The 54,699-nt window shown below is 66.8% G+C and carries 62 protein-coding genes and 3 pseudogenes (2 of these 65 only partly in view); 37 read left to right on the top strand and 28 right to left on the bottom strand.

All coding sequences use genetic code 11. The features are described 5' to 3' along the window. On the top strand, positions 1 to 44 hold the 3' end of the coding sequence (locus VET27_RS09305) for a hypothetical protein (RefSeq protein WP_526517294.1). It extends 91 nt beyond the left edge of the window; 44 of the gene's 135 nt are visible here — the last part of the coding sequence; its start codon lies beyond the left edge, outside the window; its stop codon occupies positions 42 to 44. 65 nt (positions 45 to 109) lie between these two features. After that, entirely contained in the window at positions 110 to 379 is a 270-nt protein-coding gene (locus VET27_RS09300; RefSeq protein ID WP_526517292.1) for a DUF1918 domain-containing protein, read from the top strand. A 277-nt stretch (positions 380 to 656) separates the two neighbouring features. On the opposite strand, the gene VET27_RS09295 is transcribed toward VET27_RS09300, so the two are convergent. Further along, complete coding sequence (locus VET27_RS09295) at positions 657 to 1,004, bottom strand: hypothetical protein (RefSeq protein WP_526517290.1); 348 nt, start codon at positions 1,002 to 1,004, stop codon at positions 657 to 659. 24 nt (positions 1,005 to 1,028) lie between these two features. Between VET27_RS09295 and VET27_RS09290 the strand changes: the two genes are divergently transcribed. Then, the gene (locus VET27_RS09290) at positions 1,029 to 1,217 is read left to right on the top strand and encodes a CDGSH iron-sulfur domain-containing protein (protein ID WP_526517288.1); all 189 of its coding nucleotides are present in this window, start codon (positions 1,029 to 1,031) and stop codon (positions 1,215 to 1,217) included. A 422-nt stretch (positions 1,218 to 1,639) separates the two neighbouring features. Here the strand turns inward: VET27_RS09290 and VET27_RS09285 are convergent, their stop codons facing one another. After that, positions 1,640 to 2,020 carry a hypothetical protein gene (locus VET27_RS09285; protein ID WP_526517286.1) on the bottom strand — a complete coding sequence of 127 codons (381 nt, stop codon included), beginning with the start codon at positions 2,018 to 2,020 and terminating at the stop codon, positions 1,640 to 1,642. Between the two features lie 734 nt (positions 2,021 to 2,754). Further along, positions 2,755 to 2,892 (bottom strand): annotated as a pseudogene (locus VET27_RS09280) (tyrosine-type recombinase/integrase); the annotation flags it as partial. 1,112 nt (positions 2,893 to 4,004) lie between these two features. Here VET27_RS09280 and VET27_RS09275 point away from each other — a divergent pair. The 8 genes from VET27_RS09275 (at position 4,005) to VET27_RS09240 (ending at position 7,920) form a co-directional block, all read left to right on the top strand. Then, positions 4,005 to 4,175 carry a CsbD family protein gene (locus VET27_RS09275; protein ID WP_526517284.1) on the top strand — a complete coding sequence of 57 codons (171 nt, stop codon included), beginning with the start codon at positions 4,005 to 4,007 and terminating at the stop codon, positions 4,173 to 4,175. 234 nt (positions 4,176 to 4,409) lie between these two features. Beyond that, positions 4,410 to 4,532 (top strand): hypothetical protein, encoded by a 123-nt coding sequence (locus VET27_RS09270; protein WP_526517282.1) that lies wholly within the window; start codon positions 4,410 to 4,412, stop codon positions 4,530 to 4,532. A gap of 61 nt (positions 4,533 to 4,593) precedes the next feature. Continuing rightward, a complete protein-coding gene (locus VET27_RS09265; protein ID WP_526517280.1) occupies positions 4,594 to 5,061 on the top strand; it encodes an Rv1352/Rv1906c domain-containing protein in 468 nt (155 codons plus the stop codon). A gap of 54 nt (positions 5,062 to 5,115) precedes the next feature. Further along, the gene (locus VET27_RS09260; protein WP_526517278.1) at positions 5,116 to 5,592 is read left to right on the top strand and encodes an SRPBCC family protein; all 477 of its coding nucleotides are present in this window, start codon (positions 5,116 to 5,118) and stop codon (positions 5,590 to 5,592) included. 56 nt (positions 5,593 to 5,648) lie between these two features. Further along, positions 5,649 to 6,365 (top strand): Clp protease N-terminal domain-containing protein, encoded by a 717-nt coding sequence (locus VET27_RS09255; protein WP_526517276.1) that lies wholly within the window; start codon positions 5,649 to 5,651, stop codon positions 6,363 to 6,365. Positions 6,366 to 6,405: 40 nt separating this feature from the next. After that, on the top strand, positions 6,406 to 6,828 hold the full coding sequence (locus VET27_RS09250) for a PPOX class F420-dependent oxidoreductase (protein ID WP_526517274.1): 423 nt from the start codon (positions 6,406 to 6,408) through the stop codon (positions 6,826 to 6,828). An 80-nt stretch (positions 6,829 to 6,908) separates the two neighbouring features. Beyond that, complete coding sequence (locus VET27_RS09245; RefSeq protein ID WP_526517272.1) at positions 6,909 to 7,376, top strand: hypothetical protein; 468 nt, start codon at positions 6,909 to 6,911, stop codon at positions 7,374 to 7,376. Between the two features lie 7 nt (positions 7,377 to 7,383). Beyond that, positions 7,384 to 7,920: a GNAT family N-acetyltransferase gene (locus VET27_RS09240; protein WP_526517270.1), complete on the top strand. Its 537-nt coding sequence runs from the start codon at positions 7,384 to 7,386 to the stop codon at positions 7,918 to 7,920. Here the strand turns inward: VET27_RS09240 and zapE are convergent. Beyond that, a complete protein-coding gene (zapE, locus tag VET27_RS09235) occupies positions 7,917 to 8,951 on the bottom strand; it encodes a cell division protein ZapE (protein ID WP_526517268.1) in 1,035 nt (344 codons plus the stop codon). The two genes, VET27_RS09240 and zapE, sit on opposite strands and share 4 nt — an antisense overlap. 25 nt (positions 8,952 to 8,976) lie before the next feature. On the opposite strand from zapE, the gene VET27_RS09230 reads away from it, so the two are divergent. Genes VET27_RS09230 through msrB form a run of 4 tightly spaced genes read left to right on the top strand, consistent with a single transcriptional unit; the run spans position 8,977 to position 13,103 of the window. Continuing rightward, the gene (locus VET27_RS09230; RefSeq protein WP_526517266.1) at positions 8,977 to 9,771 is read left to right on the top strand and encodes a pyrimidine reductase family protein; all 795 of its coding nucleotides are present in this window, start codon (positions 8,977 to 8,979) and stop codon (positions 9,769 to 9,771) included. Between the two features lie 49 nt (positions 9,772 to 9,820). Further along, the gene (locus VET27_RS09225; protein WP_526517264.1) at positions 9,821 to 11,389 is read left to right on the top strand and encodes an alpha/beta fold hydrolase; all 1,569 of its coding nucleotides are present in this window, start codon (positions 9,821 to 9,823) and stop codon (positions 11,387 to 11,389) included. 20 nt (positions 11,390 to 11,409) lie between these two features. Further along, positions 11,410 to 12,696, top strand: coding sequence for an arabinofuranan 3-O-arabinosyltransferase (aftC, locus tag VET27_RS09220; RefSeq protein WP_526517262.1), 1,287 nt, complete (start codon positions 11,410 to 11,412; stop codon positions 12,694 to 12,696). Beyond that, complete coding sequence (gene msrB / locus VET27_RS09215; RefSeq protein WP_526517260.1) at positions 12,693 to 13,103, top strand: peptide-methionine (R)-S-oxide reductase MsrB; 411 nt, start codon at positions 12,693 to 12,695, stop codon at positions 13,101 to 13,103. The genes aftC and msrB overlap by 4 nt, the downstream gene beginning before the upstream one ends. A gap of 19 nt (positions 13,104 to 13,122) precedes the next feature. Here the strand turns inward: msrB and hemQ are convergent, their stop codons facing one another. The 3 genes from hemQ to hemE are packed head-to-tail and all read right to left on the bottom strand — an operon-like array spanning position 13,123 to position 16,245. Continuing rightward, a complete protein-coding gene (hemQ, locus tag VET27_RS09210; RefSeq protein WP_526517258.1) occupies positions 13,123 to 13,815 on the bottom strand; it encodes a hydrogen peroxide-dependent heme synthase in 693 nt (230 codons plus the stop codon). Positions 13,816 to 13,819: 4 nt separating this feature from the next. Next, positions 13,820 to 15,187, bottom strand: a complete 1,368-nt coding sequence (locus VET27_RS09205; protein WP_526517256.1) for a protoporphyrinogen oxidase — start codon at positions 15,185 to 15,187, stop codon at positions 13,820 to 13,822. Next, entirely contained in the window at positions 15,184 to 16,245 is a 1,062-nt protein-coding gene (gene hemE / locus VET27_RS09200; protein ID WP_526517367.1) for a uroporphyrinogen decarboxylase, read from the bottom strand. The genes VET27_RS09205 and hemE overlap by 4 nt, the downstream gene beginning before the upstream one ends. Positions 16,246 to 16,323: 78 nt before the next feature. Here hemE and VET27_RS09195 point away from each other — a divergent pair, with 78 nt between their 5' ends. Both VET27_RS09195 and VET27_RS09190 read left to right on the top strand, forming a co-directional pair. Beyond that, complete coding sequence (locus VET27_RS09195) at positions 16,324 to 16,905, top strand: DUF3000 family protein (RefSeq protein WP_526517254.1); 582 nt, start codon at positions 16,324 to 16,326, stop codon at positions 16,903 to 16,905. 1 nt (position 16,906) lies between these two features. Next, positions 16,907 to 18,226, top strand: a complete 1,320-nt coding sequence (locus tag VET27_RS09190) for an HRDC domain-containing protein (protein ID WP_526517252.1) — start codon at positions 16,907 to 16,909, stop codon at positions 18,224 to 18,226. On the opposite strand, the gene dxs is transcribed toward VET27_RS09190, so the two are convergent. From dxs to VET27_RS09170, 4 genes are all read right to left on the bottom strand, one after another. Beyond that, positions 18,200 to 20,113: a 1-deoxy-D-xylulose-5-phosphate synthase gene (gene dxs / locus VET27_RS09185; RefSeq protein WP_526517250.1), complete on the bottom strand. Its 1,914-nt coding sequence runs from the start codon at positions 20,111 to 20,113 to the stop codon at positions 18,200 to 18,202. The two genes, VET27_RS09190 and dxs, sit on opposite strands and share 27 nt — an antisense overlap. 36 nt (positions 20,114 to 20,149) lie before the next feature. After that, complete coding sequence (gene nhaA / locus VET27_RS09180; RefSeq protein WP_526517248.1) at positions 20,150 to 21,433, bottom strand: Na+/H+ antiporter NhaA; 1,284 nt, start codon at positions 21,431 to 21,433, stop codon at positions 20,150 to 20,152. Between the two features lie 100 nt (positions 21,434 to 21,533). Next, positions 21,534 to 22,730 carry a class I SAM-dependent RNA methyltransferase gene (locus VET27_RS09175; protein WP_526517246.1) on the bottom strand — a complete coding sequence of 399 codons (1,197 nt, stop codon included), beginning with the start codon at positions 22,728 to 22,730 and terminating at the stop codon, positions 21,534 to 21,536. Next, the gene (locus VET27_RS09170; RefSeq protein ID WP_526517244.1) at positions 22,727 to 24,718 is read right to left on the bottom strand and encodes an amino acid permease; all 1,992 of its coding nucleotides are present in this window, start codon (positions 24,716 to 24,718) and stop codon (positions 22,727 to 22,729) included. Before VET27_RS09170 ends, VET27_RS09175 begins: the two co-directional genes overlap by 4 nt. Positions 24,719 to 24,827: 109 nt before the next feature. On the opposite strand from VET27_RS09170, the gene VET27_RS09165 reads away from it, so the two are divergent. Next, the gene (locus VET27_RS09165) at positions 24,828 to 25,502 is read left to right on the top strand and encodes a potassium channel family protein (protein WP_526517242.1); all 675 of its coding nucleotides are present in this window, start codon (positions 24,828 to 24,830) and stop codon (positions 25,500 to 25,502) included. 34 nt (positions 25,503 to 25,536) lie between these two features. Next, positions 25,537 to 26,196 (top strand): potassium channel family protein, encoded by a 660-nt coding sequence (locus tag VET27_RS09160; RefSeq protein WP_526517240.1) that lies wholly within the window; start codon positions 25,537 to 25,539, stop codon positions 26,194 to 26,196. A gap of 5 nt (positions 26,197 to 26,201) precedes the next feature. Here VET27_RS09160 and VET27_RS09155 read toward each other — a convergent pair whose 3' ends face one another. The 3 genes from VET27_RS09155 to VET27_RS09145 all read right to left on the bottom strand — a co-directional run bounded on the left by VET27_RS09155 (position 26,202) and on the right by VET27_RS09145 (position 28,758). After that, positions 26,202 to 27,632: an MFS transporter gene (locus VET27_RS09155; RefSeq protein ID WP_526517238.1), complete on the bottom strand. Its 1,431-nt coding sequence runs from the start codon at positions 27,630 to 27,632 to the stop codon at positions 26,202 to 26,204. A 44-nt stretch (positions 27,633 to 27,676) separates the two neighbouring features. Beyond that, entirely contained in the window at positions 27,677 to 28,288 is a 612-nt protein-coding gene (locus VET27_RS09150; protein ID WP_526517365.1) for a DUF3159 domain-containing protein, read from the bottom strand. 98 nt (positions 28,289 to 28,386) lie between these two features. Further along, entirely contained in the window at positions 28,387 to 28,758 is a 372-nt protein-coding gene (locus VET27_RS09145) for an OB-fold nucleic acid binding domain-containing protein (RefSeq protein WP_526517236.1), read from the bottom strand. 174 nt (positions 28,759 to 28,932) lie between these two features. Here VET27_RS09145 and VET27_RS09140 point away from each other — a divergent pair, with 174 nt between their 5' ends. Beyond that, positions 28,933 to 29,631 (top strand): alpha/beta fold hydrolase, encoded by a 699-nt coding sequence (locus VET27_RS09140; RefSeq protein WP_526517234.1) that lies wholly within the window; start codon positions 28,933 to 28,935, stop codon positions 29,629 to 29,631. A gap of 34 nt (positions 29,632 to 29,665) precedes the next feature. Here VET27_RS09140 and VET27_RS09135 read toward each other — a convergent pair whose 3' ends face one another. Next, a complete protein-coding gene (locus VET27_RS09135) occupies positions 29,666 to 30,436 on the bottom strand; it encodes a DUF3710 domain-containing protein (protein WP_526517232.1) in 771 nt (256 codons plus the stop codon). Continuing rightward, positions 30,436 to 30,900, bottom strand: a complete 465-nt coding sequence (dut, locus tag VET27_RS09130) for a dUTP diphosphatase (RefSeq protein ID WP_526517230.1) — start codon at positions 30,898 to 30,900, stop codon at positions 30,436 to 30,438. The genes VET27_RS09135 and dut overlap by 1 nt, the downstream gene beginning before the upstream one ends. Before the next feature lie 25 nt (positions 30,901 to 30,925). Between dut and VET27_RS09125 the strand changes: the two genes are divergently transcribed. After that, positions 30,926 to 31,414 carry a DUF3093 family protein gene (locus tag VET27_RS09125; RefSeq protein WP_526517228.1) on the top strand — a complete coding sequence of 163 codons (489 nt, stop codon included), beginning with the start codon at positions 30,926 to 30,928 and terminating at the stop codon, positions 31,412 to 31,414. 2 nt (positions 31,415 to 31,416) lie between these two features. Here the strand turns inward: VET27_RS09125 and VET27_RS09120 are convergent, their stop codons facing one another. Further along, a complete protein-coding gene (locus tag VET27_RS09120) occupies positions 31,417 to 31,719 on the bottom strand; it encodes a DUF4193 family protein (RefSeq protein ID WP_526517226.1) in 303 nt (100 codons plus the stop codon). Between the two features lie 171 nt (positions 31,720 to 31,890). On the opposite strand from VET27_RS09120, the gene cei reads away from it, so the two are divergent. After that, the gene (gene cei, locus VET27_RS09115; RefSeq protein WP_526517224.1) at positions 31,891 to 32,541 is read left to right on the top strand and encodes an envelope integrity protein Cei; all 651 of its coding nucleotides are present in this window, start codon (positions 31,891 to 31,893) and stop codon (positions 32,539 to 32,541) included. A 5-nt stretch (positions 32,542 to 32,546) separates the two neighbouring features. On the opposite strand, the gene VET27_RS09110 is transcribed toward cei, so the two are convergent. Beyond that, entirely contained in the window at positions 32,547 to 33,416 is an 870-nt protein-coding gene (locus VET27_RS09110) for an inositol monophosphatase family protein (protein WP_526517363.1), read from the bottom strand. 67 nt (positions 33,417 to 33,483) lie between these two features. Here VET27_RS09110 and ppgK point away from each other — a divergent pair, with 67 nt between their 5' ends. Then, a complete protein-coding gene (ppgK, locus tag VET27_RS09105) occupies positions 33,484 to 34,272 on the top strand; it encodes a polyphosphate--glucose phosphotransferase (protein ID WP_526517222.1) in 789 nt (262 codons plus the stop codon). Between the two features lie 29 nt (positions 34,273 to 34,301). Here the strand turns inward: ppgK and VET27_RS09100 are convergent. Further along, a pseudogene (locus tag VET27_RS09100) lies at positions 34,302 to 34,442 on the bottom strand (helix-turn-helix domain-containing protein); the annotation flags it as partial. Positions 34,443 to 35,436: 994 nt separating this feature from the next. Between VET27_RS09100 and VET27_RS09095 the strand changes: the two are divergent. Next, the gene (locus VET27_RS09095) at positions 35,437 to 36,906 is read left to right on the top strand and encodes an RNA polymerase sigma factor (RefSeq protein ID WP_526517220.1); all 1,470 of its coding nucleotides are present in this window, start codon (positions 35,437 to 35,439) and stop codon (positions 36,904 to 36,906) included. Positions 36,907 to 36,913: 7 nt separating this feature from the next. Here the strand turns inward: VET27_RS09095 and VET27_RS09090 are convergent, their stop codons facing one another. Next, a complete protein-coding gene (locus VET27_RS09090; RefSeq protein WP_526517218.1) occupies positions 36,914 to 37,699 on the bottom strand; it encodes a hypothetical protein in 786 nt (261 codons plus the stop codon). A gap of 200 nt (positions 37,700 to 37,899) precedes the next feature. On the opposite strand from VET27_RS09090, the gene VET27_RS09085 reads away from it, so the two are divergent. Both VET27_RS09085 and VET27_RS09080 read left to right on the top strand, forming a co-directional pair. Continuing rightward, positions 37,900 to 38,097: a hypothetical protein gene (locus tag VET27_RS09085; protein WP_526517216.1), complete on the top strand. Its 198-nt coding sequence runs from the start codon at positions 37,900 to 37,902 to the stop codon at positions 38,095 to 38,097. Further along, the gene (locus tag VET27_RS09080; protein ID WP_526517214.1) at positions 38,094 to 38,465 is read left to right on the top strand and encodes a RidA family protein; all 372 of its coding nucleotides are present in this window, start codon (positions 38,094 to 38,096) and stop codon (positions 38,463 to 38,465) included. Before VET27_RS09085 ends, VET27_RS09080 begins: the two co-directional genes overlap by 4 nt. Here VET27_RS09080 and VET27_RS09075 read toward each other — a convergent pair. Further along, positions 38,450 to 38,818, bottom strand: coding sequence for a DUF952 domain-containing protein (locus VET27_RS09075; RefSeq protein ID WP_526517212.1), 369 nt, complete (start codon positions 38,816 to 38,818; stop codon positions 38,450 to 38,452). The genes VET27_RS09080 and VET27_RS09075 overlap by 16 nt on opposite strands. Before the next feature lie 134 nt (positions 38,819 to 38,952). Between VET27_RS09075 and VET27_RS09070 the strand changes: the two genes are divergently transcribed. Together VET27_RS09070 and VET27_RS09065 are read left to right on the top strand one after the other, a co-directional pair. After that, positions 38,953 to 39,144, top strand: coding sequence for a DUF7455 domain-containing protein (locus tag VET27_RS09070; protein ID WP_526517210.1), 192 nt, complete (start codon positions 38,953 to 38,955; stop codon positions 39,142 to 39,144). Positions 39,145 to 39,205: 61 nt separating this feature from the next. Next, on the top strand, positions 39,206 to 40,225 hold the full coding sequence (locus tag VET27_RS09065; RefSeq protein WP_526517208.1) for a YhjD/YihY/BrkB family envelope integrity protein: 1,020 nt from the start codon (positions 39,206 to 39,208) through the stop codon (positions 40,223 to 40,225). Here VET27_RS09065 and VET27_RS09060 read toward each other — a convergent pair. Continuing rightward, complete coding sequence (locus VET27_RS09060) at positions 40,215 to 40,451, bottom strand: DUF3039 domain-containing protein (protein WP_140688107.1); 237 nt, start codon at positions 40,449 to 40,451, stop codon at positions 40,215 to 40,217. The genes VET27_RS09065 and VET27_RS09060 overlap by 11 nt on opposite strands. A 78-nt stretch (positions 40,452 to 40,529) precedes the next feature. Here VET27_RS09060 and VET27_RS09055 point away from each other — a divergent pair, with 78 nt between their 5' ends. The 3 genes from VET27_RS09055 (at position 40,530) to VET27_RS09045 (ending at position 42,908) form a co-directional block, all read left to right on the top strand. Beyond that, a complete protein-coding gene (locus VET27_RS09055; RefSeq protein ID WP_526517205.1) occupies positions 40,530 to 40,928 on the top strand; it encodes a DUF3099 domain-containing protein in 399 nt (132 codons plus the stop codon). Positions 40,929 to 41,048: 120 nt separating this feature from the next. After that, a complete protein-coding gene (locus VET27_RS09050; protein WP_526517203.1) occupies positions 41,049 to 42,038 on the top strand; it encodes a sigma-70 family RNA polymerase sigma factor in 990 nt (329 codons plus the stop codon). 180 nt (positions 42,039 to 42,218) lie between these two features. Then, entirely contained in the window at positions 42,219 to 42,908 is a 690-nt protein-coding gene (locus VET27_RS09045) for an iron-dependent transcriptional repressor DtxR (protein ID WP_526517201.1), read from the top strand. Here the strand turns inward: VET27_RS09045 and VET27_RS09040 are convergent. Beyond that, positions 42,905 to 43,954: a DUF4192 family protein gene (locus VET27_RS09040; protein WP_526517199.1), complete on the bottom strand. Its 1,050-nt coding sequence runs from the start codon at positions 43,952 to 43,954 to the stop codon at positions 42,905 to 42,907. The genes VET27_RS09045 and VET27_RS09040 overlap by 4 nt on opposite strands. Positions 43,955 to 44,123: 169 nt before the next feature. Between VET27_RS09040 and sthA the strand changes: the two genes are divergently transcribed. Next, entirely contained in the window at positions 44,124 to 45,530 is a 1,407-nt protein-coding gene (gene sthA / locus VET27_RS09035) for a Si-specific NAD(P)(+) transhydrogenase (protein WP_526517197.1), read from the top strand. Position 45,531: 1 nt separating this feature from the next. Here sthA and VET27_RS09030 read toward each other — a convergent pair whose 3' ends face one another. Beyond that, positions 45,532 to 46,353, bottom strand: coding sequence for a trypsin-like serine peptidase (locus tag VET27_RS09030; RefSeq protein ID WP_526517195.1), 822 nt, complete (start codon positions 46,351 to 46,353; stop codon positions 45,532 to 45,534). A 146-nt stretch (positions 46,354 to 46,499) separates the two neighbouring features. Here VET27_RS09030 and VET27_RS09025 point away from each other — a divergent pair, with 146 nt between their 5' ends. From VET27_RS09025 to VET27_RS09015, 3 genes are read left to right on the top strand one after another with little or no spacing between them, the layout of a single operon-like run. Continuing rightward, positions 46,500 to 47,483, top strand: a complete 984-nt coding sequence (locus tag VET27_RS09025) for a proteasome assembly chaperone family protein (protein ID WP_526517193.1) — start codon at positions 46,500 to 46,502, stop codon at positions 47,481 to 47,483. Between the two features lie 41 nt (positions 47,484 to 47,524). After that, positions 47,525 to 48,547, top strand: coding sequence for an alpha/beta fold hydrolase (locus tag VET27_RS09020; RefSeq protein WP_526517361.1), 1,023 nt, complete (start codon positions 47,525 to 47,527; stop codon positions 48,545 to 48,547). A gap of 45 nt (positions 48,548 to 48,592) precedes the next feature. Beyond that, positions 48,593 to 49,291 (top strand): PhzF family protein, encoded by a 699-nt coding sequence (locus VET27_RS09015; RefSeq protein WP_526517191.1) that lies wholly within the window; start codon positions 48,593 to 48,595, stop codon positions 49,289 to 49,291. Positions 49,292 to 49,295: 4 nt separating this feature from the next. Here the strand turns inward: VET27_RS09015 and nrdR are convergent, their stop codons facing one another. Then, the gene (gene nrdR / locus VET27_RS09010; protein ID WP_526517189.1) at positions 49,296 to 49,757 is read right to left on the bottom strand and encodes a transcriptional regulator NrdR; all 462 of its coding nucleotides are present in this window, start codon (positions 49,755 to 49,757) and stop codon (positions 49,296 to 49,298) included. An 86-nt stretch (positions 49,758 to 49,843) separates the two neighbouring features. After that, a complete protein-coding gene (locus VET27_RS09005; protein WP_526517187.1) occupies positions 49,844 to 50,302 on the bottom strand; it encodes a LysM peptidoglycan-binding domain-containing protein in 459 nt (152 codons plus the stop codon). 199 nt (positions 50,303 to 50,501) lie between these two features. Between VET27_RS09005 and lexA the strand changes: the two genes are divergently transcribed. Then, positions 50,502 to 51,170 (top strand): transcriptional repressor LexA, encoded by a 669-nt coding sequence (gene lexA / locus VET27_RS09000; protein ID WP_526517185.1) that lies wholly within the window; start codon positions 50,502 to 50,504, stop codon positions 51,168 to 51,170. Positions 51,171 to 51,191: 21 nt separating this feature from the next. On the opposite strand, the gene VET27_RS08995 is transcribed toward lexA, so the two are convergent. Then, positions 51,192 to 53,183, bottom strand: a complete 1,992-nt coding sequence (locus tag VET27_RS08995; protein ID WP_526517183.1) for an LGFP repeat-containing protein — start codon at positions 53,181 to 53,183, stop codon at positions 51,192 to 51,194. A gap of 124 nt (positions 53,184 to 53,307) precedes the next feature. After that, positions 53,308 to 54,468, bottom strand: a complete 1,161-nt coding sequence (locus VET27_RS08990; RefSeq protein WP_526517181.1) for an acyl-CoA dehydrogenase family protein — start codon at positions 54,466 to 54,468, stop codon at positions 53,308 to 53,310. A gap of 127 nt (positions 54,469 to 54,595) precedes the next feature. Between VET27_RS08990 and VET27_RS08985 the strand changes: the two are divergent. Beyond that, positions 54,596 to 54,699 (top strand): annotated as a pseudogene (locus VET27_RS08985) (molybdopterin-dependent oxidoreductase) (it continues 2,225 nt past the right edge of the window).

Here is a 54,699-nt window from a genome sequence, read left to right as displayed (position 1 = left end):
AGGACTACGAAGCGCAGGTGAAGATCATCCCCGCCAAGCAGTAACCCGCACCCGGGGACGGGGCACGCGCACTACGATCGGAGCCGAACCCGAAGGAAAGGGGGAGGGGATGAAGGCCAAGGTAGGCGACTGGTTGGTGATGAAGGGAACGACAACTGAGCTGTCGGATCAGCGCGGGCTGATTACCGAGGCGCGCTCGGCGGATGGCTCGCCACCGTACGTGGTGCGGTGGCTCGATTCCGACCATGAGACGACCGTGTATCCCGGTTCGGATGCTGTGGTCGTCACCGCCGCGGAGCAAGAGGCGGCGGACGAGCGGGCGCAGTCTCGAGTCGAGTCTGTGCAGAGCGCGATCACGCGTCATTTCAAGAGCGAGTAGGTGCCGCGGCTGGGTTCAGCGGTCACGAACGGTTGTGGGTACGGGCTCTAGCACGAGGCCCCACGGCGCAGTGACGTTGGTGAGCGGCGGGTCAGTGAGCGTGATGGGGTCTCCTGACGCGCTGGCGGTGCCGCGCCCTTCAAAGAGGGCGATGCAGGCGTTGCCGTCCAGTCGAGAAGGATCTCCTGGCGGGTGGGCACGTCGGTGAGATCGATCAACGGGCGATCGAGCCGCAGGACGACGGGAACGCGGATGTGCTGCACGTGCCACTGCGCGGTCACCGGCTCCGGCGTGAAGTCCTGGGCGGCTCGACGGGTGTGTTCCCGATGGCCGCAACGAGTTTCGCGATGCCGTCGGCCACCGAGTCGGTCAGCGGGAATAGTGCTGCGCTGTAGGGGATGGGAACCCACGCCCAGTGCGACGGGTCGAGGTTGACGCCCACGGCGTCACGGGTGCTGGGCGCTCCCTCTAGTACGGTTTCCACGCGGCTGGAACCGGAGACGGTGAAGCAGAAGCATTGCGGCCCTTCCCATTTCCACGGGTTGCCGTCCAGCCCGGTCGAGGTTTGGAAGTCGGAATTGCCGAGCATGTCGACATTGCCGGTCAGCTCGACACGAGTAGACACGCCAGCGCCGTCTATATTGAGCGCATGAGCGAGGTCAAGATCACTGCCCTGGAAGACGGCCCCCTCGAAGTCGACGGCGTCTGCGCCGTGCTGACCAGCGACGGCACCGTGGTGAAGGAGGGCACGAAATTCTTCCTGTGCCGGTGCGGCCACTCAGCGAAGAAGCCAATGTGCGACGGATCGCACAAGCGTGAAGGCTTCATCGCGAGCTGACCATCTCACGTCCTAAAACAGTTGCCCGTCCAAAGGTGTCCCTCCTTCATCCCGACACCCGGCGCTCCCGGCGGCTACATACCAGCTGGGTGGGCCAGGCCCACAACGAAGTCCGTTTCGGGTCGATCGAGGTCGAGGGACGATCGTATGGGCACGACATCGTCATCGACCGAGGTGTGGTGCGCACACGGAGCAAGAAGCCCTCGAAGCCATACCAGTCTGCCTGGGAGCACCGGCAGAGCGGCGATCACACCACCCGGCACAGCGGCAGAACTCGCAACTCTTCCCCCAGACGGGGTATCTCTGCATCGGTCCGCGTCACACCAACGGTCGGTCGGCTTCATCGGCAATCATTTCGAGACCAGGATTCCCATCTCAATCACCGCAGCACCGGGGGCGGCGATTCACCACCGAACATCCGGCTACCTGCCGATCGCGGCCGCCAGCCCCTCAGGGTCGGCAACGCTGACCCACAGTGCGGAGTGGTTCTTGAACCCGATGACCTTGGGGATCTTCTTCTTGAAGGCAATGCACAGACCGGACTTGTTGTTGGTGCCGAAGGTGATGCCGTCGTCGGCGAAGCTCAGCCGCAAACCCACCGCGGTGTACCAGCGGTGGGGCCCGGTGACTACGGTGTGGTCGACGTTGTCGAGCGGCGTCTCGATGCTGAAGCGGCCGTAGGTGGCACGAAGCAGTCCGTCGTCAGTGAGGTCGACGCCGTCACCGTCGTTGACGCCCAGTGCGGCGAACAACGCGGCCCACCGGCGGTCGAGTCGGTACGGAAACGCCGCTGGTGAAGACATGAGGGCAGACTGCCAGATGGGTGGGCGTCGCACGAGGGCGGGGTGATCTGTGAATGTCCGAGGCGAAGAAGTGCACGAGGACGATCCCAAGAGGGTGTTGCACAAGCGGCGAGCAGTTTGAAGCCACATAAGGAGACGCTGGCCTGGCTGGCCACCCAATCGGGACTGCTCGGCGACCTCGCCCGCGTAGTGTTCAACCGGATGAAGTCCTGTCGATCACCATCACCGAAGTGCTCGCGATGTTCGCCGCCGTAGCAGCGCTCATACCGATACCGGTCGACTTCCTGAATGCCGAGCAGCCCACTTGGCCGACGCGGGCGTAGACGGCGTCAACCTGCACCACCGTGAGTGGACGGCGGATCTCACGGCGCTGTTCCCCGAACCGTCTGATCTACGCCCCGAAATAGCGCGAACGCCTGCACTCAGTGCATTTCCACCAGATCTGTTGAGTGTATTGCTCGGAAACGACGTGTTCTTCCACGAGCTTCATCGAGGCGGCGCAGTGCTGGCACGTGCGAACTGGCAGGGCCGCGAACGGGTTGGTCAGCGCACGTGACATATGTTTCCCCCCTATAGTTCGACGACTCAAATGTGTTACTCCCCGGTAACTCCAGACAAGTGTAGCCGATCTGTGCCCTAGGTCACACTAAATAGTGGAAGAGACTCTGACTTTCTCGTCGGGTGGTGGTGGTCATGGTGTTCCTTCGGGTCAGGCGGGGGCGTCGCCAGGAGCAATGTGTACGCTTCGCGCGGCCGGCGCCGACGATCCGGCACGGGTTCGCGTCGATCAACTCGTCGTTGACCGCGCTGGCCATGATCGTGCGCAGCAGCGAGTAGGCGTGGGAGCGCATCGTCGGCTTGTCCGTCAGTGTGATGACCAGGTGGCACTCATCACGTTTCAGGTTCTGACCGAGCAGTTGCGAATAGAAAGTCGCTGAAGTCGAAACAGACTGTGTCGCATATTGATTCGATTCTGACGCCCAGCGGGAGGCGGGCGGTCGCGACAGTGCGACGGCGACCCGCGGGGCCGGAGCCGAACTGGCATGTCGACGAATCTGCGGACACTGGTCGATGAATCGGAAGCCCGGCCGATGCGTGACAGGGACGCCATAGACGGCGAACTGAAGTTGATCGCCGCACTGCGGCGAGCGGCTCTGCACCACGGTGGCGAGACACCTGCCACCGCACGAATCGACGGACTGCTCGACGAGCGCCTTCTGATTGACGAGTCGGATGCCGAAGTCCGGACCGGCCACTAGACCCCATGGGTCTCGGCAGCCCATTCACAGGGATTTCCCCGACTCTTCGCATGCGCACTCGCCTCTAGCTTCAGAGCAGACCTACTCACGCGGAACCGAGTGAACACGAGTGATTCCGAAGACAACGACCGGTCAGCGCAGGCGCATCGGCTGGCACCCAGATCCCGCGGGCGGATACATCAAGAAAATACTGGGATGGCCACGAATGGGTGGACGCCAAACCACCACGAACTTCGCTTCACGGTACGGGCGCGACGGTCTGCTCACAGCCGAGCACGTTGATCCGGTAACACTTGCCCAGAATTGCATTGGGGAAAGCATGTTAGATGACAGGTTGTTCGCCGAGCTGCTGACGTTTGCTGTATTGCAGTTGCGTTGCACGTCCGCGGGCGGAAGGGAAATAACAGTCGGCGAGGATTTCTTGCGAACAGTGGGCTAGACCCCTCGAATGCGAGATCTGACGAACTGAGACGCAACCACCGCGCCATTGATGCCGAATTGTCCTTGATCGCCGCGTTGCGACGGTCGGCGCGGCTTCGCGGTGGCCCATTGCCCGCCAACCAGCGGATCAACGCCCTACTCGACGAACGCCTCTCGGCCGAGCGCGCCGAGGTCAGATCGCACCCTGTGACGAGCGACTCACTGCGTTTCGAAGTCCGCGATGGGGGCATACCAGGTGACACGTTCGGACGACGGCGCCGAACACGAACGAGGAGTTGAATTCAATGAGCGCTCTGGACAAGGCCAAGAACAAGATCGAGGATCTGGGCGGCAAGGCCAAGGAAGCCACTGGCAAGGCCACCGATGACAAGAGCACCGAGAACGAAGGCAAGGCCGACCAGGCCAAGGCGAACCTCAAGGACGCCGGCGAAAACGTCAAGGACGCCTTCAAGTAAGTCCCCTTCACGATCTTGATTCGGCCCGTTGTCCCCCTGGGGATAGCGGGCCGGATTGCGTTGTGCCCCAGTTCGACTGTGAAACTGCCGACAAACACGGTTCAGTACAGGGGACTATGTGACGGGTCCACTGCTGTACGGCTATCTCGGTGGCTGGGTATTGACGTCGGCGCTGGTCGCGTTGGTCGCGTGGCGTCTCCAAGACGGGCAGCCCCCTCTCCCCACCCCCGGTTGTTGAGCGTCGTCGCCGGAGCAGTCTGGCCCGTGCTCGTCGTCGCACTCGCCGAGGTCGGCGTCGTCGCCCTCACTGCGGAAGTCCTCCACGAAGACGAGCACCTACTCACCGTCGACGCCTGACGCCCGCCCGTGACGGGAGTTCAGGCACATGCCATTGCGAAGACCGTCTAAGCTGTTGCCCATGTGGGTGCAGAAGGCAGCGACCGCAGCGGCGCTCGTCGTCGCGGTCGTCGTCGGTGCACCCGGCGTCGCGGACGCCGATCCGGCCACACCCGCCCCGGCACCGCCCGCCGCGCCGAGGACCACCATCGACGCCGACGGTATCTACGCCGTCGGCACCGACATCGTTCCTGGCGTCTACAGCACCGCGGGGCCCGTCGGGGATGGAGCGTGTTTTTGGAAGCGCATCGGCAATCCCGACGGCGCGACGATCGACAACGCGCTCACCAAGAAGCCCCAGACCGTGCAAATCGATCCCACCGATCAATCCTTCAAGACCAACGGCTGCCAGCCCTGGCAGATGACCGACGGGGTTGCGCCGCCGCAGGCGTCCGGATTGGCGCCGGCGCTTGCGGGTTTGCAGTTGCAGGCCTACATGGCTCAACTCAACGCCAGAGCGGCGGCGTCGGGGCAGGCTCCCCCGCCCTGACCGCGGTGACGGGATCCGGACACGGAGACGGTGGCGTCTGACACCATCGACGCCATGGCCGACATCATAGAAGTCCAGCGCACCATCGCCGCGCCCCCTGCCGACGTCTTCGCCGTGCTGTGCGACCCGCAGGGCCACGTCGCGATCGACGCGTCGGGCATGCTGCAAGGCGCAGAGGGCGAGCCGGTCGGCGAAGCCGGTGACAGCTTCGTCGTGCACATGGATCGCGAGGCGCTCAACGACTTTCCCATGGGCAAGTACGACGTCACCGTGTCGATCACCGAGTTCGAGAAGGACAAGCTGATCGCCTGGACGATTCTCGGTCAGATCCGGCCACAGATCGGCCACGTCTACGGCTACCGTCTCGAACCCGACGGTGACAGCACCGTCGTCACGTCGTTCTATGACTGGTCCGACATCGATCAGAAATGGCGCGACGCCAACATCTTCCCCGTCATCTCCGAGGGCGCACTGCGCGCCACGCTCGGAATTCTCGACCGCACGGTGCGCCGCGGCTACCCTCGCACCTAGCAAGCGATCGTCAACTCGCAGTTGACGAGTCCTTACCGTCAACCTACGGTTGACGCATGGGCCAAACCGGAAAGATCGCTCACCCCGTCCGTCTCGACGACCTCATCAACGCGATCACGGACGTGCACGACCAACCACTCGACCAACTCGAGGACGCCGTTCTCACCGCAGAGGCCCTCGGCGAGATCGCTGATCACCTCATCGGTCACTTCGTCGACCAGGCCCGCCGCTCGGGTGCATCGTGGACCGACATCGGCAAGTGCATGGGCGTCACCAAGCAGGCCGCCCAGAAACGCTTCGTCCCCAGAACCGAGAACAATCCGCTGGACGGCGGCGACGGCTTCAGCAGGTTCACGCCGCAGGCGCGCCACGCGGTCGTCGAATCGCAGAACACGGCACACTCCGCTGGAAACGACGAGATCACTCCCGCCCATCTCCTACTTGCGTTGTTCACCGACCCCGCGGCCTTGGCCGCACGCCTTCTCGCCGGGCACGGCATCGACGCCGACACCGCGTCCGCTGCGGTGACACTGCCGCCAACGCTCGCCGACGTACCCGCGCTGGTGCCCTTCAGTGGCCCGGCAAAGAAGGTGCTCGAGCTGACGTTCCGCGAAGCACTTCGCTTGGGGCACAACTACATCGGCACCGAACACATCCTGCTCGCACTGCTGGAGGCCGAGGGCGACGACGGACCCCTGCACACGCTGGGCCTCGACAAGGACGGAGTCGAAACTGAGATCGCCGACGTGCTCAGCGCCCTGACCGAGGGCTAAACGGGAATGAATCGAACTGCGTTGCGGTAGAAGAAGTGCTATGAAACTCGACGATTCCGCCCGTGCCCTCATTGGCTCCGGCGCCGACGCCACCCTCGTCACCATCAACCCCGACGGCAGCCCCCAGGTATCGGTGGTCTGGGTTGCCCTGCAGTCGACGCCGGATGGCGACGAACTCGTCAGCGCACACCTCAGCGAGTACAAGAAGACCCGCAACATCCGACGCGATGGACGGGTCGCCGTCACCATCCACGGTCCCACGGCTTTGGGCCAACAGACGCCGTACCTGTCGATCACCGGGACGGCGCGGATCGTCGAGGGCGGCGCCCCCGAACTCCTGACCGAACTGGCCGAGGCGATGCTCGGCTCGAGCGAACACTTCCCGCCAGCCAACGCTCCGGCGGGTTTGCTGACCAGAATCAAGGTCGACAGGGTCGGCGGCGTCGGCCCCTGGGCGTCCTGACGTCCGATCGTCGCCTCGGCAACGGGGTGGTGTGCAACCATGCGAGGCATGCGTCGCTGGTTCGTGATCATGGTGCTGGAATGGCAGTGACGGCCGGGGTTCTCGCCTCGCCCGCCCCACGAGCGTCCGCCGTGGCACCGATCGGCAGGCTGGGCGAGGTGTTGCGCGTCGACTACATGAGCATCGTGTCCGACGTCTCGGTCACCAGCGTGGATCTGGTCGACGTGCCACCCGGATTCGGCTATCCCCCACGCGGTCCCCGCTACCAGGTGTATCGCGCCAACGTTGACGTCCACGTCATCAAGGCGCCCAATCCGTTCATCACGTCGATCGTCTTCGACTTCGACGGCGTAACGCCCATCGCCGACGCCTACAAGCCACGCAACACCGACGCCCCCGACGACCTTCGCTCCCAGCTGCAGAACGCCCCGCCCGGGTCGACCGTCAGCGGCGGCGTCTATTGGGACGTCTACCGCGACCTCGTCACCAACGTGGCGCTCCTCGACAAGGTCACCGGCACGCACCTCGCGCAGTGGAACCTCGACTGACGCCCGCATGTCCGTTGAGGTGACCACGGCCGTCGAAGCCGATCTCCCCGAACTGGCCGACGTCGCCGCCCGCACCTTCCCGCTGGCCTGTCCCCCGTCGGTCGCACCCGTCGACGTCGCCGCGTTCATCGCCGACAATCTCTCGCAGGAGCGATTTCGCAACTACCTCGCCGATGCCGACCGAGTCGTGCTGACTGCACGCGACGGCGATCGAATATCGGGCTACGCCATGCTGATTCGCGGCGTCGCCGACGATGCCGACGTGCAGCGGGCGGTGCCCGTGCGTCCGGCCGTCGAACTGTCCAAGATGTACGTGGTGCCCGACGCTCACGGCGCAGGCGTGTCGGCCGCCATCATGGCGGCGGCGCTCGACGCGTCCCGCGCGCTCGGTGCCGCCTGCGTCTGGCTGGGTGTCAACCAGGAAAACCAACGCGCGCAACGCTTCTACGCCAAACAGGGATTCACCACCAGTGGCACCAAGACGTTTCGACTCGGCGGTCACGTCGAGAACGACTACGTGATGGTGCGCCCCGTTCAGCGCTAGTGCCCGCCCGCGGAGGTCAAGGCCAGTAGCCGCGACGTCGCCCGCAGGTACTTCTTGCGGAAGCCGCCCGCGAGCATCTCCTCGCTGAATACGGTGTCCAGCTTGGTGCCCGAGGCCACCACCGGTATGCCCGCGTCGTACAGCCGGTCGGTCAGCGACACCAGCCTCAGGGCCACGCTCTGGTCGTCGAGCGGATGCACTCCCGTGATGAACACCTCGGTGACACCGTCGATCAACGCGTGATACCTCGACGGGTGCATCGTAGCCAGGTGGGCGCACAGCGCATCGAAGTCGTCGAGCGTCGCACCCGCCACGCCGGCGGCCTCCGTGCGCACCTCGTCATCCGACTGCGGTACCGGCGCAGGCGGCAGGTCACGGTGCCGATAGTCCGGCCCCTCGATCCGCACCGTGGTGAAAATTCTTGCCAGCGTGTTGATTTCGCGCAAGAAGTCCTGCGCCGCGAACCTACCCTCGCCGAGTTGCTCGGGCAGGGTGTTCGACGTCGCCGCGATCGACACTCCCTGCTCCACCAGAGCTGACAGCAGCCGCGAGATCAGGGTCGTGTTCCCTGGATCGTCGAGCTCGAACTCGTCGATGCACACCACGACGTAGTCGGAGAGCAACTCGATGCACTCGACGAAACCGAACACACCCGCCAACTGGGTCAACTCCCCGAACGTCGCGAAGGCGGCGGGGCCAGCGTCCGCCCCCGCAAGGGTGTAGTAGCTCGAAGCCAGGAGGTGCGTCTTTCCGACGCCGAAGCCGCCGTCGAGATACACCCCGACGCCGGGAAGCACCTCCCGCTTGCCGAACAGCTTCTTCTTACCCGCCCGCCGCTGCGCGGCCTGCTCGCAGAACGCTTGGCACGACTGCACGGCGGCCGTCTGCGACGGTTCGCTTGGATCGGGCCGGTACGTGTCGAAGCTGACGTCGGCGAAGGTGGGTGGCGGCACCAAGCCCGCGATCAGGCGCTCCGGCGTCACGCTCGGATGCCGATCGGTCAGATGGTCTACACCGCTGACCCCAGACATGGAGGCACTGTATCGACGTGCTGCAATGGTCAACGTGTCCGATCCCGATGCTGCGACAGAGCTCACAGAGCTAGGCCCGTCTGGCGGCCGGTTCGACACCGACGACGACGCGCGCCTGGCCGCCTTCTACTCCTATCCCGAGCACCTAGATCGCTGCTGGGTGCGGGCCAACATGATCTCCAGTCTGGACGGTGCCGCCACCGACGACGGGCGGTCGGGCGGCCTGGCCGGCTCCGGTGACCGCGCCCTGTTCACCCGCATGCGCCACGAAGCAGACGTCGTCCTGGTCGGCGCGTCGACCGTGCGCATCGAGAACTACTCCGGCGCGCAGATGTCCGTCGCCGAGCGCCAGGAACGCCAACGCCGCGGGCAGGCCGAGCTGCCGCCGATCGCCGTCGTCACCCACAGCGCCGACTTCGAGCACGACGCCAAGATCTTCACCCGCACCGAGGTTCCGCCGCTGATCATGACCTGCCGGGAATCCGTCGAGGATGTCCGCGGGCGCCTCGGCTCACTGGCAGAGGTCATCGACGCGTCCGGCGCCCAGACCGACCGCGTCGACCCCGCGGTGGTGCTGAGGATCTTCGCCGAACGCGGGCTCCTGCGAGTGCTGTCCGAAGGCGGACCGTCCCTCATCAGCCTGCTCATCGAACACGGCCTCCTCGACGAGCTCTGCGTGACGATCGCGCCGATCCTGGTCGGCGGACCGGCCCGCCGCATCGCCACCGGGTCGGGCGAAGCGCACACCCGCATGCGGCGAAGTCACCTGCTGACCGACGACGAGGGCTACCTCTACACGCGCTACGTCAAGGACGAGTGACGCGGCCGGCTCGGCGGGGAGTCGCCCAGCGATGGCTAATGTGGTCACCATGCGTCGGCATCGTCAGCTGCTCAGGGCCCTCTGTCTGCCCGCCGTCGCGGCTGTCGTGCTCGCCGGTTGCGCACCAGGTCTGGCCGCCAACCCCCGCTTCGCCACCGACTCGGGCGCCGGGCCGCAGGGCGCGCCCGACACCACACCCGTCGCCTCGGGACCGCCACCCATCGAGGCGCCCAAGAACGAGCTGCAGTGGCGGGACTGCACGGCACGGGTGTTCAGCCAGGCCGCCGTCTCCGCCGTACCGGGCGTGAACCTGGACTGCGCCAGCTACGACGCCGACCTCGACTCGATCAGCGGCGCCTCGGGAACGATCAGCATCGGGGTGGTCCGGGCGAAGTCCGTCGCCACGCCGGCGGACGCAGGGCCCCTGGTGATGACGACGGGAACGGACCTGCCGTCCTCGGCCCAGCTGCCGGTGTGGCTCTCCCGCGGCGGCGCCGACGTCCTCAAGACCAACCCGGTCGTCGCAGTCGACCGTCGCGGCATGGGCATGTCGAGCGACCTGGACTGCCGCGACCTGTTCAGCCGCCAGGAGATGCTCGACCAGGCGCAGTTCGAATCGGGTGACGACCCGGTCGCCAACCTCAGTGCCGTCGTCCAAACGGCGACGACGAGCTGCACCGACAGCATCGCCCCCGGCGACTCCGCTTACGACAACGCGCACGCCGCCGAGGACATCGAACGGCTGCGCAGTACGTGGGATTCCCCGACGATCGCGCTGCTCGGCGTCGGCAACGGCGCACAGGTGGCGCTTGCCTACGCGGGTTCGCACCCGAACAAGGTCTCCCGCCTGGTGCTCGACTCGCCCCTGCCCCTCGGCATCGCCGCGGAGGCAAGAGCAGAACAAAAGGTCAAGGGCCAGCAGGCTGCGTTGAACGCCTTCACCGCGCAGTGCGTCGCCTCGAATTGCGCCCTCGGACCCGATCCGCGAGGCGCGATCGACGCGATGCTGGCGAGCGCGCGCCAAGGAACCGGTCCGGGTGGCGCGTCGGTGGCCGCTCTCACCAATGCCATCTCCACCGCGCTGGCGTTCCCCCGCGGCGACTTCGTCAGCTCGACCAACGCGCTGGCGAGCACCCTGGCTGCCGCGCGCGGCGGCGACGCCACCCAACTCAACGCCCTCATCACCGAAGCCGAGACGCTCCGGGAGACCGACGGCCAGTTCGTCAACACCTGCAGCGACGCGCTCAACCGGCCGACCCCCGACCGGGTCCGCGAACTCGTCGTTCAATGGGGCAAGCTCTACCCGGAGTTCGGCACCGTCGGCGCTCTCGATCTGGTGAACTGCCTCGCCTGGCCCAGCGGCTCGACGCCGCCGGACCCGCAGAACCTCAAGATTCCCGTGCTGCTCCTCGGCGTGCGGAACGACCCAATCGTCGGCAACGAGGGCGTGGCCGCCGTGGCAGCTACCATCATCAACTCCGGCGCCGCCAACCGGCGCGTGATGTGGCAGGGCGTGGGCCACGGGGCCAGCATCTACTCGACGTGTGCGGTTCCTCCCGTGCTGTCCTACCTCGGCACCGGCAAGGTTCCCGAGACCGACACGTACTGCCCCGCCTAACTTGCCGTCGATGACGTCCGGTGTACGGTGCGCTGGTGGCGGTACCTGACACCCTGCTTCGCGCCTTCCGGCCCCGCACCTCCCCGCCGAATGTCGCGACCGTTCTGCGCTCGGTGCTCTGGCCCGTCGCGATCCTCTCGATCATTCATCGCAGCTACGTGCTGGCCACCAACGGCTACATCACCGACGACTTCGGCCCGGTGTACCGGGCGGTCGTCAACTTCAAACTCGGCCTCGACATCTACAACGAGCACTTCGACCAGGTGGATCCGCACTACCTGTATCCACCCGGCGGGACGCTGCTCCTGGCACCGTTCGGGTACCTGCCGGTCGACGCCTCCCGGTACTGGTTCATCACCTTCAACACCATCGCGATTCTGTTGGCCGCCTACTTCCTGCTGCGGCTGTTCAAGTTCACGCTGGCGTCGGTCGCCGCGCCCGCACTACTGCTCGCGATGTTCTGCACCGAAAGCGTCACCAGCACACTCGTCTTCACCAACATCAACGGCTGCATCCTGCTGTGCGAGGTGCTGTTCCTCCGCTGGCTGCTCGATGGCAGGGTCAACCACGAATGGCTGGCGGGCGTCGCCGTCGGCCTGACGCTGGTGATCAAGCCGTCACTGGCCCCGCTACTGCTGCTGCCCCTGCTGAACCGGCAGTGGCGAGCACTGATCCCCGCCTTCGGCGTGCCGCTGGTGTTCAACGCCGTCGCATGGCCGCTGGTCAGCGATCCCACGAGCTTCGTGCGCAACACGGTGCCCTACATCTTCTCCGTACGCGACTACTTCAACAGCTCCATTCAGGGCAACGGCATCTACTACGGACTGCCGACCTGGCTGATCCTCCTACTGCGCGTGGGCTTCTTCGCGCTGGCGGTCGCGAGCCTGTGGCTGCTGTACCGCTACTACCGAACGCGGGACCCGCTGTTCTGGATGGTGACGTCGTCCGGCGTGTTGCTGATCGCGACTTTCCTGGTGACCTCGCTGGGCCAGGGTTACTACTCGATGATGCTGTTCCCGTTCCTGATGTCGGTGGTGCTGCCCAACTCGGTGATCCGCAATTGGCCTGCGTGGTTGGCGATCTACGGATTCATGACTATGGACCGCTGGCTGCTGGGGCACTGGCCGACGACGGGCCGGTACCTCGAGTACATGAAGATCACCTACGGCTGGTCGCTAATGCTCATCGTCGTGTTCTGTGTGCTGTACTTCCGCTATCTGGACGCGAAGGCCGACGGCCGCCTCGACGAGGGCATCGACCCGAGGTGGATGACGCCGGATCGGGACCGCGCTAGCGTTGAGGCATGACTGCCCCGAAAGTCCAGCTGACCAACGACGAGTGGCGCAAGAAGCTGTCGCCGCAGGAGTTCGCCGTGCTGCGCCAGGCAGGTACCGAGCGCCCGTTCACCGGTGAGTACACCGACACCAAGACCGAGGGCGTCTACCAGTGCCGCGCATGCGGTGCGGAGCTCTTCCGCAGTACCGAGAAGTTCGAATCCCATTGCGGCTGGCCGTCATTCTTCGACCCGGCCGACTCAGACGCCGTCATCCTCAAGACCGACGACTCCGGTGGCGTGCACCGCGTCGAGGTGGTGTGCGCCACCTGCCACAGCCACCTCGGTCACGTCTTCGAAGGCGAGGGGTACCCCACGCCGACGGATCAGCGCTACTGCATCAACTCGATCTCGTTGAAGCTGGTGCCCGCAGAGGTCTGATCAGCTACTGCGAGGTCCGCTACGGCAGGCGGGCGACGAGCTCCTCGATGCCGACGCGCGGTCCCGTGAAGAACGGCGTCTCCTCGCGCACGTGCCGCCGGGCATCGGTGTAGCGCAGCTTCCACATGAGTTCGACGATGCGACCGAGGTCCGGGCCCTCGAAGGCCAGGATCCACTCGTAGTCGCCCAGCGCGAACGCCGGCACGGTGTTGGCCCGCACGTCCGGGTACTCGCGGCCCGCCATGCCGTGCTCGACGAGCATCTTGCGGCGCTCGTCGTCGGGCAGCAGGTACCAGTCCAACGAGCGGACGAACGGATACACGCACACGTAGTCGCCGGGCTCCTCACCCGCGATGAACGCCGGGACGTGACTCTTGTTGAACTCGGCGGGCCGATGCAGCGCCACCACGCTCCACACCGGATGACTGGCCAGCCCGAGGGTCGTGCGCCGAAACGCCCGGTAGGTGGCCTGCAGGTCCTCGACCCGCTCGGCGTGCGTCCAGATCATGAAGTCGGCATCGGCTCGAAAGCCTGCGACGTCGTAGAGGCCGCGGACGACGACGTCCCCCTCTTCCTGCTGCTTGAGGAAGGTAGCGGTCTCGTCGATCACCGCGGCACGCTCCTCGGCCAGCGCCTCGGGTTGCACGGCGAAGACCGAGATCATCATGTACCTGATCGTCGAGTTGAGCTTGTCGTAGTCGAGCTTGGCCATTCTCTCATCGTGCCACGCCAGAGACGGCCAACGACGCCGCCGCCTTGGTGCCCGACGCCACACAGGCGGGCACACCGATGCCGTCGAGGTAGCCGCCAGCGACGGCCAAGGTCGGTGGCAGACCAGCCCGCAACTCGGCGATCAGCGCGGCGTGGCCCGGCCCGTACTGCGGCAGGGCGTCGATCCAGCGCTGCACGCGGCAGTCCACGGGTTCGCAGTCGATGCCGAAGACTGTGGCGAGGTCCTCGGAGGCCCACGCCAGCAGGTCCTCGTCACCCACGTTGCGGGCCAGGGTGTCGCCGTACCGGCCGAACGACAACCGCACCAGTTCGACGTTGCCGCGTCGTCCCCACTTGCGTGACGTCAGCGTCATCGCCTTTGAGTTGAGCCGTTCGCCGGCGGCCGCCAGCACGCCCGACTGCTCGGGCAGTGGGGTCCCGCCGGGCAGCGCCAGCACCACGAGCGCCGACGACGCCACCTCGATGCGCCGCGCAGCCGTCGCCGATCGTGGCGCGACGCTCTCGATCAGCCGTGGCAGCCGCGGGGCGGGGACGGCCACCACCACCCCATCGGCATGCCAGTGACCGCCTTCGTCATCGACCAGATTCCAACCGTGGCCGTTGCGGCTGACCCGCTGGACGGCGACCTGAGCCCACTCGAAGTGGGCCCGGCCGATCAGGGCGTCCAGCAGCACCGCGTAACCGCCGTCGACGGCGCCGAACACCGATCCGCCCATCGGCGGAGGCAGCGCCTCGCGGACGGCGTCGGTGAGGCTGCGCGCGCCACGATCCAACGCCGCGGCCAACGTCGGGACGGCCGAACGCAGCCCGATGGTCGCGGACGAACCGGCGTAGACGCCCGCCAGCAGCGGATCGACCGAACGGGCGACCACCTGGGCGCCGAAGCGGTCCCCGACCAGCTCCGCGACCGTGGGCTCTGCGCCAGCGCGCCACGAGAAGGGCCTCGATCGTTCGGCGTCGATCCGCGCGACCGTCGCCTCGTCGACCAGGCCCGCGACCGACGACGCCTGCGCGGGAATGCCCTGCAGCGTGCCCTGCGGCATCGGGTGCAGGCGTCCCTCGCTGTAGATCAGCGGGCGCACACCCGTCGTGCCGATCTGCCTGTTCGCCAGACCCAGCTCGGCCAGCAGCGCCGACACCTCGGGGCGCCGTGCGACGAACGCCTCGGCGCCGACGTCCACCGACTGGCCGCCGACGCGCTCGGTGCGCAACGACCCGCCCAGCCGGTCGGCGGGGTCGAACACCGTGATCGAGGCGTCGGGTCCCGCGGCGATGCGCAGCCGGTAGGCGGCGACCAGACCTGAAATACCGCCTCCCACAATGCAATACGTGGGCGAGTGGTTCGAACTCACAACGAGTGCACCAGCGCTACGGCCTCGGTGACGATGCCCGGGTCCGTCGGGGGCAGCACCCCGTGGCCCAGGTTGAACACGTGGCCCGTGGCTCCCGCATCGACGGCCCGACGTCCGTCGTCGACGACGTTGCGCACCGCGCGCTCCACCACCGGCCAGCCTGCGAGGAGCACGACCGGGTCGAGATTGCCCTGCAACGCGACGCCCGGGCGCACCCTGGTGGCGGCATCGGTGAGCGAGGTACGCCAGTCCACGCCGACGACGGGCTTGTCTCCCACCGAGACCGCCTCCGACATCGCGCCGAGTAGTTCTGCGGTGCCCACCCCGAAGTGCGTCATGGGCACGCCCTCGGCGGCGAGGGCGTCGAACACGCGGGCGCTGTGCGGCAGCACGTAGGTGCGGTAGTCAGCCAACGACAGCGTGCCCGCCCACGAGTCGAACAGCTGAATCGCGTCGACGCCCGCATCGAGCTGAGTGCGCAGAAAGCCGATCGTGACGTCGGTGAGGGCGGTCATCAACGCGTGCCAGACGTCGGGCTCCCCCAACATCATCGCCTTGGTGCGTTCATGGTTGCGGCTGGGCCCGCCCTCCACCAGGTAGGACGCCAAGGTGAACGGCGCGCCCGCGAAGCCGATCAGCGGCACGTCGCCCAGCGCCGCCACCAGCAGCGACACCGCTTCGGCGACCGGTGCCACTTCCTCACGGTCCAACGGCTTCATCGCCGCGACGTCGGCCGCGGTGCGAATCGGCTGCGCGATCACCGGTCCCACGTCGGGCACGATGTCGAGGTCGATCCCCGACGCCCGCAGCGGCACGACGATGTCGGAGAACAGAATGGCCGCATCGACGCCGTGGCGACGTACCGGTTGCAAGGTGATCTCGGTGATCAGCTCGGCGTCGAAGCACGCCTGCATCATCGTGTTCTTTGCCCGCAACGCGCGGTACTCGGGCAGCGAACGGCCGGCCTGCCGCATGAACCACACGGGCACACGGGTGGGTTTCCGGCCTGCGGCAGCGGTCAGATATGGCGACTCCGGCAGGTCACGACGGGTACTCATCAGCACCCATGCTGCCATGCAGTAACACTACGGCGCGCCTTCGCTGCCCCATGTCCGAATCCGCTAGCGTCAAACCCCATGACCACCGTCGAGCCGGCTCAATTCCGGGCAGCGGTGAAGGCGATGAATGCCACCACCGTCCGGCCCGAGATCGAGCTTGGCCCGATTCGCCCGCCCCAACGGTTGGCGCCGTACAGCTACGCCCTTGGCGCGGAGGTTCGGCACCCCGAGACGACGATCGTCCCCGAGCGGTCCGAGGGAGATGCGTTCGGTCGGCTGATCCTGCTGCACGATCCCGAGGGCGCAGAAGCCTGGGACGGGACCATGCGCCTGGTGGCCTACATCCAGGCCGACCTCGACTCCAGCGAAGCCGTCGACCCGCTGCTTCCCGAAGTGGCGTGGAGCTGGCTCGTCGACGCGCTAGCGTCACACGAGGACCACGTCACCGCCTTGGGCGGCACCGTCACGGCGACGACGTCGGTGCGCTACGGCGACATCTCAGGCCCACCGCGGGCCCACCAGCTGGAATTGCGCGCGTCGTGGACGGCGACGAACCTCGATCTGGGACCGCATGTACAGGCGTTCTGCGAGGTGCTGGAACACGCTGCGGGCCTACCGCCCACCGGGGTCACGGACCTCGGTGGCCGCACGCGCGCGTGACATGACGGACGGCGACGACGCCGGCCCCGGTGAGGCCACGAGCGAGCACGACCCCGGCGAGCCCGACGCCACCCCGCTACTTGCCCCTGCCGACGGGGTGCCCGAGCTGGCGGTCACGTCCGATCAGATCCTCGGCGCCGCCGAGCTCCTGGTGTCGGGACACGGACCATTCGCGATCGACGCCGAGCGGGCGTCGGGCTTCCGCTACTCCAATCGTGCCTATCTGATTCAGATTCGGCGCGCGGGCGCGGGCACCGTGCTGATCGACCCCGTGAATCACGGCGAGGATCCGATGGTGGTGATGGCGCCGCTCGCCGACGTACTGGACGCCGACGAGTGGATTCTGCACGCGGCCGACCAGGACCTGCCGTGCCTGGCCGAGCTCGGAATGGTGCCGCCCCAGTTGTACGACACCGAGTTGGCGGGTCGACTGGCCGGGTTCGACAGAGTGAACCTGGCCGCGATGGTGCAGCGGCTGCTCGGCTTGCAGTTGAGGAAGGGCCACGGCGCGGCCGACTGGTCCAAGCGGCCGATTCCCGAGGACTGGCTGAATTACGCGGCGCTGGACGTGGAAGTCCTGCTCGAGCTACGCGCCGCGATCGCCGCCGAGCTCGAAGAGCAGAACAAGACACGTTGGGCAGCAGAGGAATTCGAGCACTTGCGGACATACGTCGCCGCGCCGACGCGACGCGATCGTTGGCGCCGGACCGCGGGCATCCACAAGGTGAAGAATCCGCGGACGCTGGCGGCCGTACGGGAACTCTGGACGTCACGCGACCAGATCGCGCAGCGCCGCGACATCGCACCGGGGCGCATCCTGCCCGATGCCGCGATCATCAACGCCGCCACCACGGACCCCGACACCGTCGACAAGCTGCTGAAACTGCCGGTGTTCGGAGGCTCGCGTCAGCGCCGCAGTCCAGGCGTCTGGCTCGACGCCCTGGCGCGCGCCCGCACCACCAACGACGTGCCGACTGCCTCCGAACCGCTCACCGGACCACCGCCAGCGGTGCGCTGGAGCCGCCGCAAGCCCGAGGCAGCCGAACGACTCGAGCTGGTCCGCGCGGGCCTCAACGAACTGTCGCAACGGGTTTCGGTGCCGACCGAGAATCTTCTGACGCCCGAGGTGGTGCGGCGGTTGGTGTGGGACTGGCAACCGGTCCCCGACACCTCCGCGGTCATCGATGCGTTCCTCGCCGAGGCCGGCGCTCGGCCGTGGCAGCGGGAGTTGACGGTGCCGGTGTTGACGGAGTCGCTGACACCCACCGATCGGGACGGTGGCGCTCCAGCGGGACTAGTCGACCCGGTCGCTGATCTGTGACTCCGCCAGCGAACTGCCAAGCGCGGCAATCCAACCGGTGATCTGACGGGCGACGTTCTGATCGGTCAGGCCCACCTCGGCGAGCACCTCGCCGCGCGACGCGTGCGCCTGGAATTCCTGCGGCACACCGACGTCGCGGCAGGGCACGTCGATCTCGGCGTGACGCAGGGCCGCCGACACCGACGAACCGATGCCGCCGTGAACGCCGTGGTCCTCCATCGTGACGACGAGCTTGTGCGCCAACGCAAATGGGCCGAGCGTCGCGGGCACCGGCAGCACCCAGCGGGGGTCGACGACGGTGACGCCGATGCCCTGATTGCGCAGGCGTTCCGCCACCGACAACGCCATCGACGCGAATGGTCCGACCGCCACCAGCAGGACGTCCTGGGTCAGACCGTCCGCGGGTTCGGCGAGCACGTCGACGCCGTCGCGCCGTTCGACGGCCGGGATGTCCTCGCCGACGTCGCCCTTCGGGAAGCGGATCGCGGTCGGTCCGTCCTTCACGTTCAATGCCTCGCCGAGTTCCTCGCGCAGGCGGGCGGCGTCACGCGGAGCGGCGACGCGCATGCCGGGCACGATGCCGAGCACCGACATGTCCCAGACCCCGTTGTGGCTGGCCCCGTCGGGCCCGGTCACACCGGCACGATCGAGCACGATCGTGACCGGCAACTCGTGCAGGGCGACGTCCATCATGATCTGGTCGAACGCCCGGTTGAGGAACGTGGAGTAGATCGCGACCACCGGATGCATGCCGCCCATCGCAAGCCCCGCGGCCGACGTCATGGCGTGCTGCTCGGCGATGCCGACGTCGAAGAAGCGGTCCGGAAAGCGTTTCCGGAAAGCGCTCAGCCCGGTCGGGCCCGGCATCGCCGCCGTGATGGCGACGATGTCGCGACGCCTGACGGCTAGCTTGATCAGCTCGTCGGAGAAGACCGACGTCCAACCGGGTGCGGCGACCGACGTCGCGAGCCCGGTTTGTGGGTCGATGATGCCCGTGGAGTGCATCTGCTCGGCCTCGTCGGACTCGGCAGGCCAATACCCCATGCCCTTGCGGGTGGCCACGTGGACGATCACCGGGGCGTTGAAGCCGCGTGCGTGGCACAGCGCCGCCTCGACCGCGTGCTCGTCATGACCGTCGATGGGTCCGACGTACTTCAACCCGAGGTCGGTGAACATCACCTGCGGGGACAGCGCGTCCTTGATGCCGACCTTGACGCTGTGCATGCACTGGTAGCAGATCTCGCCGATGAGGGGGACGCCGCGAACGGCCTTGCGGCCCTCTTCGAGGAGTCGCTCGTAGGCGGGCTGTAAGCGCAGCGCCGCGAGATGGTCGGCGAAACCGCCGATCGTGGGCGCGTAGCTGCGTCCGTTGTCGTTGACGACGATGATGACCGGCCTGCGAGAAACGGCGATGTTGTTGAGGGCCTCCCAACACATGCCGCCCGTGAGAGCGCCGTCACCGACGACGGCCACCACGTGACGGTTGCGGTGACCGGAGAGCTCGAACGCCTTGGCGAGCCCGTCCGCATACGACAGCGCGGTACTCGCATGGCTCGACTCGACCCAGTCGTGCTCGCTCTCGCTACGCGACGGATAGCCCGACAGACCGCCCTTCTTACGCAGGTTGTCGAAGTCCTCGCAGCGCCCCGTCAGCATCTTGTGGACGTAGGCCTGGTGGCCGGTGTCGAAGATGATCGGATCGTGCGGCGAGTCGAAGACCCGGTGCAGGGCGAGGGTCAACTCGACGACGCCCAGGTTGGGGCCGAGATGTCCGCCGGTGGCAGCAACCTTGTGGATCAGGAACTCGCGGATCTCGGCGGCGAGATCATCCATCTGCGACTGCGACAGGTGCTGCAGATCAGCGGGACCGCGGATCTGTGAAAGCATCCCGCCAGTTTACGCACGGAGACGTCGGACGGCCCGTCAAGGCTCGTAGACGTCGGGCACACCGTCGTCGTCGGCGTCGACGGTCTCACGTTCGTGAATGCGGCGGTATGCCGAGTTGCGGCTGAGCAGAACGATGGCCGCCAGGGCTCCTGCCACCACCGACCCGACGAGGACACCGATCTTGGCATCCGCACCCGTCACAGTGCCGTAACCAAATGCCAGTTCACCGATGAGCAACGATACCGTGAAGCCGATTCCGGCCAGCAATGCCACGCCTAGCACGTCGCGCCAGGCCAGGTCGTCATCGAGGGCGGCCCGGGTGAATCTGGCCAGCAGAAATGTGGTGATCAGCACACCCAACGGTTTTCCGAGGACCAAACCGGCCATCACGCCGATGGTCGCGGGGTGGCTCAGCGCGTCACCGAGGCCGCCCCAACCGCCGACCGTCACCCCTGCGGCGAAGAAGGCGAACACCGGGACCGCGACACCCGCCGAGACGGGCCGGAGTTGGTGCTCGAAGCGCTCCGCGAGCGCGTGCCGCCCGAGAACCGGCACCGTGAACCCGAGTACGACGCCGGCCACCGTCGCGTGTATCCCGCTGGCGTGGACCAGCGCCCACGTCGCCACGGCGAGCGGCAGCAGCACCCACCACCGCGTCACTCCGCGCTGCACGGCGGCGGCGAACAACCCACCGGGGATGAGCGCCAGCGCCAGCGGGACCGGGGCCAGGTGATCGGTGTAGAACGCGGCGATGACGATGATCGCCAGCAGGTCGTCCACCACGGCAAGCGTCAGAAGAAACGTCCGCAGGGCCGTCGGCAGATGAGTCGACAGTACCGCCAGTACGGCCAGCGCGAAGGCGATGTCGGTGGCGATCGGGACTGCCCATCCACCGAGGTTCTCGCGGTCCCCGGCGGCGATGTTCACCCCGATGTAGATTGCCGCAGGCACTACCATCCCGCCGACGGCCGCGGCGATGGGAAGGGCCGCGCGAGCCGGGTCTCGGAGGTCGCCGGCGACGAACTCCCTCTTGAGTTCGAGTCCGACGACGAAGAAGAAGATCGCCAGCAGGCCATCCGCCGCCCACGACGCGACGCTCAAGTGGAGATGCAGTCGTTCGGGCCCGATCGCGAACTCGGACACGGCCCGGTACGCGGGCGCCCACGGGGAGTTCGCCCAGACCAGCGCCGCGCCCGCCGCGGCGAGCAGCAGCATCCCGCCGACCGTTTCGCGACGCAGCACTCCCGAGATCCGGCTGGCCTCCGGCCAGGAGCCGCGGCTGAAGAGTCGAGTACTGGATGAGTTGCCGGGATGGGTCACGTTTCCCCTCGGGTAGACAGCGTGGGACAACCGCCGACCAGACTTCCCGGCACACCGACGCCAACCCTAGACGGGTCTGGGCGAATGAGCAGCACGCGCTTTACGCGCGCGACAGCACCGCGACACACTCGACGTGATGCGTCAACGGGAAGGAGTCGAACACCCGCAGTTCGTCCACTGCGTACCCATGACCACGGTAGAGGCCGACGTCGCGAGCGAATGATGCTGCCTCGCAACCGATGTGCACGATCCGGGGCACGTCGGCCGCGGCGAGCAGGTCGATCACCTCGCGTCCGGCGCCGGTCCGCGGCGGATCGAGCACTGCGACGTCGGCGCGCCGACGCTGCGTGGTGAGCGCGCGACGCACCGACTCGGTGAGCACGTCCACCCAGCCGAGGTCGGCGAGCGCAGCCCGCGCCGCCCGCGCCGACCCGCGGGATGTGTCGACACTGAGCACGTGCCCCGTCGGCCCCACCGATTCCGCCAACGTCGCGGCGAAAACCCCTGCGCCCCCGTACAAGTCCCACGCCGTCATCCCCGCGCTGAGCTGAGCCCAGTCCTTCACCAGCGCGCTGTAGGTGCGCGCGGCGTCGCGGTGCGCCTGCCAGAACGCGGTGACCGGAACACTCCAGGTACGGTCGCCGACGCGCTGGGTCGCCTCGTAGGAGCCCTCGACCACCTGGGTCGACGCCTTGCGATCCGATCGCGGGCCCGACTGAACGACGTGCCGCGCCCCTCCATCGTCCAGAGCGACGTGCAACTGTGCGCCCGGCGGCCACTTCGGCCCGCCCAGACCCGCCAGCATGCCGTCGGGCACCTGCGCGCAGGACAGATCGGTGACCAGATCGCTGCTGTGGTAACGGTGAAAGCCGGCCTGGCCCATCTGAATTCCCTCGGCCGCGACGTCCAACCGCACCCGGGTACGCCAACCCGTCACGCCCGTCGACCCGACCTCTTCGGCCTCGCCCTCCCAGTGGTGGCCACCGAGCCGTTCGAGCTGATTGGCCACCACGTCGCCCTTGAGCCGGCGCGCGGCCTCCGGGACGGCGAAGGCCAGATCGCAACACCCCGAGCCGTCGATGCCCGCGATCGGGCACAGCGGGTCGATGCGGTCGGGCGACGCCTCGACGATCTCGACGGCCTCTGCGTGCCAATGACTTCCGCGTTCCTCGGTCACCCGCGCGCGGACCACTTCGCCGGGCAGGGCGTAGCGGACGAATACCACGCGCCCGTCGTGGCGGGCCACGCAGCTGCCACCGTTCGCCGGGGCGCCGACGGTCAATAGGAGGGTGGTCAATCGAGGAACCCGCGTCGGGCATCACCCGGTGCCGGCTGCTCGTCGATGCCCTTGAGTCGCTCCGAGGAACTCAGCTGCCATGGAACGGACGTCACCATGACGTTGGGCTCGAAGAGTAGCCGCCCCTTGAGCCGTAGCGCACTCTGGTTGTGCAGCAGCTGTTCCCACCAGTGTCCGACGACGTATTCGGGGATGAACACCGTGACCACGGTGCGCGGCGAGTCCTTGGTGATCCTCTTGACGTAACCCAGGATGGGCCGGGTGATCTCTCGATAGGGCGACGCGATGACCTTGAGCGGCACCGAGACGCTGCTGTCCTCCCACTTGCGCACCAGCTCGTGGGATTCCTCGTCGTCCACATTGACCGTGATCGCCTCGAGTACGTCCGGCCGGGTGGCCCTGGCGTAGGCCAGCGCACGCTTGGTCGGAAGTTGGATGTTGGAGACCAACACGATGGCGTGATTGCGGCTGGGCAGCACGACGTCGCCCTCCTCGGCGGCGCGCGCCTCCAGCTCCCGCGTGACGTTGGCGTAGTGCTTGTGGATCAGCTTCATGACCGCGAAGAGGAAGCCCATCGCGAGGATGGCGATCCAGGCCCCGGCCCGGAACTTCGTGACCACGACGACCACCAGCACGGCGCCGGTGCAGAGCAGGCCGATCGCGTTGATGATGCGGGACCGGTACATCCGGCGGCGCTGCGCGGCGTCGGTCTCGGTACGCAGCAGCCGGGTCCAGTGCCGCACCATCCCAATCTGGCTGAGCGTGAAGCTGACGAACACGCCCACGATGTACAGCTGGATCAGCGCGGTGACCTCGGCGTTGAACGCAACCACGAACGCGATGGCGGCGAACGCCAGGAAGAGAATGCCGTTCGAGAAGGCCAGCCGATCACCGCGGGTGTGCAACTGACGGGGAAGGTAACGATCCTGGGCCAGAATGGATCCCAGTACCGGGAACCCGTTGAAGGCGGTATTGGCGGCCAGCACCAGGATCAGCGCGGTCACCCCCGCGATGAGGTATAGACCGATCGGGAAGCCTTGGAACACGGCGTTGGCCAACTGGGTGATCAAGGTCTTGGTTTGATAGCCGTCGGGTGCTCCACCGAGCTGCTCGACGGAGTCCACCACCTTGGCCCCGGTTTCCTTGGCCAACACGATGATCCCCATGAACAGCGACACCGCGATGACCCCGAGCAACAGCAGCGTCGTCGCCGCATTGCGCGACTTGGGTTTGCGGAACGCGGGCACGCCGTTACTGATGGCCTCCACCCCGGTCAGCGCCGCACAGCCAGACGAGAACGCCCGCGCCACCAGGAAGATCATCGCGAATCCGAGGACGTCGCCGTGTTCGGACTCGACCGTGAATCCCGCTGTCTCGGCCTGCAAGTGGTCGCCGAGAACGAAGATCTGGAACAGCCCCCAGCCGATCATCACGTACATGCCGATCATGAACGCGTACGTCGGAATCGCGAAGGCGTTGCCGGACTCCCGGATCCCCCGCAGGTTGAACGACGCCACGATCAGGATGGCGGCGACGGCGAACAACACCTTGTGCTGCGCGATGAACGGCACCGCCGATCCGATGTTGGACATCGCCGATGCCATCGAGACCGCAACCGTCAGGACGTAGTCAACCAACAGCGCGCTGGCCACGGTCAGCCCTGCAGTGGGCCCCAGGTTGGTGGTGACCACCTCGTAGTCACCGCCGCCGGACGGATACGCGTGCACGTTCTGCCGGTAGCTCGCGATCACGATGAGCATCACCGCCGCCACGGCGACGCCGATCCACGGCGCCATCGTGTAGGCACTGAGTCCGGCGACCGAGAGCACCAGGAAGATCTCCTCCGGCGCGTAGGCGACCGAGGACAACGCATCGGACGCGAACACCGGCAGGGCGATCCGCTTGGGCAGCAACGTATGGCCCATCGCGTCGCTGCGGAACGGTCTACCCAGTACCAACCGGCGCGCAGCGGTCGAAAGCTTGGACACGAGAGCCAAGAGTAAGCCCATCGGCCGTTGGCCGTCCCCAAGCTGTAGCGTTCCGTGTGCGCGGGTTCGCCACAATCCGTTTCTGCCGAACCACTGGGAGGATCGACGCGTGCGTGTAGTCGTGATGGGATGCGGCCGAGTGGGCGCGTCGCTGGCTGACGGCCTGGCCAGGATCGGCCACGAGGTGGCCGTAATCGACCGTGATGGCACCGCCTTTCACCGCCTGTCCCCCGAGTTCCCCGGCGAGCGCGTCCTGGGCATGGGGTTCGACCGTGACGTGCTGCTGCGAGCCGGGATCGAGGGAGCCGGCGCGTTCGCCGCGGTCTCCTCGGGTGACAACTCCAACATCATCTCCGCGCGGGTCGCGCGGGAGACCTTCGGCGTCGAGCGCGTCGTCGCCCGTATCTACGACGCCAAGCGTGCCGCCGTCTACGAGCGGCTGGGCATCCCGACGGTGGCAACGGTGCCGTGGACCACGGACAGGCTGCTCAACGTCCTCACGCGCGAGAGCGAGACCACCAAGTGGCGTGACCCGTCGGGCAACGTCGGCGTCACGGAGCTCCCGTTGCACGAGGGCTGGGTGGGCCATCGGGTGACGGCCCTGGAAGCCGTGACCGGCGGACGCGTCGCCTTCATGATCCGCTTCGGCACCGGGCTGCTCCCGGACAAGAAGACCGTCATCCAAGCCAGCGATCAGGTCTACATGGCGGCCATTTCCGGTCACGTCGCCGAAGCGATGGCCATCGCCGCGCTCCCGCCCGGCGAAGACGCGGAGGATCAGTGATTCGCACGCGAGGAGCAGAAGTCGTGAGGATCTCGTGAAGGTCGCCATCGCAGGGGCCGGCGCCGTCGGCCGGTCCATCGCCAGGGAACTCGTCGAGAGCCATCAGGTCACGCTGCTGGAGCGCAATCCCGACCACGTCGACACCGAAGCCATCCCCGCCGCGCAGTGGCGCCTGGGCGACGCGTGCGAGTTGACCCTGCTCGAAGCCGTCGGGCTCGAGGAGTTCGACGTCGTCATCGCCGCCACCGGTGACGACAAGGTCAACGTCGTGCTGAGCCTGCTCGCCAAGACCGAGTTCGCGGTGCCGCGGGTGGTGGCTCGGGTCAACGACCCCCGCAACGAGTGGCTCTTCGACGAGGCGTGGGGCGTCGACGTCGCGGTGTCCACCCCGAGAATGCTGGCGTCGCTCGTCGAGGAGGCGGTGTCGGTAGGTGATCTGGTTCGCCTGATGAGCTTCCGCAAGGGCCAGGCCAACCTCGTCGAGATCACGCTGCCCGACGACACTCCGTGGGGCGGCAGGGCCGTCAAGCGGCTGCAGCTGCCGCGGGACGCCGCGCTGGTGGCAGTTCTGCGTGGCGCCCGTGTGATCGTCCCCGAGGGCGACGAGCCGTTGGAGGGCGGCGACGAACTGTTGTTCGTCGCCATCGACGAAGTCGAAGAGCAACTGCGCGAGCTACTGCTGCACCCACGCTGACACGCTCAGTCCGATCCGGAGAGCGCCGGCGGTGGGGTCACCCGGTCGTGGCAACGCGCGGACGCCCCCGGCGAGACGAGGCCCACGTCGCACTGCCCATTGCTGATGCCGATCGCCGAAACCACCCCGGCCGCCGCGAACAGCACGGCCACCGCAACCGCACCGTACCGGAAACCGGCGAAATCCATTGCCGTCGAAGCCGTCCCATCATCCGACCGACCCAGGCCGACGATCACACCGGTGAACGCCACCGCGATGAGACCGGCCACCCGTGAGACGGCGTTGTTCACCGCAGATCCGATGCCGCTCTGCGCCGGATCCACGGCGGCGAGCACGGCCGCCGTCAACGGAGAGACGGTGACGGACAGGCCCACACCGAATACGACGAGACCCGGCAGCATCTGAGTCCAGAAGTCGAACGGCGCCTGCGCAGTCGTCATTAGCAGGAAGCCGCCCCCGGCGATCAGCGGACCGACGGCCATGTAGGCGCGCGGCCCGTGCCTACCCGCCAGTGTGCCGAACCGCCGGGCCAGGAAGAACGAGAGCACCGGGAGCGGCAGCGTCGCCAGACCCGCCTGCAAGGCCGACATGCCGACGGTCTCCTGCAGGAACAACGCCACGAGGAGCGTGCCGAGGGACACCGCCGCGTACAGGAACACCGTCGCGAGATTGCCGACGGCGAAGTTGCGCGCCGCGAAGAGTCGCAACGGCATGATCGGGTTCGGCGCTCGCCGCTCCCACCACGGGAAGGCGACCAGGCATGCCGCGCCGAGCACGAACCCGGCAAGCACCGCGGGATGCGACGACCCCAGCCGCTGCTGCTCGATGAGCGCATACACCGCGGCGGACAACCCCACGGCGCACAGGACGGCGCCGACGACGTCGATGCGCGCCGAACGTCGGCCACCGAAGTCCTCTGCCTCGAGCCTGGTCGTCAGATACAGCGTGACCGCCAGCGGCACCACGTTGATCCCGAAGACCCACCGCCAGCTCAGGGCATCCACCAGCAGGCCGCCCAGGGGCGGTCCCACGACGAACGCCGTACCCGTCCACGCCGTCCACGTACCGATCGCGCCCGCCTGCCGCGCGCCCGTGAACCGGACGTTGATCATCGCAAGCGAACTCGGCACCAGGAAGGCCGCGCCGAGCCCCTGCAGGCAACGCGCGGCAACGAGGACCCCGCCGGTGGGGGAAACCGCGCACAGCAGCGACGCGACGGCGAACACGGCCAGCCCCATCCGTAGCACCGCCAGTCGGCCGAACTGATCGGACACCGCCCCGGCGACCAGGATGAGCGCGCCGAGGGTGAGCAGATAGCCGTCGACCACCCACTGCTGAAGAGCCAGCCCGCCGCCGAACTCCGCGGCGATCGCCGGCAGTGCCAGATTCACCACCGAGCCGTCGAGAAATGCCACGAACGACGCGAGTACGGCCACCGCGATGAGCGTGCGGTCGGTCGCAGAGTTGCGCGGGCTCGATGTCAGTCGGCCTGCGCCTCCGAAGCGTGCGCTTCCGCTTGCTCCGCAGCGTGCAGAGCGCGTTGGGCGGCACGGATGGCGAGGTACGTCGCCAGGGCCGCGACTGCCGTCAACGGCCACCCCATCGCAATGCGCGCCACACCTAGCAGACCCGTCTGGTCTTCGTCGTATAGGCGGTTCTGCACCAGGAATCGCGCGCCGAAGACCATGGCCCAGATGCAGGTGGCCACGTCGAACGCGAACACCGCTCGACGGACGCGGCGCCAATCGCGGTCACGTCCGTTGACCCAACCCCACACGTAGCCGACGATCGGCCGTCGGATCAATACCGAAAGGGCGAACACCCCGGCGTACAGCAGTGACGACCAGATGCCCAGCAGGAAATAGCCCTTCGACTCGCCGACGAGGTAGGCGATCAGGGCACTGACGCCGACGCCGATGAAGCCGGATATGGCCGGCTGCAACGTCTCTCGGCGTATCAGCCGCCACACCAGGATCAGGGCCGCCACCCCGAGCGCCGCGCCGATCGCCCACTTCAGGCCGAAGAAGGACGACACGGGGACGAACACAAGTACCGGCAGCGACGAATAGATGAGGCCGCTGATGCCGCCCATCTGCTCGAGGATGGCCCGTGCGCTCAGCTTGTTCTCGGGTTCATCGGGCTCTGCGGCCTCGATCTCGACCTCGTCTGCTGTCCCCTTGTCGGGGTGGGTCACTTCTGAATCTCGTAGTGGGGGTTGTAGATCGCCTTGGTGCCGTTCTCCAGCTTGCCGAGCCGGCCGTGCACCCGAAGCGTGCGACCGGATTCGATTCCCGCGATGCGCCGTTGGCCCAGCCAGACGAGCATGACCGCCTCAGTGCCGTCGAACAATTCCGCTCGTACGCCGCCCGCACAACCCTTGGCGTTGGTCTCGACACATCTGAGCGTGCCGACCATCGTCACTTCTTGGCCGCGCCGGCAGTCGATCGCCTTTTGAGCCCCGGTGTTCGCGGCTTCGTCGCTGAGTTCCTCGACGTCCTTCTGCTCGGGGTCTTCCGTGAGCCGACGCGTCAGGCGACGCAGATAACCTTCGGCCGTAGCCATGGTCTCTCCTACCCAAGTGGTGAATCAACCGTTGATCCACCTCTTAACCAACGCCACCGTAGACCTGTTGGTTCCGTTTTGCCACGTGGCGCACAGGTGGATGGTCTACCCTTCCGCGAATCGTTTTACTCCCTCCCCGCGGAGGTGATTTGACGCACACGGCACGATCGACTGATGGCCGTCAATCTGCGTGGGGTCACGGTGGTGCTACTCCCAGGCACGGGATCCGACGACGACTACGTCTACCGCGCGTTCTCGGCCGCCCTGCACGACGTCGGGGCGATCGTGATGACGACCGCGCCCGAGCCGCCTCAGCTCGTCACCGGTTACCTGCACGCGCTGGACAACGCCGCGAGGCTCGGCCCGATAGCGGTCGGCGGGATTTCGATCGGCGCCGCCGTCGCCACGTCATGGGCGCTCGCGCACCCGGCCAAGGCGCTCGCCGTCCTGGCGGGCCTGCCCGCCTGGACCGGCGCACCCGACGTGGCGGCGGCAGCGTTGGCCGCGCGGTACTCGGCGCAGGTGCTGCGCCGCGACGGACTGGCATCGGCGATCAGCCAGATGCGGGCGTCCAGCCCGCCCTGGCTGGGCGACGAACTCACCCGGTCCTGGGTCGGCCAGTGGCCCGGGCTGCCCGACGCCATGGACACGGCCGCCGGTTACGTGGCGCCCACCCGCCAAGAGTTGGAGACCCTGGCGGCGCCGATCGGCGTCGCAGCGGCGATCGACGATCCCGTGCACCCGGTGGAGGTGGCGATCGAGTGGGTGGCCGCGGCGCCCCGGGCCGCACTGCACACCTTCACGCTCGACGAACTCGGCGCCGATCCCGGTGTCCTCGGTGAGGCGTGCGTGGATGCCGTGATGGAGCTCTGACTACCTACCCACCTGGGTCGATACCCACCCAGCTCTACCCACCCGTGATGGTGCGGAGCTGCTGCATGGCCGAGCCCTGCTCACTGCGCCGCGCCACCGGCTGCGGCACCGCGGGCGGCTGCGGCACCGGTTGGCCGGCCTGCTGCGCATGCTCGGCCATCATCTGTTCGGCTCTGGCGCGAAGGCGCGCGATGAGCGGCTCGGACAACTGCAACGGCAACATGTTGCGCACCGGTTGCGGTGTATCGCCGCGTCGAACAACCGTGTCCGACAAGGCATTTCGCAGATCCCGGGCGATCGCTTCCGCATTGTCGGGTGAACCGACGGCGGCACCGCGAACCATCCAGCGATAGCCGTCGACGCCGATGAACCGCATCACGACGGGTTCGGGCCCTGCTGTCATGTGTCCGACGACCTCGCGCCCCCAGGGCCCATCCTCGATGTTGACCTCAGCTGCCTCCTTGCGCAGCGATTCGGCGACCTCGGTGACCACCTCACGCCACAAGCTCCCCGCCTTCGGCGCCGCATAGGCCGTCACGTTGTAGCGGCCGTTGGAGGTCACCATCCATGCCATGGTCGGCACACCCTGCTGGTTGACCTCGACGGCCAGCTCAGCGGCCTCGTTCTCGGGGATCAGCACGGCGCCGAGGTCGTGACGGCCCACGGTTGCGGCGGCGTGGTCGTCGAAGTCCTCGATGTCGAACGGTCCCTCGACGTCGTCGTCGTCGTCGACGGCAGGTGCCGGGGCCTCGGCGGGGTTGGGGTCGGTGGTGCCGTCGCCGCTCTTGCGCTTACCGAATGCCATCACAAACTCTCGTGTCCGCCGGAGGAACCGTGGCCGCCATCGCCACGGGAGGTGTCAGCCAGCCCAGCCTCGTCGAACGACGTGACCTCGACCAGCTCGGGTAGTTCGACCCGCTGAATCAGAAGCTGTGCGATCCGGTCACCGCGTCGCAGGTTGATCGGTTGTTCCGGATCGAGGTTGATGAGCGCCACCTTGATCTCACCGCGATAGCCCGCGTCGACCGTGCCAGGACTATTGACGATCGAAAGCCCAACGCGCGTCGCCAGTCCCGACCGCGGATGGACCAGTCCCACCATGCCGTAGGGAACGGCCACCGCAATTCCGGTGGGAACCAGAGCACGCCGGCCCGGAGCGAGTTCGACGTCGACTGCGCTGTAGAGGTCGACCCCGGCGTCGCCGTCGTGCGCCCGGGCAGGCAGAGGCAGGTCGCGGTCCAGCCGCACAACCGCCAGAGAGGTGGACACGTCCATGGAGATTACTCTTGGCCGCGTGTCCGACACGCGCGCAGCCACCCAAACGGTGCGGTATCAAGAGCGACTGCGGGTGCCATGGTGGTGGTTGTTGCCCGCCTTCGTGGTGGCGACGCTGATCGCCCTCGAGGTGAATCAGGCCGTCCAGTCCATGCCGAACTGGGTTTCGTTCGCCGTGTTGCTGCCGGTCGCCGCGGCCGTGTGGGCCTGGCTGGGACGCATGGACGTGCGGGTGGTCAGCACTTCATCTGAGGACGGCGACCACACCGAACTGTGGGTCGGGGCGGCACACCTTCCCGTCGGCGTCATCTCGCGAACGGCCGAGGTGCCCAGATCGGCGAAGTCGGCAGCCCTTGGCCGCCAGCTCGACCCGGCGGCCTACGTCGTACACCGGGCCTGGATCGCGTCGATGATCCTCGTCGTGTTGGACGACCCGGACGACCCCACCCCGTACTGGCTGGTCAGTTGCCGTCGGCCGGACCGCGTTCTGGCGGCGCTACGCAGTTGACGTCAGGCGGCACAGTCCGTACAGATCATCACGCCGCCCTTCTCGCTGGCCAGCCGGCTGCGATGGTGTACGAGAAAGCAGCTGGAGCAAGTGAATTCGTCGGCCTGCTTGGGTATCACCCGCACCGACAGTTCCTCGCCCGACAGATCGGCTCCGGGGAGCTCGAAGGACTCGGCGGACTCGGATTCGTCGACGTCGACGACCGCTGATTGAGCTTCGTTGCGCCGTGCCTTCAGTTCCTCGAGCGAATCTTCGGAAACGTCATCGGTCTCGGTGCGCCGTGGGGCGTCGTAGTCGGTAGCCATCCTCATCCCCTCCTTGTCGATCCGTCTTGATGCGACAGAGCTTTGTACCAGCGCAAAACGCATCCGCCAAATGATTCGTGCCCGGTTCGGCGTCGGATTGGACGTGATTTACATCACACAGGAAAACACCTGGTAGAGACCGGTGGCAGGGCCTGCCCTTACAGTGCAGGGGTGGTAGCGCAGATCACCTCGGGAACGGCGTTCGACAAACACGGTCGGCCCTTCCGGCGGAGGAACTTCATTCCGGGCATCGTCGTCCTGGTGGCACTCGCCGTCGTGACCCTGGTGGTCTGGGTGATCGCGTTCAACCAGACCACCGACGTGCAACAAGTCGCCGCCTGCAACCCGCCACCCCCCGTGGCCAACGCCACCCAGACCGCACTGGGCGAACAGGTCCCTGCCGCCACCATGACGGACGTCGCCCCGGCCAAGCTCGCCGACACGAAGATCCGTGTGCTGAATGCCAGTGGCCAGGGCGGACAGGCCGCCGAAGTGGCCGGGGCGCTGCGGGACCTCGGGTATGCCCCGCCGACTGCGGGCAACGACACCGTCTACGAGAACACGCGGTTGGAGTGCCAGGGCCAGATCCGGTTCGGCCCGTCGGGTCAGGCGGCCGCGGCGGCGCTGTGGCTGGTCGCGCCGTGCACCGAGCTGTTTCAAGATTCGCGGAGTGACGACACCGTCGATCTGGCGATCGGCACCGAGTTCTCCGAGGTGAGCCACAACGACGACATCGACGCCGTCCTGGCCAGCCTGCGCCCCGACGCGACCCAGCCCGCCGATTCGGCGCTACTGAAGAAGATCCACGCCGCTTCCTGCTGAGCGGCTCAGCGTGCCCCCGCCCGGCGCAACGCCTCGTCGAAGTCGTCGGCGATGCCCGGCGCCGCGGCGACGATCAGACCGGATCCGTCGGCTTCCCCCTCCAGGGGCGGAAGGAGCATTCTGGCGCCCGCCTCCTCGGCGACCAGGGCACCAGCCGCCCAATCCCACACGTGGACGCCGAGTTCGTAATACGCGTCCAACCGACCCGCTGCCACCATGCACAGATCCAACGCGCAGGAGCCGACGCGACGGACGTCACGAACGCCGGGCAACAGCCGCGCGAGCACCTCGGCCTGCTGTCGACGCTGCTCGGGCGAGTACCCGAACCCGGTGCCCACCAGGGCCATCGAGACGTCGCTGACGTCGTTGCAGCGCAACGCCATCGACACGCCGTCCCGTCGCAGGTGTGCACCTTCACCGAGGGCTGCGGAGAAGACCTCGCCCGTGGGCACGTTCGCCACGGCCCCGGCCACCGACCGGCCGTCGACCTGTACGCCCACCGACACCGCATAGGCCTCGATGCCGTAGACGAAGTTGACCGTCCCGTCGATCGGGTCGAGCACCCAGGTCGGCCTGCCGCGGTGGCCGACGGCCGAACCGCCCTCCTCCTCACCGACAATCGGATCACCGGGCCGCAACTCGGCGAGCCGGTCGCGGAGCAGCCGCTCGGTCTCCGTGTCGACGATGGTGACGGGATCGGTCGGAGTGCTCTTGGACTTCACGGCCGACGCGGCCTCGCTGCGGGAGGACTCGGCGCCGAATACCTCTTTCCTGCGCCGCCGAACGAAGCCGGCCGCTTCTCCTGCCAGAAGTTCGGCAACGGCCCGAAGGCGGCCCGGATCGCTGTCATCGGTCACTCGTCCATCGCAACACATCGCGCTTGGCAAGGCACTAGTGTGTGTTTGGCGTCGCACCTGCCGGCCACTCACTTCAGGAGCGCTCATGACCGAAACCTCAGCCACCGCGCCGAGCAACGTCGGTTCCCAACGCCGAGGTTTCGGCGTCGACGTCGGCGGCAGCGGGGTGAAGGGCGGCATCGTCGACCTCGACACCGGCCAGCTCATCGGCGAGCGCTTCAAGCTCGCCACGCCCCAGCCGTCGACCCCCGACGCGGTCGCCAAGACCGTCGCCGCGGTGGTCGGGGAGTTCGGCTGGGAGGGCGGCGTGGGTGTCACCTATCCCGGCGTCGTCACCGAAGGGGTCGTCCGCACTGCCGCCAACGTGGACAAGGGCTGGATCGGCACCAACGCCCAGGACGTGATCAGTGCCGAACTCGGCGGCCGGGCCGTCACCGTCTTGAACGACGCCGACGCAGCGGGTCTGGCCGAGGAGAAGTTCGGTGCCGGACGCGACAAGAGCGGCGTCATCGTCCTGCTGACGTTCGGCACCGGCATCGGCTCTGCGGTGATCCACGACGGCGTGCTGCTGCCCAACACGGAGTTCGGCCATCTCGAGGTGGGCGGCAAGGAAGCCGAGCACCGTGCCGCGTCGTCGGTCAAGGACATCAAGGAATGGAGCTACGAGCGCTGGACCCTGGAGGTCACCAAGGTGCTCATCGCGATCGAGAACGCCATCTGGCCGGATCTGTTCATCGCTGGTGGCGGGATCAGCCGCAAGGCCGACAAGTGGATACCGCTGCTGAAGAACCGCACCCCCGTCGTCGCGGCCGCGCTCTTGAACACCGCAGGCATCGTCGGAGCTGCCATGGCCGCAGAGGTCGCGCAGGCCTGAAGGGCTAGTCCTCGCCTAGTCCGGCCGGCCAGTCCGGCACGCGTGCGTACGGCGAGTTTCCGGTAGACGCTGCTGAGGTTGTGCTCGACGGTCTTGGGACTGATGAACAGCGCCGAAGCGATGTCCTTGTTCGTCATGCCTGCGGCCGCCAACCTCGCCACACGGAGCTCTTACGGGGTTAGGTCGGAGTCGTTGACGCGAGATGACGACCGGATAGCCACCGACGGTCTCGCCCCGCCGCAAGATGTCCTGGGCGACGTCCGCCGCCACGGAGTATCGACCCAACCAGGTGTAGACCATCGACAGATGTCCCGAGACGTAGACCGAGTCTGCGTCGGAGCCCATCTCGACGCACCGACGCCGGGCGGCGATCAGCCCCGCCAGTGCCTCGTCGAATCGCCCCGTCCAGGCCTTCGTCACGGCATCGGTGACGCTGGCCCGGAAGGGCGCGGAGCGCCCTGTCCAGGGCCACCCGCTGCCGCTCGGGCAGGCCATCCAGCACCTCGGGCTCGACGTCCTCCAACAGGTCTGCCACTGCCGCATAGACGAGCACCGACTCGGCTTCGTCAGCCCGCGTCGAAAGAATGCGGAATCCAAACTCCTGCGCCCGCGCCACACCGGCAAGCCACGAAGTCGTCTTGCCGATTCCCGGCTCCCCGGCGATCACCAGGGCGGACGGCTGGATGTCGGCAGAGCCAAGCAGGTCATCGATCGCTTGGCGCTCCCGAGCGACTCACCGTTGCCACTGGCACACCCTCATCATTTCAGCTAGCAAATGCTTTCGCTGGCGCACCGGCGATCTGCGGGTCGACGAGTTGGCGGAATTCAGTAACGTCACGGCGGTCATGTGCCGCTCACCTGTACGAATGCCGCACGGGATCGTGTCATCTTGGCAATCGAATGTCCGAATGCGTCATTCGTCTGACAACGATGCGATACGGATTCGCTCGCCGCTCGACGCCATCAGCGGCGAGCGCCCACCCACGGCTCGCTCCTCAAGTCGCCGTAGTCGCGTTCCGGACGGCTCGCCGGGGGTCGAATTTGCCGCTCGAAGGGGCAGTTCCGCGCACTGTCGTTACAATGGTGAACGGCGGCCGCATCACGGATGGCGGCAGATATCCAAGCTGATAACAATCGCCATCAACCGACAGCCGACGTTTTACGGTGGCGCACGCCCACGCTACCGAGTCTTGCAAGACCGAAGGGGTGCACGTGGCAGCGACGAAGGTAAGCCCGGCGATCGAAGAGCCGGTGAAGCGCACCGTCACCAAGGCCCCCGCCAAGAAGGCCGCAGCGGCGAAGGCCGCCACCGGCACTGCGCCTGCCAAGCGGGCCGCGAAGGCGCCGGCCAAGAAGGCCGCAGGAGCGCCCGGCGTGCGTGGGAAGAAGGGCGCGTCCAGCGAGGGCGACGAGGCCGCCACGACGACCGATGTCCTCGAAACCGGTGACGATCTCGAAGCCGAGCCCGCCGACCTCGAAGCCGATGCGGACATCGAACTCGAGGAGCTCGAGGTCGTCGTGAGCGACGAAGCCGTCGAAGAGGGCGCGGTAGCCGGTAAGGACAAGACCACCAAGGACGGCGCAGACGACGCCGCCGCCGGTGACGACGACATCGCCGAGCCGTCCCAAAAGGACAAGGCCTCAGGCGATTTCGTGTGGGACGAGGAAGAGTCCGAGGCACTGCGGCAGGCCCGCAAGGATGCAGAGCTCACCGCGTCCGCCGACTCGGTGCGGGCCTATCTCAAGCAGATCGGCAAGGTCGCGCTGCTCAATGCCGAGGAAGAAGTCGAGCTGGCCAAGCGCATCGAGGCCGGCCTATACGCCACCCAGCTGATGGCCGAGTTCGCCGAAAAGGGCGAGAAGCTGACCACCGCTCAGCGCCGCGACATGGTGTGGATCTGCCGCGACGGCGACCGCGCCAAGAACCATCTCCTCGAAGCCAACCTGCGCCTCGTTGTCTCGCTGGCCAAGCGCTATACCGGCCGCGGGATGGCGTTCCTGGACCTGATCCAGGAGGGCAACCTCGGTCTGATCCGCGCGGTCGAGAAGTTCGACTACACCAAGGGCTACAAGTTCTCCACCTACGCGACGTGGTGGATCCGCCAGGCCATCACCCGCGCGATGGCCGACCAGGCCCGCACCATCCGCATCCCGGTGCACATGGTCGAGGTCATCAACAAGCTCGGTCGCATCCAGCGTGAGCTGCTTCAGGACCTCGGCCGCGAGCCGACCCCGGAAGAGCTCGCCAAGGAGATGGACATCACGCCGGAGAAGGTGCTGGAAATCCAGCAGTATGCGCGTGAGCCGATTTCGCTCGACCAGACGATCGGCGACGAGGGCGACAGCCAGCTCGGCGACTTCATCGAGGACTCCGAGGCCGTGGTGGCCGTGGACGCCGTCTCCTTCACCCTGTTGCAGGATCAGCTGCAGTCGGTGCTCGAGACACTCTCCGAGCGCGAAGCGGGCGTCGTGCGGCTGCGGTTCGGCCTCACCGACGGCCAGCCCAGGACGCTCGACGAGATCGGGCAGGTCTACGGCGTGACGCGCGAGCGCATCCGTCAGATCGAGTCGAAGACGATGTCGAAGTTGCGCCACCCCAGCCGTTCTCAGGTGCTGCGGGACTACCTGGACTAGGCGCGCGTCAGCGTCTCGCGCGCACCTTGTAGCTCGCAGGCCACGACTCACGGGACTCGTCGCCCGTCAGCGGCACCCCGGCGCTGCCGACGCTGACGTCGTAGGCCTCCATGCCCGCACCGATTTCGCGTTCGACCTTTTCGCGGGCCAGGTAGTACAACTCGTCGATGGCGAGTTCCCGGAATGCGACGAACGAGGTGCGGCGTACTGCTTCCGGACTGCTCGCCGCGGCGGTCATCCGTTCGACCAGCAGGCGTGAAGCGATGGCAGCGCAGCCCAGCAGCACGAACGGAACGACCCAGTAGCAGACGAACGACAGCGGGGTCCTGGTGTCCAGAATCGTCGCGTCACCCTGCACGATCGGCGGGATGGCCGACGACACCGCCATACCCGCGAACGCCGCGACCCAGATCCACGTCACCTGCCTGGTGATCCGCGCGAACAGGTCGCTCTCGGTCACCTCGGCGGGTTGATCGGCTTCGGCGAACTCGCGGACGAAGGGCTTGCCGATCAAGACGCCGAGCAAGGCGACGAGAAGTATCCCGACACTGCTCAACGGCTGGATCCACCGCTCCATGAACGACTGGCTCGTGGCGAACGTCAGCACCGTCAGTACCGAAAACGTTACGATGGCCCCGATCTCGAGCGTCTTGCCTGGTCGACCCCTGACTCGCCCGACCGTGAACGAGAGCACGGCGACGGCGAGCGCCACCAGCACCGCGGTCACGAACGGGACGTTGCCGACCAATACCCAGTAGACGATCCACGGCACGAAGCCGGCCAGAATTCCCACGGTTGCCCAGTCTAGGTACGCCCGTCCGATTGCGGGCATGGTCCCGTCGACCCGGACAGGACTCTCGCAGGGTCCCGATATCGTCGACCCATGCGCACCGCTCCGAAGGCACCGCCGGCCTGGGTCCTCGACGGCATCGGCCGAATCCGCAACGCACTGAACGTCGCGAGCCGTTCAGCGGCGCCCCCAACATCGCGCTCTTGGAGCTCGCCCAGGGCGCGTGGCTGACCCGAATGGCGTTGCGCTCGGACCATCATGCCCCGCCGCACGCAGGCGGCGGCGAGCGCACCGCGGCCGAGTACTCGGACCTGTTGTCCCGTGGCGGTTTTCGCGTCACGCGGGTCATCCCGACCGCGGACCCCATGTCCATCGTCGAAGTCGTCCCGGCGCAGCCGTGACCGCACGCCGGATCAACGTCTCGTCGGGATCGGCCTTCGAGGCCGAGGCGGGGTACTCACGCGCGGTGCGAGTCGGGCCGCTCGTCGTCGTCGCAGGAACCACTGCACCCGGTGACGACGTGGCAACGCAGGCGCGGGAGGCGTTCCGGCGTATCGAGATTGCGCTGGCCGAAGCGGGCGCTGCTCTCACCGACGTCATCCGCACCCGGATGTTCGTCACCGACATCGCCCAGTGGCGAGAGGTGGCCGCCGTGCACGAAGAGATCTTCGGCGCCGTCCGACCCGTTTCGACGATGGTCGAGGTGTCCGCGCTGATCGGCCCCGACCTTCAAATCGAGATCGAGGCCGACGCCTACGTCGCGGACTGAGGCAGCGCGGCGAACCGGCCGCCGGCATCCGGGAGATAAGGCGTGACACTCGTCACAGCGGCGACGGGTAGCGGCCCGTACAGGTGGGGGAAGGTCATCGCTTCGGGATCGGTCGCGACGCCGGCCTCCCAACGCACCGGGGCGCCGAGAAGTCCCGGGTCGAGTCGCAGCAACACCATGCCACCACGACCCGGGAACAACCGGTTGGCGGGCAGGTGGACCTGCTCGCGCGCCGAAAGGTGAACGAAGCCTTGAGCGTCCAGCGACGGCGGCCTGCGCTCCCCCAGCTCCCTGGCGAGTTCCCACTCGTCGGTCGTGCACAGGTGAAACAACTCTCGCGGCGCCGAGATCATGCAGTCAGTGTGCCTGCGCCGCAACTTCGACGGCGCGTGAGACACGACACACCGGTGAACGACCAGGGAACAAGGCCGGAAGCGAAAACGTCTGACACAGTAGAAGTACGCACGAATCAAAGGGAGGCAGCGCCATGAACGCAACTCTGACCAGCCCCGAACTAACCCGGGCTGATCGCTGCGATCGGTGCGGTGCTGCTGCCCGTGTCGTCGCCAAGCTCCCGTCTGGCGCCGTGCTGCTCTTCTGCCAGCACCACGCCAATGAGCACGAGTCCAAGCTGGTGGAACTGGCCGCGGTGTTGGAGACCACCAAGATCGAGTCGTAGCGACTCTGCTCAGCGACCTCTCCGCGCAAGAAGGCGCGCCGTCGTGAATGCTGGTGTGGTCATGACCGACCAGCATTCGCCGGCGAAACCATCGCGGCATCACATCTGGCGCATCGTCAAACGCACCCTGGCGAAGAGCTGGGATGACTCCATCTTCTCGGAGTCTGCCCAGGCAGCGTTCTGGTGCGCGCTGTCTCTGCCGCCGCTTCTGTTGGGAATGCTCGGCAGCCTGGCGTACGTCGCCCCGCTGTTCGGTCCCGACACGCTGCGAACGATCGAAGACCGTCTGGTCAGTACCGCCGGCAGCCTGTTCTCGAGCAACGTGGTCAACGAGATCATCCAGCCGACGGTCTCGGACATCGTCGCCGGCGCCCGCGGTGAGGTGGTGTCGCTCGGATTCGTGATCTCGCTGTGGGCGGGCTCGTCGGCGATTTCGGCCTTTGTCGACTCCGTCACCGAGGCGCATGACCAGACGGAACTGCGACATCCCGTCCGACAGCGCTTCTACGCTCTGGGGCTTTACGTGGTGATGCTGGTCGTCGTCATCGCCACGGCACCGCTGCTGGCCATCGGCCCGAGGAAGATCGCCGAGCACATTCCCGAGAGTTGGCAGAACTTCCTGAGTTACGGGTATTACCCCGTTCTCTTCATCGGTCTGGTGGCCGCGGTAAACGTCCTCTACCGGGTGTCCCTGCCCCAACCACTCCCCTCGCACCGACTGCTCTTCGGGTCGGTGCTCGCGGCGCTGGTCTTCCTGGTCGCGACCCTCGGGATTCGCGTGTATCTGACGTGGATCACCGGCACCGGATACACCTACGGCGCGCTGGCGACACCGATCGCGTTCCTGTTGTTCGCGTTCTTCCTCGGCTTCGCGATCATGATGGGGGCCGAGCTGAACGCCGCCATCCAGGAGGAGTGGCCGGCACCGGACACGCACGCCAAGCGGCTCCGGGGCTGGCTGGGAGACAAGGCCGACGAACTGAACGGCGATGCGGCGGGGCCCGAATTGCGCGACGAGGCCGCAGCCGCACGTCCGGGTGCCGCCACTGCGGCGTCCGACGGACCGCCTGCTACTTCTTGAGCGACTGGTAGATCCGCTTGCAGTCCGGGCAGACCGGCGAGCCCGGCTTGGCCGACTTCGTCACCGGGAACACTTCGCCGCACAGGGCGACGACATGCGTGCCCTCGACGGCGCTTTGGACGATCTTGTCCTTCTTGACGTAGTGGAAGACCTTGGGGGTGTCGTCATCAGTCCCGTCGTCGACGCGTTCGTCGGTTTCGGTGCGCTCAATGGTCTGGGTATCCATGCCCCTCATTGTGCCCGGGAACCGATCGGTAAGAAACCAGACCGAATCGTGACGTCCGAAGTGTGGAACAGTGGAGTGATGAAACACGGCCCAGAGCTGAGTTTCGACGACGATGGTTCGCCGGTCCTCATCACCCGCGCAGCGCAACCTTACGAGGAACAGCACCGCGAGCGGGTTCGCAAATACCTCATGATCATGTCTTGGCGCATCCCCGCCCTTCTCGGCGCCGCCATCGCGTACGGGATTTGGCACAACGGCTTGATCTCGCTGGCCATCCTGGTCGCGTCCATTCCGCTGCCGTGGATCGCCGTGCTGATCGCCAACGACCGGCCGCCCCGACGGGCCGAAGAACCCCGGCGGTACCAGGGCCAGGGACGGATCCCGCTGTTCCCCACAGCTGAGCGGCCCGCGCTGGAGGCTCCCATCGAGCCTGTACCGCAACCGGAATCCACGGGGTGGCAGCGCGACGTTCCGTGATGTGAGAGTTCTTTGTCTATTCTCAGGAGAATCTCAGGTCTTCGGTGAATAAGTGCAGGTCAGAAGGTGTGAAACCCGCACCTCGCGGGAACTCTCGGGACGAAGCGAGCGTTATAGCTCATGACAGTTCCAGCAGAGCAGGAGGCCGTAATGGCAAACGCCACCGCAAGCCGCATCGACACCGATCTGGACTCCCAGAGCCCAGCCGCAGACCTCGTGCGCGTGTATCTGAACGGCATTGGCAAAACTGCCTTGCTCAACGCAGCCGACGAAGTCGAGCTTGCCAAGCGCATCGAAGCTGGGCTTTACGCGCAACACCTGCTCGACACCAAGAAGCGACTCGGTGACAGCCGCAAACGCGAACTCGCGGCCGTGGTTCGCGACGGTGAAGCCGCCCGTCGCCACCTCCTTGAGGCCAACCTGCGCCTGGTCGTGTCGCTGGCGAAGCGCTACACGGGTCGTGGCATGCCGTTGCTCGACCTCATTCAGGAGGGCAACCTCGGGCTGATCCGCGCGATGGAGAAGTTCGACTACGCCAAGGGATTCAAGTTCTCCACGTACGCCACTTGGTGGATCCGTCAGGCCATCACCCGTGGCATGGCCGATCAGAGTCGCACCATCCGCCTACCCGTCCACCTGGTCGAGCAGGTCAACAAGCTCGCCCGGATCAAGCGGGAGATGCACCAGAACCTGGGACGCGACGCCAGCGATGAGGAACTCGCGGAGGAGTCCGGCATTCCGGCCGAGAAGATCGCCGACCTGTTGTCGCACAGCCGCGACCCGGTAAGCCTCGACATGCCCGTGGGCAGCGACGAAGAAGCCCCTCTGGGCGACTTCATCGAGGACGCCGAGGCGATGTCCGCCGAGAACGCGGTGATCTCCGAGCTCCTGCACACCGACATCCGGCACGTGCTCGCCACGCTCGACGAGCGCGAGCAGCAGGTGATCAGGCTGCGGTTCGGCTTGGACGACGGCCAGCCTCGCACACTGGACCAGATCGGCAAGCTGTTCGGACTGTCGCGGGAGCGTGTCCGCCAGATCGAGCGCGAGGTGATGGCGAAGTTGCGCCAGGGCGAGCGCGCCGAGCGGCTTCGTTCCTACGCCAGCTAGACCCGTCCAGGCCCCCAGTGATGCCCGCCGCGCCCCGCGGCGGGCATCACCTTTTTGCGCGACCGGGCCATTCGAAGCGAACCGCAGGCCGCGGAGGGATCACAATGTGTCACCACGACGTTGCAAGCCCAGTTCAGGCGCCGTCACCGGTAGACTCGGAACCGCGACGGAGGGCTGCGAATGAACGATCTGATCGATACCACCGAGATGTACCTGCGGACGATCTACGACCTCGAAGAAGAGGGCGTCGTACCTCTGCGTGCCCGGATCGCCGAACGTCTCGAGCAGAGCGGCCCGACCGTAAGTCAAACCGTGTCCCGCATGGAGCGTGACGGACTGCTGCACGTCGCAGGTGATCGCCATCTCGAACTGACCGACAAGGGTCGCTCCTTGGCCGTGTCAGTGATGCGCAAGCACCGGTTGGCCGAACGGCTCCTCGTCGACGTCATCGGGTTGCCGTGGGAAGAAGTTCACGCCGAGGCCTGCCGCTGGGAACACGTCATGAGCGAGGACGTCGAACGGCGCCTCGTCCAGGTGCTCGACAACCCGACGACCTCGCCGTTCGGAAATCCCATTCCCGGACTGTCCGAGCTTGGTGTCACGATGTCCGCCTCCAACGATGTCAGCCTGGTGCGACTCACCGAACTGCCGTCTGGCTTTCCCGTCGCGGTCCGGGTACGCCAGCTGACCGAGCACGTCCAAGGTGACGTCGAGCTGATCTCTCGGCTCAAGGACGCGGGCGTCGTGCCAAACGCGCGCGTGACCGTACAGGTCAGCGAGCATGGCGGCGTGATGATCGTGATCCCCGGCCACGAGCAGGTCGAGCTTCCTCACCACATGGCACACGCCGTCAAGGTCGAGAAGGTCTAGCCCGCCCGTCTGCCCAGCCCCTGACGTGGCGGCAGGCGCACTCCAAGTCGTTTGGCCAGCCGGTACCCGGTCTGTGCGAGCTCCCGGATCTGGTCCGGCCGCATACCCGACTGCAACGCTTGATCCAGCATGCGCGCCATGCGATGCCGCTCGTCGCCGCGCAATGCTGCTTCCAACGACACCCCGGCGAGCGGTCCATCGCCACGCGCGTACGCCGAAAATGCAAGCAGCACAAGAGCTTCCACTCGCCACGGGTCGGGCAGCGTCCGCGCCAGCATCGCCCACAACGCCTCGGCCCGGTCCGCTTCGCGTCCGACCGCAAGCGCGTACAACGTGTCGCGGACGCGGGGATCGGTGAATCCGCACCCCAGCCTGGCCAGGTCGCCCTCTGCCGGAACCAGGCCCTCGGACAGTCCACGTGCCATCGCCAGCGCGTGCTCGACGTCACCGCGTGCGTCGGTGTCGGGCCGCAGATCTCCGTCGTGCTCGGCATTCAGCATCTCCGCACGCAGCGCTTCCGACCGTTCCGGGTCCGAGGTGGCGATGACCTCCTGCAATTCGGCGCGTCGCGCGTAGAGCCGACGCCCGTCGAGCACCGCGGCAGCAGCCATGGGCGACGACATGGGGTCCTCGATCGTTCCTGCGCCGGGGTGGGCGTCGGCGCTGCGCCAACGCCCACCCGCCTCCAATCTGTCGACGACGAAGGCGGCGAGCAGTTCGATGCCGCGCCCGTCCAGCTGCTCCTTGAGGAGCTCGACCAATGCGTGATGCTCGTCGAGGCACATGCGGCACGATGCACCGTCGTCGTCGACGATCACGGCGATGGCGGCGTCGGGACCGCTGGCCGCAGCCACCTCGGCCATGTGCGCGAGCGAGTCGAGTAGCTGCGCCGAGAGATCGACCCGCATGACGCAACCCAGCTCACCGTCCTCGACGGTGACGAGCACCAGGGATTTCTCGGGGACGAAGCCGAGCACGGCAGGCAGTGCGGCAATCAGCTTGGCGGGCCTGTTGAGGTGGAAGTCGGATGCTCTGAAAGTCGTCATGGGCAGAACCTCGCAGGACCCACTCCCAAGAATCGTCACGACGACCCGCCGGCGCGGCCTTCTGTGGATGAAGCGTCCTCTGTGGATGGCGGCCGTTGTTCACGCGGTATCGACGTACTCGGCATGCAGGATCACTCCAAGCGGCGTACACCTGTTCAGCATGGGTTCCATGCAGGAATACGACCTCGTCGTCATCGGCTCCGGTCCCGGCGGTCAGAAGGCCGCCATCGCCGCAGCCAAACTCGGCAAGTCCGTCGCCGTCATCGAACGCGGTCTCATGCTCGGTGGCGTCTGCGTGAACACCGGAACCATCCCGTCGAAGACGCTGCGCGAGGCGGTCGTCTACCTCACCGGCATGAGCCAGCGCGAGCTCTACGGCACCAGCTACCGGGTCAAGGAGAAGATCACCCCCGCCGATCTCCTGGCCCGCACACAGCACGTCATCGGCAAGGAGATCGACGTCGTCCGCTCCCAGCTCGTGCGCAACCGCATCGAACTCTACGTCGGGCACGCCCGCTTCACCGATGCGCACACGCTGCAGGTCGAGGATCCCAACCGCGCGGAGAGCATCGCCGTCCGCGGCCGCTTCGTCGTCATCGCGACGGGCACCAAACCGCTCCGGCCCGCGGGTGTCGAGTTCGACGAACAACGCGTCCTCGATTCGGACGGGATCCTCGACCTCAAGACCATTCCCACGTCGATGGTCGTCGTCGGTGCGGGCGTGATCGGCATCGAGTACGCGTCGATGTTCGCCGCCCTCGGTACCAAGGTCACCGTCGTGGAGAAGCGCGACTCGATGTTGGACTTCTGCGATCCCGAGATCGTCGAGGCACTGCGCTTCCACCTCCGCGACCTGGCCGTGACGTTCCGCTTCGGCGAAGAGGTGACCGCCGTGGACGTCGGGTCCTCCGGCACCGTCACCACGCTCGCCAGCGGCAAGCAGATCCCGGCCGAGACCGTCATGTACTCCGCCGGGCGGCAGGGCCAGACCGCGCAATTGGATCTGGAGGCCGCCGGACTCGAGGCCGACAACCGCGGACGGATCTTCGTCGACGACGACTACCAGACCAAGGTGGATCACATCTACGCGGTCGGCGACGTCATCGGATTCCCCGCGCTGGCGGCCACGTCGATGGACCAGGGCAGGCTGGCGGCCTACCACGCGTTCGGCGAGCCCTGCAAGAGCATGACCGAGCTGCAGCCGATCGGCATCTACTCGATCCCCGAGGTGTCCTACGTCGGCGCCAGCGAGGTGGACCTCACCAAGGATTCCATTCCGTACGAAGTGGGGGTTTCGCGCTACCGGGAGCTGGCTCGCGGTCAGATCGCAGGCGATTCCTACGGCATGCTGAAGCTCTTGGTGTCCACCGAGGACCTGAAGCTGCTGGGCGTCCACATCTTCGGCACCAACGCCACCGAAATGGTGCACATCGGCCAAGCCGTGATGGGCTGCGGTGGCACCGTCGAGTACCTGGTCGACGCGGTGTTCAACTACCCGACGTTTTCCGAGGCGTACAAGGTCGCGGCGCTGGACGTGATGAACAAGCTGCGTGCCCTCAGCCAGTTCAGGGCCTGATTTAGCAGTCGTCCTCCAAGGCCGTCGGTGCGCGGTCACCTGGGCCGCCCGCCTCGGCCCGCGCGACCAACCGTGTGACGGCTTCGTCGAACGGCGGCGCATAGGAGACGTTCTCCTCGCAGCCGCCGCCTTCCAGCCCTCCCGTGATCCCCACCACCGTCGAGCCGGCCAGCCAGGGCGACCCGCTGGTGCCGTCGACCATCCCGGCGCACCGAATCGATGGATAGCCGTGCTCTACGGCGGCCATGCGCGCCATACATCCGACGGGCATTCCTCCGACGCCCAACGCATAGCCCGTCACGACGACGTCCGTTCCGATGGCCGGACTCGGGCCGATCGTCAATCCACCGCCGGTCGCCACCTCGACGGCTCCACCGCCCTGGCGGCTCACCCTGAGGACGGCGAAGTCGGCCGTCGGATCCTGAGACGATACCCAGCGGGGATCGAGGTACACCGAATCGACGCGCCAGAAGTCCTGCGCGTCAGCAGTTTCGGCGAACGCCGGCACGAACGAGGCGTCGAAGCCGTCGGCCATGCAGTGTGCCGCGGTGAGGATCAGGTCGCCCGTCGTCGAATGCAGCACCGACCCGGTGCAGGTGTGCAACGAGTCGCCCGCGAGGAAGATCGCCCCGACCCGTGGGTCGGGGTCCACCGGTACGGCAGTAGCCGTAGCCGTAGCCGTAGCCGTAGCCGTCGCCGTCGGGGTGGGCGTGGGTACCGATGACGACGGGGCGTAGGAAGTCACGTCCGGTGCGGCAGGCTCGGCGCACGCCGTCGCGATCGCCGCCCACGAGACGAACAGAACGACTCCCACGCGGCGCATGATCACCGATCTTGCCGGATGAAACTGGATGCGGCAGGGGTCACGGAATGCACCGATGGCGGCACATTGCTCCACCGTTGCGTGGGGCCGTGCTGGAAGGAACCTCGAAGTGCGGGACACTGGATGTCACGAGGAGGCGAGGCAGCATGGCTGATCACCCAGAGGGCCCGGGGCAGCACTACCAACCCGAACAGACCGGGATATACGAGCTGGAGTTCCCCGCACCCCAGCTGTCGTCCGAGGACGGGCGCGGACCGGTCATGATTCACGCGCTCGAGGGGTTCTCCGACGCCGGCCACGTCATCAAGATCGCGGCGACGCATCTGAAGGACACGCTGGATACCGAGTTGGTGGCCTCCTTCGCGATCGACGAGCTGCTGGACTACCGCTCCCGTCGGCCCCTCATGACGTTCAAGACCGACCACTTCACCCACTACGACGACCCCGAGCTGAACCTCTACGCACTGCACGACAGCGTCGGCACGCCGTTCCTGTTACTGGCCGGTCTCGAGCCCGATCTTCGGTGGGAACGGTTCATCACCGCCGTACGGCTGCTCGCCGAACGACTCGGCGTCCGTCAGGTGATCGGCCTCGGCACCATCCCTATGGCGGTGCCGCACACTCGCCCGGTCACGATGACGGCACATGCAGGCGACAAGGATCTGATCGCCGACCACCAGCCGTGGGTGGGTGAAGTTCGGGTGCCCGCAAGTGTGTCGAACCTGCTGGAGTACCGGATGACACAACACGGCCATGATGCGGTCGGATTCACCGTTCACGTGCCGCACTATCTGGCGCAGACGGACTATCCGCCTGCTGCGGAGGCGTTGCTGGCGCAGGTTGCCAAAACCGGCTCGCTACGACTCCCGCTCGGTCCGCTCACGGAAGCCGGCGTGGAGGTCCACAACAAGATCAACGAGCAGGTGTCCTCCAGTGACGAAGTCGCTCAAGTGGTGACGGCGTTGGAGCACCAGTACGATGCTTTCGTTGCTGCCCAAGAGAATCGATCCTTGCTGGCGCGTGACGAGGATTTGCCAAGTGGCGAGGAACTCGGCGCCGAATTCGAGCGTTTCCTCGCCGAGCAGACCGGAGACGATTCGGTTGGCGGGGACGGCAACACAGGGTCTTGATCGGCCGCCTGACCCCGGCCCCGACGACGAAGTTGGTGATCGTGACGGAGCGAAAGCCCAATTTGCGACCCGTGCGCGAGCTCACCCCGACGCTGCACTACCGCACCATCCACGGGTACCGGCGCGCATACCGGATTGCCGGTTCCGGGCCGGCCATTCTGCTCATCCACGGCATCGGCGACAACTCCACGACGTGGAGCACCGTGCAGTCGAAGCTCGCGCAGCGGTTCACCGTGATCGCCCCGGATTTGCTGGGTCATGGCAAGTCCGACAAACCGCGCGCCGACTACTCGGTCGCTGCCTATGCCAACGGCATGCGGGACCTTCTCAGCGTCCTCGACATCGAGCGGGTCACCGTCGTCGGTCACTCGCTCGGCGGTGGAGTGGCCATGCAATTCGCCTACCAGTTCCCTCAATTGGTGGACCGCCTGATCCTCGTCGGGTCCGGCGGAGTGACCAAGGACGTCAACGTCGCGTTGCGGATTGCATCCCTGCCGCTGGGTAGCGAGGCGCTGGCCTTGCTGCGGTTGCCGATGGTGCTGCCGGCACTGCACCTGATCGGACGGATCGGCGGCACGCTGTTCGGCACCACCGGCGTCGGCCGCGACATCCCTCACGTGCTGCGGATTCTCGCCGACCTCCCGGAACCGACGGCATCCTCCGCGTTCGCCCGCACGCTGCGTGCGGTGGTCGACTGGCGCGGGCAGGTGGTAACCATGCTCGACCGATGTTATTTAACTGAATCCGTTCCAGTGCAATTGATTTGGGGATCCCACGATTCGGTGATCCCGGTCAGTCACGCGCGCATGGCACACGCCGCGATGCCGGGCGCCCAACTCGAGGTGTTCGAGGGTTCCGGCCACTTCCCCTTCCACGACGATCCCGACCGCTTCGTCGAGATCGTCGAGAAGTTCATCGGATCGACCGATCCCGCCGTCTACGACCAGGAGATGTTGCGCAATCTGTTGCGTGCTGGGGTCAGCGAGAACGGTCTCACCGGCTCGATCGACACGCGCGTGGCAGTGCTCGACGCCATGGGCGCCGACGAACGCAGCGCTACCTGACCGAGTGCGACTGCGACCGCGACCGCCACGAAGTAGCATCGGCCCATGGCCTTGGACGTGACTGTGCTTCGCGTGTTCACCAGTGCGAACGGCGACTACGGAAATCCACTCGGCGTCGTTGACGCCAGCCTGGCGGCACCTGCCGATCGACAGCGAATCGCCCACGAATTGGGTTACAGCGAAACGATTTTCGTTGACCTGCCCCGTCTTGGCGCCAGCACCACCACGGCGCACATCTTCACGCCCGTCGTGGAACTGCCGTTTGCCGGGCACCCGACCGTCGGCGGATCGTGGTGGCTGAAGAAGCGCGGCACGCCGGTCAAGACGTTGCAGGTTCCTGCGGGCGTCGTGCAGGTGAAGTACGAGCAGCAACCTGACGGCGACCTCACGGTGATCAGTGCGAGAGGAGAATGGGCGCCCGACTTCTCGATGCACCGGTTGGATTCGGTCGACGACGTGCTCGGTGCCGATCCCGACGACTACGGCGACGACGTGGAGCACTATGTCTGGGCGTGGATAGACGAGTCCGAAGGCTCCATTCGGTCGCGGCTCTTCGCGAGCAACCTCGTCGTTCCAGAGGACGAGGCAACCGGCGCGGCGGCCGTTCGCATCACTGAGCAACTGAGTCGCGACCTCGTGATCACGCAGGGCAAGGGATCCGAGCTTCGTACGAGGTGGAGCGCCGAAGGATGGGTCGAAGTTGCGGGACGCGTCGTCGACGACGGCGTCCGTCGGCTCGACTGATCTCTCAGGAGGACGACACGCCGCGGTGCGCGCGCAGCGCCTCGATCTCGCGTTCGAAGTCGGCGGCCGAGGAGAACGACCGGTACACCGACGCGAATCGCAGATACGCGACCTCGTCGAGATCACGAAGTGGACCGAGAATGGCCAGGCCGACCTCGTTGCTGGCCACCTCGGGTGAGCCGTCCGCCCGCACGGCGTCCTCAACCTGCTGTGCCAACAGGTTCAGGGCATCGTTGTCGACGTCACGTCCCTGGCAGGCGCGGCGGACGCCCTTGATGACCTTCTCGCGACTGAACGGCTCGGTGACGCCGCTGCGCTTGACCACCGCGAGGACTGCAGTCTCCACGGTGGTGAACCTGCGCCCGCACTCCGGACACGATCGGCGGCGTCGGATCGCTTGACCCTCATCGGCTTCCCGGGAGTCGACGACCCTCGAATCGGGGTGACGGCAGAACGGACAATGCATCTCCGCTCCTTCGCCGCGTGCGCCTACTCCGGTCGCATACGAGCGTACCGTTGCACGACAGTGCGTTTCACGGCGCATGCCGCGGATCAACCAACCGGCGCGATGAGCGTCTGCCCGGCGTCGACCGAAGCGGAGTCCAGTTCGTTGAGATCGCGGATCTGATCGACGACCGATCCGACGGAAGCGTCCGGTGCGATCCTCTGCGCCAGCTGCTCCAGCGACTCCCCCGCCTGCACCTGAACGACTGCCAGTCGGGCCGGTGCAGGGGGGGCCGGCGACTCGTGGGCACCCAACTGCGCCACCAGTCCGAGCCACACCGTGATGGCGGCGGCGACGAGAGCCAGCACCACGGTGGCCAGCGGGGTCACCGGCCTGCGCCGGTGCGATGCACGGGACATCAGCACCCCGGTGCTGCGGTAGTTCAGCGGCGCTCCCGCAGGTCGCTGCGGCTGGGGACGGCGCCGCGCCGCGGAGGTCCCGCGCCGCAACGGCCGCATGGGCCGCACGACGAGTTCAGTGGGGTCTTCTCGGGTGATGATCGTCATCTCGTGGGCCTTTCGCGTGGTGCCGGTTCGCTCTTGTGTTCGAATACTAATCGCTCAGGTGTTCGATGACTAGAACATGTGATCGAACTGTTGCAAACGGTAACTCGACCCACTGACACGTTCGATCGACCGAGAATTCCGGCGACACGCGTCGAACACATGTTTGATTCTGTCTTCGCAGAGGACTACATTCGGCGCCATGAGTGACAGCAACGACACGGTCCTGACCGAACGTCAGCGCACCATCCTCGAGGTCATCCGAAGCTCGGTCACCACCCGCGGATATCCACCGAGCATCCGTGAGATCGGCGACGCCGTGGGGTTGACGTCGACGTCGTCCGTCGCGCACCAGCTCCGCACGCTCGAGCGCAAGGGCTATCTGCGTCGCGATCCGAACCGACCGCGCGCAGTCGACGTCAGAGCGTCCGACGATCCCGCGCGGCAGTTGGCGCCTGCCGTCACGACGGACGTCGCCGGGTCCGATGCGTTGCCCCGGCCCACATTCGTCCCGGTTCTCGGACGCATCGCCGCCGGCGGGCCGATCCTGGCCGAGGAGGCCGTCGAGGACGTGTTCCCCCTTCCCAAGGAACTCGTGGGCGAGGGGTCTCTGTTCCTGCTGAAGGTGGTTGGCGAGTCAATGGTTGACGCCGCGATCTGCGACGGCGACTGGGTGGTGATCCGCCAGCAGAACGTGGCGGACAACGGCGACATCGTCGCGGCGATGATCGACGGTGAAGCCACCGTGAAGACCTTCAAGCGCACCGGTGGCCAGGTATGGCTGATGCCCCACAACCCAGCCTTCGATCCGATACCCGGCAACGACGCGGTGATCCTCGGCAAGGTCGTCACCGTCATCCGCAAGATCTAACGTCCTGCGGCTGGCGCCCCTTTAACCCTTGGTGAACCCATTCGTCAACGCGAATTCCTCACTGGCGAACCAGATTTCAGCGCGCGCACGATCGTACTGGTCAGTTCCGGGCATCCAGTACAACCCCGTCTTGGTATCGGCCTTGATCGGATAACCCTGGGGCGCGTCGAATGGGTCGTCGTTCGCCAGTCGCAGCGAGGTCTCCGCGACCACCGGTTCCGTGAGCTGGATCGCCGCGTGCCGACCGCTGGGCGGCCCACTGTCCGGTTCGATCTCCGGCTCGGCTTCTGGTTCCGGCTCGGCCCCATCGTCGTCGTGGGGGTCCGCATTCGAATCCTCCGCCTCGTCGAGGTCGGCGAACCACGCACTCGCCGGCTCGTGGTCCGCCTTGGCGACGATCGGGGTCGGCGCGGTGTCGATGGCGTCCTGATCAGCGGACAGGTCGGCCGTGAAGCCGTCGCGCACGCCCTCCCGCTCCGCGCCGGGCAGGTCACCATGCTCGTCAGCGGGCATCGCCCAGGTGCTCCGCCGACCGCTCCCCTCATCCTCGTGGTCGTCGCCCGAGGCCATCGGCCCGGAGTCGAAGTCATGGTCGTCGTAGCTGTCGTCGCGGTCGTCGTAGCTGTCGTCGAAGCCGTCGAGCGGCGTCCGGTCATCGTGCCTGCGCCGATTCAGCAGGACCGCCGCCGCCACGACACCGACGAGCACCAAGACGGGCACGATGCCGAGCAACCACCACCAGTTCGGGCGGAACCACTTCGAACCCCCGTCGGACGACGCGTCCGCGGCGGTCTGCGCCTGCGGGGCGCCGCCGCCCGGCACCTCCAGCCCCTGCAGTTGAGACTGCAGGCTGGGCGGCTCGGTGGTGAAGGCGTTGGTCGTCTTGTTCCAGGAGATGGCGCCGCCGTTGAACTTCTGCGTGACGACGTCATCACTCTCGGTCTGGTCTGCAGTCGGCGCGCCGAGTTCACCGGTCGCCCCGCCGAGTTTCGTCCACGCGGCGTTCATCGCCCCGCGCACGATCACGGCTCCGAAGTCGGGCGTCCAGAAGATCACCGGCTGATCGGCGGCGGCGAAGCTCGCGATCTTGCTCATCGGCGCGAGGCCGCCATCGTTCTCGTTGCTGGTCGGAAAGCCGAGGTCGCCCTCGGGGCCTCCGACGCTCTCATACTTCGCCAGCACCTGGCCGGTCAGGACGTTGGCACCCGTCGCGGGACTGTAGAAGATCTTCCCGCCCGCGTAGTTCTGCCCGGCCCCGTCGGCACCGATGGTGTACTGCTCGCCGTCAGCGGCACCCAGTGGCCCAAGAGGTCCACCCGCTGAACGGCGCGCGGCGTCGATGGAAGTGGTCACGTCCCCGGGAATCTCGAGCCCCGCGAGCTGGTCCACCACCTCCGGGGGCGTCGTGGTGAAGGCGTTCGTCTTCCGGTTCCACGTCAACTGGCCGCCTGAGAACGTCTGGCTCACCTCGTCGCCGCTGTAGGCCTCGTCGTCAGTCGGGACGCCGAGGACACCCGCCGAACCTCCGAGCTTGTCCCACGCTGCGTTGATGGCCCCCCGAACCACGCGAGCGCCGTTGTCGGGCGTCCAGAAGATCACCGGCCGGTCCGCAGCGCTGAAGGTCGTGTTGCGGCTGCCTGGCGCCCTGCCGTCGCCCTCGTCGATCGTCGGAAAACCGAGGTCGCCGTCAGCCGGGCCGCCCAGCGACTGGTACTCGTCGAGGATCGCGCCCCGCATGTCGTGAGCGCCGGTGTCCGGGGTGAAGAAGATCTTGCCGCCCGCGAAGTTCTGGCCGAAGCCCGCGCCCACGGGGTAGACGCCACCGTCCTTGATGCCGAGAGGCCCGGTGGGGCCTCCGCCGGCGTCCCATGCCTGAGTGATTGCGGCATCGGCGTCACCCTCGGGCGTCGCCGCCGCGAGGGGTGCGACGAGGAGAGCGGCAGCCATCGCCGCGACGACGCCGGCGCCCGTGCGTCCGATCGTCCTGCCCAGCCGGGTTTGAAGCCCCGTCATTGCGTCCTCCCAGCGAGCTGCGCCGGACTCCCTTGAGTTCCGCGTTCGTCAACTCTGCGTCAGTCGACGTCCATCTTGAGGGATATCCAACCCATCCGAGGAAAGTGTCGCGCGAATGGGCGGCCTAAACGCCGACGCTGCGGCCGATGATCTCCTTCATGATCTCGGTCGTTCCGCCGTAAATCGTCTGCACCCGCGAGTCGAGATAGGCCCGGGCGACCGGGTACTCCCGCATGTATCCGTAGCCGCCGTGCAACTGCAGACACCGATCGATCAGGTACACCTGCTTCTCGGTGGCCCACCACTTCGCCATGGCGGCCTGTTCGGCGGTGAGCTTCTCGTCGAGGTGCAGCCGGATGAACTCGTCGACCGTGATCCGTACGGCGGTGGCATCGGTGGCCAGCTCCGCCAGCAGGAAGCGGCTGTTCTGGAAACTGCCGATCGGCTTGCCGAAGGCCTTGCGGTCCTTGGTGTACTGGATCGTCTGCTCGAGGACGGCCTCCATACCCGCGGCGGCGCCGATGGCGATCGAGATCCGTTCCTGCGGCAGGTTCTGCATCAGGTACACGAAGCCCTGGCCCTCTTCGCCGAGAAGGTTCTCGGCGGGTACCTGGACGTCGGTGAACGACAGCTCCGCCGTGTCCTGGGCGTCCATGCCGATCTTGTCGAGGTGACGACCGCGTTCGAAGCCCGCCATCCCCCGCTCGACGACCAGCAGTGAGAAGCCCAGCGCGCCCTTCTCCGGGTCGGTGCACGCCACCACGATGACCAGGTCGGCGTGAATCCCGTTGGTGATGAACGTCTTCGAACCGTTGAGCACCCAGCTGCCGTCCTTCTGCTTGACCGCGCGGGTCTTGATGCCCTGCAGGTCGCTGCCGGTGCCCGGCTCGGTCATGGCGACGGCGGTGATGATCTCGCCGCTGCAGAACCCCGGCAGCCAGCGCTGCTTCTGCTCCTCGGTGGTGAGGCGCAACAGGTAGGGCGCGATGACGTCGTTCTGCAGGGGGAAACCGAGCCCGCTGTAGCGATTGGCGGAGGTCTCCTCGGTGATGATCGTGTTGTAACGGAAGTCGTCGTTGCCACCGCCGCCGTACTCCTCCGGCACGGCCATGCCGAGAAAGCCCTGCTTGCCCGCCTCGAGCCACACTCCGCGGTCGACGATCTTGTCCTTCTCCCACTGCTCGTGGAACGGCGCGACATGACGCTCGAGGAAGCCGCGGTAGGACTCGCGGAACAGCTCGTGCTCGGGTTCGAAGAGGGTGCGGTCGTACTTGATGGCGCCCATGGACTACCTCCGGATCGGCGAAGCGGGATGTGGTTACGACGATATACCACCCAACCGGATGGTTGAACCGGTGGTACCGCCGCGACGAGGGCCGCCGGTGCCGCACGCCGGCCCCTAAACTCGGCACATGGCCAGCGCCCAGACGTCTCTCACGCACTGGGGCGCCTTCACCGCAGACGTCCGCGGCGGTGACATCGCGTCGGTTCGACCGGACGCCGGCGACGCCGACCC

Source organism: Mycobacterium sp., assembly GCF_035633495.1.
GTDB lineage: Bacteria > Actinomycetota > Actinomycetes > Mycobacteriales > Mycobacteriaceae > Mycobacterium.
Note: the sequence above shows the minus strand (reverse complement) of the source record. Positions and strands in the feature narration are given on the sequence as shown.

Excerpts from the sequence above, each read along its gene's own strand:
- VET27_RS09300 (WP_526517292.1), top strand. The coding sequence starts at position 110 with ATGAAGGCCAAGGTAGGCGACTGGTTGGTGATGAAGGGAACGACAACT.
- VET27_RS09290 (WP_526517288.1), top strand. The coding sequence starts at position 1,029 with ATGAGCGAGGTCAAGATCACTGCCCTGGAAGACGGCCCCCTCGAAGTC.
- VET27_RS09285 (WP_526517286.1), bottom strand. The coding sequence starts at position 2,020 with ATGTCTTCACCAGCGGCGTTTCCGTACCGACTCGACCGCCGGTGGGCC.
- VET27_RS09275 (WP_526517284.1), top strand. The coding sequence starts at position 4,005 with ATGAGCGCTCTGGACAAGGCCAAGAACAAGATCGAGGATCTGGGCGGC.
- VET27_RS09265 (WP_526517280.1), top strand. The coding sequence starts at position 4,594 with ATGTGGGTGCAGAAGGCAGCGACCGCAGCGGCGCTCGTCGTCGCGGTC.
- VET27_RS09260 (WP_526517278.1), top strand. The coding sequence starts at position 5,116 with ATGGCCGACATCATAGAAGTCCAGCGCACCATCGCCGCGCCCCCTGCC.
- VET27_RS09255 (WP_526517276.1), top strand. The coding sequence starts at position 5,649 with ATGGGCCAAACCGGAAAGATCGCTCACCCCGTCCGTCTCGACGACCTC.
- VET27_RS09250 (WP_526517274.1), top strand. The coding sequence starts at position 6,406 with ATGAAACTCGACGATTCCGCCCGTGCCCTCATTGGCTCCGGCGCCGAC.
- VET27_RS09245 (WP_526517272.1), top strand. The coding sequence starts at position 6,909 with ATGGCAGTGACGGCCGGGGTTCTCGCCTCGCCCGCCCCACGAGCGTCC.
- VET27_RS09240 (WP_526517270.1), top strand. The coding sequence starts at position 7,384 with ATGTCCGTTGAGGTGACCACGGCCGTCGAAGCCGATCTCCCCGAACTG.
- zapE (WP_526517268.1), bottom strand. The coding sequence starts at position 8,951 with ATGTCTGGGGTCAGCGGTGTAGACCATCTGACCGATCGGCATCCGAGC.
- VET27_RS09230 (WP_526517266.1), top strand. The coding sequence starts at position 8,977 with ATGGTCAACGTGTCCGATCCCGATGCTGCGACAGAGCTCACAGAGCTA.
- VET27_RS09225 (WP_526517264.1), top strand. The coding sequence starts at position 9,821 with ATGCGTCGGCATCGTCAGCTGCTCAGGGCCCTCTGTCTGCCCGCCGTC.
- msrB (WP_526517260.1), top strand. The coding sequence starts at position 12,693 with ATGACTGCCCCGAAAGTCCAGCTGACCAACGACGAGTGGCGCAAGAAG.
- hemQ (WP_526517258.1), bottom strand. The coding sequence starts at position 13,815 with ATGGCCAAGCTCGACTACGACAAGCTCAACTCGACGATCAGGTACATG.
- hemE (WP_526517367.1), bottom strand. The coding sequence starts at position 16,245 with ATGAGTACCCGTCGTGACCTGCCGGAGTCGCCATATCTGACCGCTGCC.
- VET27_RS09195 (WP_526517254.1), top strand. The coding sequence starts at position 16,324 with ATGACCACCGTCGAGCCGGCTCAATTCCGGGCAGCGGTGAAGGCGATG.
- VET27_RS09190 (WP_526517252.1), top strand. The coding sequence starts at position 16,907 with ATGACGGACGGCGACGACGCCGGCCCCGGTGAGGCCACGAGCGAGCAC.
- dxs (WP_526517250.1), bottom strand. The coding sequence starts at position 20,113 with ATGCTTTCACAGATCCGCGGTCCCGCTGATCTGCAGCACCTGTCGCAG.
- VET27_RS09150 (WP_526517365.1), bottom strand. The coding sequence starts at position 28,288 with ATGGGCGGCATCAGCGGCCTCATCTATTCGTCGCTGCCGGTACTTGTG.
- VET27_RS09145 (WP_526517236.1), bottom strand. The coding sequence starts at position 28,758 with ATGGCTACGGCCGAAGGTTATCTGCGTCGCCTGACGCGTCGGCTCACG.
- VET27_RS09140 (WP_526517234.1), top strand. The coding sequence starts at position 28,933 with ATGGCCGTCAATCTGCGTGGGGTCACGGTGGTGCTACTCCCAGGCACG.
- VET27_RS09135 (WP_526517232.1), bottom strand. The coding sequence starts at position 30,436 with ATGGCATTCGGTAAGCGCAAGAGCGGCGACGGCACCACCGACCCCAAC.
- VET27_RS09120 (WP_526517226.1), bottom strand. The coding sequence starts at position 31,719 with ATGGCTACCGACTACGACGCCCCACGGCGCACCGAGACCGATGACGTT.
- VET27_RS09110 (WP_526517363.1), bottom strand. The coding sequence starts at position 33,416 with ATGTGTTGCGATGGACGAGTGACCGATGACAGCGATCCGGGCCGCCTT.
- ppgK (WP_526517222.1), top strand. The coding sequence starts at position 33,484 with ATGACCGAAACCTCAGCCACCGCGCCGAGCAACGTCGGTTCCCAACGC.
- VET27_RS09075 (WP_526517212.1), bottom strand. The coding sequence starts at position 38,818 with ATGATCTCGGCGCCGCGAGAGTTGTTTCACCTGTGCACGACCGACGAG.
- VET27_RS09070 (WP_526517210.1), top strand. The coding sequence starts at position 38,953 with ATGAACGCAACTCTGACCAGCCCCGAACTAACCCGGGCTGATCGCTGC.
- VET27_RS09065 (WP_526517208.1), top strand. The coding sequence starts at position 39,206 with ATGACCGACCAGCATTCGCCGGCGAAACCATCGCGGCATCACATCTGG.
- VET27_RS09060 (WP_140688107.1), bottom strand. The coding sequence starts at position 40,451 with ATGGATACCCAGACCATTGAGCGCACCGAAACCGACGAACGCGTCGAC.
- VET27_RS09055 (WP_526517205.1), top strand. The coding sequence starts at position 40,530 with ATGAAACACGGCCCAGAGCTGAGTTTCGACGACGATGGTTCGCCGGTC.
- VET27_RS09050 (WP_526517203.1), top strand. The coding sequence starts at position 41,049 with ATGACAGTTCCAGCAGAGCAGGAGGCCGTAATGGCAAACGCCACCGCA.
- VET27_RS09045 (WP_526517201.1), top strand. The coding sequence starts at position 42,219 with ATGAACGATCTGATCGATACCACCGAGATGTACCTGCGGACGATCTAC.
- VET27_RS09040 (WP_526517199.1), bottom strand. The coding sequence starts at position 43,954 with ATGACGACTTTCAGAGCATCCGACTTCCACCTCAACAGGCCCGCCAAG.
- sthA (WP_526517197.1), top strand. The coding sequence starts at position 44,124 with ATGCAGGAATACGACCTCGTCGTCATCGGCTCCGGTCCCGGCGGTCAG.
- VET27_RS09030 (WP_526517195.1), bottom strand. The coding sequence starts at position 46,353 with ATGCGCCGCGTGGGAGTCGTTCTGTTCGTCTCGTGGGCGGCGATCGCG.
- VET27_RS09025 (WP_526517193.1), top strand. The coding sequence starts at position 46,500 with ATGGCTGATCACCCAGAGGGCCCGGGGCAGCACTACCAACCCGAACAG.
- VET27_RS09015 (WP_526517191.1), top strand. The coding sequence starts at position 48,593 with ATGGCCTTGGACGTGACTGTGCTTCGCGTGTTCACCAGTGCGAACGGC.
- nrdR (WP_526517189.1), bottom strand. The coding sequence starts at position 49,757 with ATGCATTGTCCGTTCTGCCGTCACCCCGATTCGAGGGTCGTCGACTCC.
- VET27_RS09005 (WP_526517187.1), bottom strand. The coding sequence starts at position 50,302 with ATGACGATCATCACCCGAGAAGACCCCACTGAACTCGTCGTGCGGCCC.
- lexA (WP_526517185.1), top strand. The coding sequence starts at position 50,502 with ATGAGTGACAGCAACGACACGGTCCTGACCGAACGTCAGCGCACCATC.
- VET27_RS08995 (WP_526517183.1), bottom strand. The coding sequence starts at position 53,183 with ATGACGGGGCTTCAAACCCGGCTGGGCAGGACGATCGGACGCACGGGC.
- VET27_RS08990 (WP_526517181.1), bottom strand. The coding sequence starts at position 54,468 with ATGGGCGCCATCAAGTACGACCGCACCCTCTTCGAACCCGAGCACGAG.